At 37.0% G+C, this 57671-nt stretch carries 58 protein-coding genes, 1 pseudogene and 1 riboswitch (2 of these 60 cut by a window edge); of the genes and pseudogenes, 5 read left to right on the top strand and 54 right to left on the bottom strand.

All coding sequences use genetic code 11. From position 1 onward, the window contains the following. From prfB to JCM12304_RS02970, 20 genes are all read right to left on the bottom strand, one after another. A protein-coding gene (gene prfB / locus JCM12304_RS03060; protein WP_100217636.1) for a peptide chain release factor 2 occupies positions 1-1031 on the bottom strand; the annotation gives its coding sequence in 2 pieces (ribosomal slippage) (positions 1-958 and positions 960-1031; 1104 coding nt in all); it reaches 74 nt to the left of the window's first position. Positions 1032-1094: 63 nt separating this feature from the next. Beyond that, complete coding sequence (gene secA, locus JCM12304_RS03055; protein ID WP_019377745.1) at positions 1095-3608, bottom strand: preprotein translocase subunit SecA; 2514 nt, start codon at positions 3606-3608, stop codon at positions 1095-1097. A gap of 251 nt (positions 3609-3859) precedes the next feature. Then, the gene (locus JCM12304_RS19250; protein WP_019377746.1) at positions 3860-4012 is read right to left on the bottom strand and encodes a hypothetical protein; all 153 of its coding nucleotides are present in this window, start codon (positions 4010-4012) and stop codon (positions 3860-3862) included. A gap of 685 nt (positions 4013-4697) precedes the next feature. Next, on the bottom strand, positions 4698-5255 hold the full coding sequence (hpf, locus tag JCM12304_RS03050) for a ribosome hibernation-promoting factor, HPF/YfiA family (protein WP_019377747.1): 558 nt from the start codon (positions 5253-5255) through the stop codon (positions 4698-4700). 205 nt (positions 5256-5460) lie between these two features. Further along, on the bottom strand, positions 5461-5814 hold the full coding sequence (gene fliT, locus JCM12304_RS03045) for a flagellar protein FliT (RefSeq protein WP_060678512.1): 354 nt from the start codon (positions 5812-5814) through the stop codon (positions 5461-5463). Continuing rightward, complete coding sequence (gene fliS / locus JCM12304_RS03040; protein ID WP_060678511.1) at positions 5814-6215, bottom strand: flagellar export chaperone FliS; 402 nt, start codon at positions 6213-6215, stop codon at positions 5814-5816. The genes fliT and fliS overlap by 1 nt, the downstream gene beginning before the upstream one ends. Before the next feature lie 54 nt (positions 6216-6269). Next, positions 6270-6635 carry a flagellar protein FlaG gene (flaG, locus tag JCM12304_RS03035; protein WP_060678510.1) on the bottom strand — a complete coding sequence of 122 codons (366 nt, stop codon included), beginning with the start codon at positions 6633-6635 and terminating at the stop codon, positions 6270-6272. Positions 6636-6708: 73 nt separating this feature from the next. After that, positions 6709-6933: a carbon storage regulator CsrA gene (csrA, locus tag JCM12304_RS03030; RefSeq protein ID WP_060678509.1), complete on the bottom strand. Its 225-nt coding sequence runs from the start codon at positions 6931-6933 to the stop codon at positions 6709-6711. 2 nt (positions 6934-6935) lie between these two features. Then, positions 6936-7379 (bottom strand): flagellar assembly protein FliW, encoded by a 444-nt coding sequence (gene fliW / locus JCM12304_RS03025; RefSeq protein ID WP_060678508.1) that lies wholly within the window; start codon positions 7377-7379, stop codon positions 6936-6938. 16 nt (positions 7380-7395) lie between these two features. Further along, positions 7396-7959: a DUF6470 family protein gene (locus JCM12304_RS03020; RefSeq protein WP_060678507.1), complete on the bottom strand. Its 564-nt coding sequence runs from the start codon at positions 7957-7959 to the stop codon at positions 7396-7398. 65 nt (positions 7960-8024) lie between these two features. Next, on the bottom strand, positions 8025-8894 hold the full coding sequence (gene flgL / locus JCM12304_RS03015) for a flagellar hook-associated protein FlgL (RefSeq protein WP_060678506.1): 870 nt from the start codon (positions 8892-8894) through the stop codon (positions 8025-8027). A 10-nt stretch (positions 8895-8904) separates the two neighbouring features. After that, the gene (flgK, locus tag JCM12304_RS03010; RefSeq protein WP_060678505.1) at positions 8905-10419 is read right to left on the bottom strand and encodes a flagellar hook-associated protein FlgK; all 1515 of its coding nucleotides are present in this window, start codon (positions 10417-10419) and stop codon (positions 8905-8907) included. Between the two features lie 24 nt (positions 10420-10443). Further along, positions 10444-10938 (bottom strand): flagellar protein FlgN, encoded by a 495-nt coding sequence (locus tag JCM12304_RS03005; RefSeq protein ID WP_060678504.1) that lies wholly within the window; start codon positions 10936-10938, stop codon positions 10444-10446. A gap of 14 nt (positions 10939-10952) precedes the next feature. After that, a complete protein-coding gene (flgM, locus tag JCM12304_RS03000) occupies positions 10953-11213 on the bottom strand; it encodes a flagellar biosynthesis anti-sigma factor FlgM (RefSeq protein ID WP_019377757.1) in 261 nt (86 codons plus the stop codon). A gap of 36 nt (positions 11214-11249) precedes the next feature. Next, complete coding sequence (locus JCM12304_RS02995; RefSeq protein ID WP_060678503.1) at positions 11250-11666, bottom strand: TIGR03826 family flagellar region protein; 417 nt, start codon at positions 11664-11666, stop codon at positions 11250-11252. A 38-nt stretch (positions 11667-11704) separates the two neighbouring features. After that, positions 11705-12385 (bottom strand): ComF family protein, encoded by a 681-nt coding sequence (locus JCM12304_RS02990; RefSeq protein WP_060678502.1) that lies wholly within the window; start codon positions 12383-12385, stop codon positions 11705-11707. Beyond that, on the bottom strand, positions 12385-13797 hold the full coding sequence (locus tag JCM12304_RS02985) for an ATP-dependent helicase ComFA (RefSeq protein ID WP_060678501.1): 1413 nt from the start codon (positions 13795-13797) through the stop codon (positions 12385-12387). The genes JCM12304_RS02990 and JCM12304_RS02985 overlap by 1 nt, the downstream gene beginning before the upstream one ends. 84 nt (positions 13798-13881) lie before the next feature. Continuing rightward, positions 13882-14724, bottom strand: a complete 843-nt coding sequence (locus JCM12304_RS02980) for a DegV family protein (RefSeq protein WP_019377761.1) — start codon at positions 14722-14724, stop codon at positions 13882-13884. A 403-nt stretch (positions 14725-15127) separates the two neighbouring features. Further along, positions 15128-15823 (bottom strand): response regulator, encoded by a 696-nt coding sequence (locus JCM12304_RS02975; RefSeq protein ID WP_019377762.1) that lies wholly within the window; start codon positions 15821-15823, stop codon positions 15128-15130. A gap of 141 nt (positions 15824-15964) precedes the next feature. After that, positions 15965-17104, bottom strand: coding sequence for a sensor histidine kinase (locus tag JCM12304_RS02970; protein WP_019377763.1), 1140 nt, complete (start codon positions 17102-17104; stop codon positions 15965-15967). Between the two features lie 188 nt (positions 17105-17292). Here JCM12304_RS02970 and JCM12304_RS02965 point away from each other — a divergent pair. Next, a pseudogene (locus tag JCM12304_RS02965) lies at positions 17293-17942 on the top strand (YigZ family protein). A 94-nt stretch (positions 17943-18036) separates the two neighbouring features. Here JCM12304_RS02965 and nagB read toward each other — a convergent pair. From nagB to JCM12304_RS02915, 13 genes are all read right to left on the bottom strand, one after another. Further along, on the bottom strand, positions 18037-18762 hold the full coding sequence (gene nagB / locus JCM12304_RS02960) for a glucosamine-6-phosphate deaminase (RefSeq protein ID WP_060678500.1): 726 nt from the start codon (positions 18760-18762) through the stop codon (positions 18037-18039). A 1-nt stretch (position 18763) separates the two neighbouring features. Next, positions 18764-19939 (bottom strand): N-acetylglucosamine-6-phosphate deacetylase, encoded by a 1176-nt coding sequence (nagA, locus tag JCM12304_RS02955; RefSeq protein ID WP_060678499.1) that lies wholly within the window; start codon positions 19937-19939, stop codon positions 18764-18766. A gap of 96 nt (positions 19940-20035) precedes the next feature. After that, a complete protein-coding gene (nagE, locus tag JCM12304_RS02950) occupies positions 20036-21970 on the bottom strand; it encodes an N-acetylglucosamine-specific PTS transporter subunit IIBC (RefSeq protein WP_077358418.1) in 1935 nt (644 codons plus the stop codon). 109 nt (positions 21971-22079) lie between these two features. Continuing rightward, positions 22080-22244 (bottom strand): hypothetical protein, encoded by a 165-nt coding sequence (locus JCM12304_RS19245; protein ID WP_019377768.1) that lies wholly within the window; start codon positions 22242-22244, stop codon positions 22080-22082. 144 nt (positions 22245-22388) lie between these two features. After that, the gene (locus JCM12304_RS02945) at positions 22389-22886 is read right to left on the bottom strand and encodes a VanZ family protein (protein ID WP_019377769.1); all 498 of its coding nucleotides are present in this window, start codon (positions 22884-22886) and stop codon (positions 22389-22391) included. 370 nt (positions 22887-23256) lie between these two features. After that, positions 23257-23592, bottom strand: coding sequence for a helix-turn-helix domain-containing protein (locus tag JCM12304_RS02940; protein WP_060678498.1), 336 nt, complete (start codon positions 23590-23592; stop codon positions 23257-23259). Positions 23593-23670: 78 nt separating this feature from the next. After that, positions 23671-23796 carry a DNA-binding anti-repressor SinI gene (gene sinI / locus JCM12304_RS18925; protein WP_019377771.1) on the bottom strand — a complete coding sequence of 42 codons (126 nt, stop codon included), beginning with the start codon at positions 23794-23796 and terminating at the stop codon, positions 23671-23673. Between the two features lie 23 nt (positions 23797-23819). Continuing rightward, positions 23820-23906, bottom strand: a riboswitch (cyclic di-GMP riboswitch). 147 nt (positions 23907-24053) lie between these two features. Next, the gene (locus tag JCM12304_RS02935) at positions 24054-24701 is read right to left on the bottom strand and encodes an LPxTATN C-terminal sorting signal domain (protein WP_019377772.1); all 648 of its coding nucleotides are present in this window, start codon (positions 24699-24701) and stop codon (positions 24054-24056) included. Positions 24702-24736: 35 nt separating this feature from the next. Beyond that, a complete protein-coding gene (gene sipW / locus JCM12304_RS02930) occupies positions 24737-25309 on the bottom strand; it encodes a signal peptidase I SipW (protein WP_060678497.1) in 573 nt (190 codons plus the stop codon). Further along, positions 25309-26172: an amyloid fiber anchoring/assembly protein TapA gene (tapA, locus tag JCM12304_RS02925; RefSeq protein ID WP_060678496.1), complete on the bottom strand. Its 864-nt coding sequence runs from the start codon at positions 26170-26172 to the stop codon at positions 25309-25311. The genes sipW and tapA overlap by 1 nt, the downstream gene beginning before the upstream one ends. A gap of 114 nt (positions 26173-26286) precedes the next feature. Beyond that, positions 26287-26385 (bottom strand): TasA family protein, encoded by a 99-nt coding sequence (locus JCM12304_RS20270; RefSeq protein WP_369813129.1) that lies wholly within the window; start codon positions 26383-26385, stop codon positions 26287-26289. After that, entirely contained in the window at positions 26381-26842 is a 462-nt protein-coding gene (locus JCM12304_RS02920; protein WP_060678495.1) for a TasA family protein, read from the bottom strand. Before JCM12304_RS02920 ends, JCM12304_RS20270 begins: the two co-directional genes overlap by 5 nt. A 67-nt stretch (positions 26843-26909) precedes the next feature. Then, positions 26910-27503 (bottom strand): TasA family protein, encoded by a 594-nt coding sequence (locus tag JCM12304_RS02915; RefSeq protein WP_060678494.1) that lies wholly within the window; start codon positions 27501-27503, stop codon positions 26910-26912. Positions 27504-27947: 444 nt separating this feature from the next. On the opposite strand from JCM12304_RS02915, the gene srtD reads away from it, so the two are divergent. The 3 genes from srtD to JCM12304_RS02900 all read left to right on the top strand — a co-directional run bounded on the left by srtD (position 27948) and on the right by JCM12304_RS02900 (position 31873). Next, positions 27948-28535, top strand: a complete 588-nt coding sequence (gene srtD / locus JCM12304_RS02910; RefSeq protein WP_060678493.1) for a class D sortase, LPxTATN-specific — start codon at positions 27948-27950, stop codon at positions 28533-28535. Between the two features lie 92 nt (positions 28536-28627). Beyond that, on the top strand, positions 28628-29572 hold the full coding sequence (locus JCM12304_RS02905; protein WP_082387960.1) for an LCP family glycopolymer transferase: 945 nt from the start codon (positions 28628-28630) through the stop codon (positions 29570-29572). Between the two features lie 282 nt (positions 29573-29854). Then, complete coding sequence (locus JCM12304_RS02900) at positions 29855-31873, top strand: penicillin-binding transpeptidase domain-containing protein (protein WP_060678491.1); 2019 nt, start codon at positions 29855-29857, stop codon at positions 31871-31873. Positions 31874-31908: 35 nt separating this feature from the next. Here the strand turns inward: JCM12304_RS02900 and JCM12304_RS02895 are convergent, their stop codons facing one another. From JCM12304_RS02895 to pxpB, 10 genes are all read right to left on the bottom strand, one after another. Next, a complete protein-coding gene (locus tag JCM12304_RS02895) occupies positions 31909-32340 on the bottom strand; it encodes an IDEAL domain-containing protein (RefSeq protein ID WP_019377780.1) in 432 nt (143 codons plus the stop codon). Between the two features lie 158 nt (positions 32341-32498). Continuing rightward, positions 32499-33527: a hypothetical protein gene (locus tag JCM12304_RS02890; protein WP_060678490.1), complete on the bottom strand. Its 1029-nt coding sequence runs from the start codon at positions 33525-33527 to the stop codon at positions 32499-32501. A 199-nt stretch (positions 33528-33726) separates the two neighbouring features. Then, positions 33727-34083, bottom strand: a complete 357-nt coding sequence (locus JCM12304_RS02885) for a DUF779 domain-containing protein (protein ID WP_019377782.1) — start codon at positions 34081-34083, stop codon at positions 33727-33729. Between the two features lie 165 nt (positions 34084-34248). After that, on the bottom strand, positions 34249-35769 hold the full coding sequence (gene adh / locus JCM12304_RS02880) for an aldehyde dehydrogenase (protein WP_019377783.1): 1521 nt from the start codon (positions 35767-35769) through the stop codon (positions 34249-34251). Between the two features lie 417 nt (positions 35770-36186). Further along, positions 36187-36369 carry a cold-shock protein gene (locus JCM12304_RS02875; RefSeq protein WP_019377784.1) on the bottom strand — a complete coding sequence of 61 codons (183 nt, stop codon included), beginning with the start codon at positions 36367-36369 and terminating at the stop codon, positions 36187-36189. A 186-nt stretch (positions 36370-36555) separates the two neighbouring features. Next, a complete protein-coding gene (locus JCM12304_RS02870) occupies positions 36556-37299 on the bottom strand; it encodes a Cof-type HAD-IIB family hydrolase (protein ID WP_019377785.1) in 744 nt (247 codons plus the stop codon). 14 nt (positions 37300-37313) lie between these two features. Next, entirely contained in the window at positions 37314-38498 is a 1185-nt protein-coding gene (locus tag JCM12304_RS02865; protein WP_026041428.1) for an MDR family MFS transporter, read from the bottom strand. Between the two features lie 172 nt (positions 38499-38670). Beyond that, the gene (locus tag JCM12304_RS02860) at positions 38671-39621 is read right to left on the bottom strand and encodes a 5-oxoprolinase subunit C family protein (RefSeq protein WP_060678489.1); all 951 of its coding nucleotides are present in this window, start codon (positions 39619-39621) and stop codon (positions 38671-38673) included. Positions 39622-39667: 46 nt separating this feature from the next. Beyond that, positions 39668-40432, bottom strand: coding sequence for a LamB/YcsF family protein (locus tag JCM12304_RS02855; RefSeq protein WP_060678488.1), 765 nt, complete (start codon positions 40430-40432; stop codon positions 39668-39670). Beyond that, the gene (gene pxpB / locus JCM12304_RS02850) at positions 40425-41156 is read right to left on the bottom strand and encodes a 5-oxoprolinase subunit PxpB (RefSeq protein WP_060678487.1); all 732 of its coding nucleotides are present in this window, start codon (positions 41154-41156) and stop codon (positions 40425-40427) included. The genes JCM12304_RS02855 and pxpB overlap by 8 nt, the downstream gene beginning before the upstream one ends. Positions 41157-41313: 157 nt before the next feature. Here pxpB and JCM12304_RS02845 point away from each other — a divergent pair, with 157 nt between their 5' ends. Further along, positions 41314-42975 (top strand): SLC13 family permease, encoded by a 1662-nt coding sequence (locus JCM12304_RS02845; protein ID WP_060678486.1) that lies wholly within the window; start codon positions 41314-41316, stop codon positions 42973-42975. A gap of 46 nt (positions 42976-43021) precedes the next feature. Here JCM12304_RS02845 and JCM12304_RS02840 read toward each other — a convergent pair whose 3' ends face one another. The 11 genes from JCM12304_RS02840 to JCM12304_RS02790 all read right to left on the bottom strand — a co-directional run. Then, positions 43022-44227 (bottom strand): MFS transporter, encoded by a 1206-nt coding sequence (locus JCM12304_RS02840; protein ID WP_060678485.1) that lies wholly within the window; start codon positions 44225-44227, stop codon positions 43022-43024. 1 nt (position 44228) lies between these two features. After that, positions 44229-45452: a CynX/NimT family MFS transporter gene (locus JCM12304_RS02835; RefSeq protein ID WP_060678484.1), complete on the bottom strand. Its 1224-nt coding sequence runs from the start codon at positions 45450-45452 to the stop codon at positions 44229-44231. Positions 45453-45790: 338 nt separating this feature from the next. Next, entirely contained in the window at positions 45791-46036 is a 246-nt protein-coding gene (locus JCM12304_RS02830) for a hypothetical protein (protein WP_060678483.1), read from the bottom strand. A 1111-nt stretch (positions 46037-47147) separates the two neighbouring features. Continuing rightward, positions 47148-49178 carry a lipoteichoic acid synthase gene (gene ltaS / locus JCM12304_RS02825; RefSeq protein ID WP_060678482.1) on the bottom strand — a complete coding sequence of 677 codons (2031 nt, stop codon included), beginning with the start codon at positions 49176-49178 and terminating at the stop codon, positions 47148-47150. Positions 49179-49464: 286 nt separating this feature from the next. Continuing rightward, on the bottom strand, positions 49465-51162 hold the full coding sequence (locus tag JCM12304_RS02820) for a methyl-accepting chemotaxis protein (RefSeq protein ID WP_060678481.1): 1698 nt from the start codon (positions 51160-51162) through the stop codon (positions 49465-49467). A 164-nt stretch (positions 51163-51326) separates the two neighbouring features. After that, positions 51327-51968 (bottom strand): LuxR C-terminal-related transcriptional regulator, encoded by a 642-nt coding sequence (locus JCM12304_RS02815; protein ID WP_060678480.1) that lies wholly within the window; start codon positions 51966-51968, stop codon positions 51327-51329. Positions 51969-52094: 126 nt separating this feature from the next. Continuing rightward, positions 52095-54125 (bottom strand): methyl-accepting chemotaxis protein, encoded by a 2031-nt coding sequence (locus tag JCM12304_RS02810; protein ID WP_060678479.1) that lies wholly within the window; start codon positions 54123-54125, stop codon positions 52095-52097. A 35-nt stretch (positions 54126-54160) separates the two neighbouring features. Next, complete coding sequence (locus JCM12304_RS02805; RefSeq protein WP_060678478.1) at positions 54161-54874, bottom strand: EAL domain-containing protein; 714 nt, start codon at positions 54872-54874, stop codon at positions 54161-54163. Positions 54875-54917: 43 nt separating this feature from the next. Then, entirely contained in the window at positions 54918-55274 is a 357-nt protein-coding gene (locus JCM12304_RS02800) for a response regulator (protein ID WP_019376060.1), read from the bottom strand. Further along, a complete protein-coding gene (locus JCM12304_RS02795; RefSeq protein WP_019376059.1) occupies positions 55274-55753 on the bottom strand; it encodes a chemotaxis protein CheW in 480 nt (159 codons plus the stop codon). The genes JCM12304_RS02800 and JCM12304_RS02795 overlap by 1 nt, the downstream gene beginning before the upstream one ends. Before the next feature lie 13 nt (positions 55754-55766). Further along, positions 55767-57671, bottom strand: the 3' portion of a protein-coding gene (locus JCM12304_RS02790; protein ID WP_060678477.1) for a chemotaxis protein CheW. 102 nt of this gene lie beyond the right edge of the window; the window shows 1905 of its 2007 coding nt (coding positions 103-2007); its start codon lies beyond the right edge, outside the window; the stop codon is at positions 55767-55769.

The raw sequence follows: 57671 nt of genomic DNA, 5'->3' as shown, positions 1-57671 counted from the left end.
TTCCAACCTCTACGTTCGTGCGATGATCTTTTACCATAGAGTATGGATGGAAAACATAGGAGCGAATTTGACTTCCCCACCCAATTTCTTTCTGCTCTCCTCGTATCTCATCTAATTCCTTTTGTTGTCGTTCAATTTCCAGCTGATATAGTTTAGATTTCAGCATTTTCATTGCAGCTTCCCTGTTTTTAATTTGGGAACGCTCATTTTGGCAAGTAACGATCACATTTGTTGGTATATGGGTGATTCGTACAGCGGAGTCCGTAGTATTTACATGTTGGCCACCCGCACCACTGGCTCGATAAGTGTCTATTTTAATATCCTCCGTTTTCACATCAATATCAACATCATCTGTTAATTCCGGCATAATTTCACAAGATACAAATGACGTATGTCTGCGTCCGGAGGAATCAAATGGCGAAATACGAACTAAACGATGGACTCCTTTTTCAGCTTTCAGATACCCGTATGCATTATGCCCTTTAATAAGTAATGTAACGCTTTTAACACCAGCTTCATCACCCGGAAGATAATCGAGCATTTCTACTTTAAAATCTTTACTTTCTGCCCAACGTTGGTACATGCGAAGCAGCATACTTGCCCAGTCTTGGGATTCAGTTCCACCTGCTCCCGGATGCAATTCTAAAATAGCGTTGTTTGCATCATAGGGCTCACTTAATAGCATTTGCAACTCAAAATTATTTATTTCTTTTTTTATAAGAGTTACGTCCTCATTTAATTCCTCAAACAATTCCTTATCATTTTCTTCCTTAACAAGCTCGAAAGAAACTTCCAGATCTTCCAGGCGTTCCTCAAGGTATTCAAAGTTGGTAACATATCCCTTTAACCCATTTACCTCATTAATTACTTTTTGGGCCTCATCCTGATTATCCCAAAATGATGGTTCAGACATGTTTAATTCAAGTTCTTTAATTCTAGCTCTCTTTTCATCTAAGTCAAAGAGACCCCCTAAAGTCTTCGATTCGTTTTAACATTTTATCCAATTCATTTCTAATTTCTACCAATTCCATTTTCTCACCTCTTCACTATATTTAAAGCATGAAACACTCCACCATAAGAGGAGTGTTTCATGTTTACTTACCATGACAGTTTTTATACTTTTTACCACTGCCACATGGACAAGGATCATTCCTACCTACATTACTTTTTTTCACATAAGGTTTATTAGTTTTCTTTTTGTCTTCTTGACTTCCGGAAACTGCTTGTGTATCTTTAACTACTTCCTGGCGTTGTAGGTTATCACGGATTTGAGCTTTCATAATATATTTAGAAACTTCTTCTTCTATATTCTCAACCATCGCTTCAAACATAGCAAAACCTTCCATTTGATACTCACGAAGCGGATCATTTTGACCGTATGCTCGTAAATGTATTCCTTGGCGAAGTTGGTCCATTTGATCAATATGATCCATCCACTTAGAGTCAACCGTGCGCAGTAAAATAACTTTTTCAAATTCACGCATTTGTTCCTCTGTAAGTTCTTGCTCTTTCTCGTCATAACGACCACGTACTTTATCCATGATCAGTTCATTCATTTCTTCAGGATCTTTCCCTTTTAAATCCTCTTCTTTAATATCTTCGTAATCTAGAAGGCTTCCATGTACAAACTCGAGAATAGCCTTATAATCCCAATTACTGTCGTCGTCATCGCCTGTATGTGTAGCAACTACCCGGGTCACAGTAGATAGTATCATGTTTTCAATAATCTCTCTCAGGTTTTTATCAGAATCAATTACGTCAAAACGTTGTTTGTAAATAATTTCGCGCTGTTCTCTTAATACATCATCATAAGAGAGAACCGTTTTACGTGCATCAAAGTTATTTCCTTCCACACGCTTTTGAGCAGATTCTACAGCACGGGAAACCATCTTACTTTCGATTGGTTGGCTGTCATCCATTCCTAAACGCTCCATCATATTTTTTAAATTATCTGAGCCAAACCGACGCATCAGCTCATCTTCCATTGATAAGTAGAATTGTGTTAGTCCGGGATCACCCTGACGGCCAGAACGCCCTCTCAACTGATTATCAATTCGGCGTGATTCGTGCCGTTCTGTACCTATTACAGCGAGCCCGCCTAATTCTTTCACACCTTCTCCAAGCTTAATATCAGTTCCACGCCCAGCCATATTGGTTGCAATCGTTACTGAACCCCTTTGACCAGCATTTTCTATAATTTCAGCCTCTCGATAGTGGTTTTTAGCATTTAAAACATTATGTTTTACTCCGGCCTTCTTTAATAGCTGTGAAATTAGCTCAGATGTTTCTACAGCGACCGTACCTACTAATACAGGCTGTCCTGCTTCATATCTTTCTTTAATTTCCTCCACTACTGCCTGAAATTTGCCTTGCATGGATTTATAGATTAAATCTGCACGGTCTTCTCTTACTATTGGTTTATTCGTTGGTATTGCCAATACATCCATATTATAAATATTCCGGAATTCTTCTTCCTCTGTTTTAGCAGTACCCGTCATACCGGCAAGCTTGTTATACATACGGAAAAAGTTTTGGAAGGTGATGGAAGCAAGGGTCATACTTTCATTCTGTATTTGCAGTCCCTCTTTTGCTTCAATTGCCTGATGAAGGCCATCACTGTAACGACGCCCCTTCATTAAACGCCCAGTAAACTGATCCACAATAACAACTTCTTCATCTTGTACTACATAGTCTGTATCGCGGTGCATCGAAACATGTGCTTTTAGTGCTTGGTTAATATGATGTGTAAGCGAAACGTTGTTTAAATCAAATAAATTTTCAATAGAAAAATAGCGTTCAGCTTTGTTTATTCCTTCCTCAGTTAGCTGAACTCCCTTTGTTTTTTCATCATACGTATAGTCACCCTCACGATTTAACGTACCAACAAAACTATTTGCTTGCTGATAAAGGGATGCAGATTTTTTTGCAGATCCAGAGATAATAAGAGGTGTTCTTGCTTCATCAATTAAAATGGAATCCACCTCATCGATAATGGCGTAATTTAAAGGTCGTTGTACCATTTGATCCTTATATAGCACCATATTATCCCTTAAGTAATCAAAACCATATTCATTATTGGTTCCATAAGTGATATCACATAAGTATGCTTCTTTTTTCTCTTCTTTAGTTAATCCATTCCCATTTAATCCGACAGTCAGTCCTAGAAAATGAAAGAGTTCTCCCATCTCTTTTGCGTCACGATCTGCTAAATATTCATTAACAGTTATAATATGCACACCTTTACCTGAAATTGCATTAAGATATGCAGGCATAGTTGAAGCAAGTGTTTTACCTTCCCCTGTTTTCATTTCTGCAATATTACCTTCATGAAGTGCAATGGCACCCATAAGCTGGGTTTGGAAAGGTCTCATACCTAATACACGTTTGGCAGCTTCTCGTACCACCGCATATGCTTCAACAAGTAAGCTATCCAAATCTTCCCCATTTTCGTAACGCTGTTTAAATTCATTTGTTTTCTCTTGAAGTCCTGCATCAGACAACTTACTTATATCGATTTCTAATTCTTCTATTTGATCTACTTTTTTTTGTAGACGGTTAAGCTGTCTTTGATTTCCATCACCAAAGATCTTTTTAATTAATCCAGCCATAGTTAACGCTCCTCAATCTATATAAAAATATTCTTCATCATTTCTACATACTTTATATACGTTTTTGCATATTTAATCGTCCATATATAATAATAACACTATCTAAAGTTGGATGACAACTGCATGTACGTCAGAGTGAGAGAATAACAAAAAGAGCAGTTCGGGGATGAACTACTCTTTTTAATTGAAGGATAGTACGAAGATATGTGTGAAAAGTCATTGACTTTCCTGCGAAGGTTAATATAGTTGAATCATAAGGAGAAACTTTTTCTTTGTTTTTCATGCAGCTGTGTAATTCTTTGATTAGTCGCAGCTATAATCTCAATAAGCTGCGCAATGGTCTCTTCATGTTTATGAACCTTTCTCTCTAAGTTATTAAGTGCCTCCCTTTCTTCTCTTTTCATTTATTCACCACCTTGTATCTATTGACCTATTTATAACACATATCTAGGTATAAAGGCTAATTGCCATTTTTGAAATTTAGCCTCTGTTTCGACAAGTAATTCTCTTTATTGCAAGATATTCGACAAGAAATAATTGAATATATAGACAAATGCAGCAAATCGAAAGTCCAAATATACAAATTGGTTATTCGTTCGACAAATATTGACAGAGATAGTATAGATCATAGACCTGAACCCGATTCTAATGTGAAAGCTGTTGTATAAACATTAATTAAAACAACTTTTATTTTCACAAAGTAGTAGTAAACTCCGAACTAACCAAGAATATAGAGGCTGCGTAAAAACACCACTATACGGGGAAATATTTCTCTTTCCGCGAGCGGCAGAGGCCATGCCAGGCGGCAGAGGTAATGAAGAGATGTCGCACTTGTGCCCGGAGGTGTGAAAGGTTCCCTTTGCAATAAATAGCAATGGCGGCAAAATGCTCTCCAAATCGCATTTATGTAGCTTTAAATATTTAAAAACAGCCATTCACAATAATACCAAGTTACTTCGCAGCAGCTTGTCTATTTTGCTGAACATTCTACACCTCCAATATATTTTGAAACTAAAGCTTAAACGAAGATACTCAAAAAAAGCGATCCTCTAATAGAAGGATCGCTTTTTGTATCATCATTATTTTTTATTACGCATTTGGTTCAATTAGTCCATACTTGCCGTCTTTTCTGCGATAAACGACATTTGTTTCGTTTGTAATAGCATTTGTAAAAACATAAAATGAGTGGCCAAGCATATCCATTTGAAGCACAGCTTCTTCAGAATCCATTGGCTTTAAATCAAACCTTTTTGTTCTCACAATGTCAATTTCATCAGATTCTTCCTCAACAGCAACATTATTTGCTTCTCTTTCCAGTTCAGCAAACACGTGCTTTGGAGAACCCTCTTGTCTAAATTTACGATTGACTTTAGTCTTATATTTTCTGATTTGTCTTTCCAGTTTATCAACGACCAAGTCGATGGCAGCATATAAGTCAACATGTTGCACTTCCCCGCGCAACAAGAGATTTGTCATTGGAATAGTAACCTCAATTGTCTGCTCATCATTGTAGACACTTAAATTAACATGCACCTCGGATGTTGGGGGTGTATCAAAGTATCTTTCCAGCTTGCTAATCTTCCTCTCTACGTATTCACGTATAGAATCAGTCACCTCAAGATTTTCACCACGAATGTTAAACTTCATAAACGTGTCCTCCTTTCATCCTTATGTATTTATTATACTATGTTTCCCACCAAAATTCCTGCTTAAACCACTCATTAATTGCTATTATTTCTTATGGTGGTTTGAAACCTTGTTGTAAAGCTATTTACACACTGTTTACAATTAGTTAATATTTCATAATTCTATCATTTAAAACAATTTATAAAAAATAACTTCATTTATGAAGTTATTTTTTACTGTCCAAAAACATAGCATCTGAGGAATTTACTTTTTCATATGGATTTATATATTTTCGATTTGTTCGCTTTTGCTTCTTCACTTGTTGTATTTCTGCTTTTAATTCTGTAAAAATTTCTTGCATCAATTGTTCAATTTCTGTATTAAGCTGCACCAATTTCTTTCCGAGAAGCTCCTCTTCCTTTGTATACGGAGGCTTAATATCTGTTAGACTCTCATCTCTCTTTTCAATTAATTGGTTCACTTGTTCAATAATTTCCGCTCGATTTTTATGATTTCTTTCCTGATTAAGCACATCCTGTAATTGTTCTGTTTGTTCCAATAAAACTTCTAGACGGTTCATTATACTTGAGCGCCTTGGACAGGTTGTGCCTTCTTATTTTTCAACATAACTTCTTTCCACGTGTCTCTAAACTCAGTAATGAATTCCAGTGCCTCTATGAGAAACGAAGGATCATTTTTAATATTTCCCTCTCTAAGCTGGAACTGCATAAACTCATAAAGAGGAAGGATTTGTTTAGAAATTTCAACCTTTTGGTCCAAGGTTAACATTAATTCCTGTATAATATTTTGCGCTTTTTGGATATTAGTATTTTTAGCCTCATAATTCTTGTTTTCCAAGTCCTTGATTGCTTGTTTAATAAACTTCATACATCCATTATAGAGCATTAAGGTTAGTTCTCCACCTGAAGCAGTATTTACCGCATTATTTTGGTAGGTTTGGTATTGTTTATTAAGTGACAACTTTCTCACTCCTTCAAGAATTCTTTCCACCCTGGTTAAAGCTTAGTTTAATTGCTAAATTTTTTCATCAATCATAAGCCCCATTAATTCTGCCATATCAGCATACATATCCAGCATTTTTTTTGGTGGAATTTCTTTAATTACTTCATCTGTTAACGGATTAACAACTGTTACGTAGTATTCATTAAGTTTTTCATGAAAAACAAATTTTAAATCGGTTTTTAACGGTTCTACAAACTCATTTAATTTTTCTGTTACACTTCTCAATTTATCTTTCGTTATTGTGTTATCAGTTGGTAGCAACGCTTTCCCATCAAGTTTTATCTGTTGTTGGGATTTTTCAGAATCTGGTAGCAATTGAGTGTTATTTCCCTGAAGTTTATTTTGCTGCGATCCGTGTGATACTTGTTCTAATCGCATAATCACATCTCCTCAAACCATATCGTTTATTCTTTCTATCGGTTTGTTAAGTGAAAACTTAAAGGGAAATCAATTATTTTTTACTTTTATTTAGTAATTGCAAAAGATCAGAAGGTAAGTTAGCTGCTTGATCGTTTTCATGTTGAATATCCAAGTAAATTTCCTTTCGATAGATATCTGTCTTCCTTGGCGCTTCAATTCCTAGCTTGACTTGGTCGCCTTCGATGGATAATACTTTTATTTCAATATCTTCACCGATCTGAATAGCTTCATTTATTTTCCTCGCCAGTACCAACATAGTTATCTTCCCCCCATTGTAGCATTTGGGTTCAATGGTGTTTTAATCTGGTAGGTTTCTTCCGTAAGAATATATTGCTTCGCCAATTTGCGTACAGGGTTTAAAATAATGGGTGCCTTCAAATTTAACGTGCTATCTTGAAATGGCTCTTTAACCGTTACAATTGAAAGTACTACGATTTCCTTTTCGCTGCGAATGTTTAACTGCTCCATAATATTCTCATCAAGGTCAAATTCATAATCTTGATATATATAATAGGGGTTTGTGACGATAAAAGCAGTTGTGGGGGTCTGAACCGACTGAAGAATTTGAAAAACAGGATTATCTGGGAAATCAATCAGTAAAAATTTAGTTTCTTCTTGAAATCCCGGCAACCCTGTTTTGAAAAAGATAATCTCAGTCTCTTCAATTTCTAGCTCTCCTGAATATTTTGTATCCACAATCATTTCATTTCCTCCTCTACTACACTGTGATATTTACAAAGTCTATTTCCAGGTTTGAGTAACTTTTCATTTGGACATCAACACTACCAGCTTTATATCTATGTATAACTTTATTTGGTTGAACGTTTATTTCTGGTTTATTCTCTTTTACATTAATGTCTACTTTAGCAGGTTGGTAGGTTGTTTTCACTGAAAAATGCGAAGGAATAAATTTTATTCCTAAAGATTTCATTCCATCATGGCCGTTTTGTTCTGCCTGATTAGCTATAGGATTTCCCTTATTTTCAATTTGCATTAACTCTCTTCCCTGCCCGGCACGTCTCTCAATTCCTGCCAAAAGACCACGACGTCCTTCTTCTGCAAATCTATCGTTCAACTTGAAAACATGCATTCGATTCATTTGTTCCCATGCTTGACTTTGGTCTATCATTAATTTTGAGGGGGTTGTCCTGATTTCCATTTTTGCTTTTGGTTGTTGTATGGATAAATCTGCCTTGGGCTGCTCAATCTCTTGCCGTGCTGGTGTTGTTTTTAATTGAATAGTAGCTGATCGAGAGTTGATTCTTATCTGAGGTATTTGCAAGACGTTCCCTCCTCTCTGAACGGGAAAACCCTGCAGTCAAAAGTGTGCAGGGCCAATTTGTTATCCTATCTTAGAAAATCAACTAAAGATGGCTGAATAATCCGGGAGCCTGTTGACAATGCTGCTCGATGGATACTTTCCTGTGTAATCAATTCTGTAATCGCCTTTTCATAATCAATATCTTCATTATCTGACATTGCTTTCGTTGCGATAATATTTTGCTCACTCAACCTATTTTCAACTAATTCAAGGCGGTTCATTCGTGCACCTAAATCTGCACGAGAGTTTATAATTTTATTTATACCTTCATCAATATCGGAAATACTTTCTGTTATCTTGTCGGAACCCTCATTCAAAGCTTTTTCAAAATCATTTACACTTTGAAAAATATCACCAAATACTTCTTCTGCATTTACATTTGCTTTTAGCTTAATTCCTTTTGCTACTTCTATTTCTACAGAGGAAGAATCTGCAGTGAATGTTCCGTTTTCCAGATCCACATTTGGTGGCTGATCGGTTTTTGTTCCATTGAAAATGTATTTTCCATTCACTTCAGTTTGGGCAATATCCCTTAAGTGCTCTTTTAACTGACTTACCTCAGAGCGAATACTTTCAAGCTCCTGAGATTCATTTGTACCATTACTGGCTTTCACAGCAAGCTCTCGTAAACGTTGCATTGCTTTTGTCGCCTTATCCAAAGCAGCATCTGAATTATCCATCCAATTATTTACTTCAATCGTATTACGCTCAAACTGCTCGACTTCAGTCACACGATTACGATAATTAATACCTTTCATTGCAATAACCGGATCATCAGATGGACGCGTGATTTTTTTCCCTGTGTTAAGTTGGTCCATCAAGTTCCCCATTTTATTATAACTGGAAGAAAGATTTCTTAACATATTATTGGATAGCATTCCTTGTGTTATACGCATTACTTACTCCCTACCTTCCTACTAATCCCATACTGTTAATAATTTTATCCAGCATTTCATCCATGGCTGTCATGCTTCGTGCAGCCGCATTATAGGCATGTTGAAATTTAATCATATTGGACATTTCTTCATCTAAAGAAACAGAGCTAACAGACATCCTTTGATTTTCCACCTGTAAACGTAAAACACCGGTGTTATTTTCCATCCGTTTAGCTTCCTGAGCCTGGACTCCCATTTCTCCAATAAGAGATTGATAGAAACTATTGATAGATGTATTCCCCCCGAACGGGTTATTCCCATTATCATCTACAATCTTTGTATCATCAAAGACATTCGCAAGGTTAGAAGCATTATCACCATTCCCTGCATTACCATTTGAGCTCGCAGCAATTTTATCAGGATGATCAAGAATGTCTTTGTTCACTGTCAAACCACCTGCACCGGTTGTCCCTGGTTTAAATGTAAAGAAATCCAGTCCATTACTTCCATCTAAACCAACACCTTGTTGATGGACTTTATTAAACTGTTCAGCAAAATTAGTAGCCATCTTATCTAAATCGGCAAGCATATCTCGGTATAACCCAGAGCCATCCTCTGATAAACCATAAGCATCAGCCAATCCCTTTAGTGATCCATTCGATTTGGATATGTCCACCGAGTTGTTCCCTATCATTACTTCACCTTCATTGTAATCGATAGATAGCTTTTGAATGGCATCAGCTGCATCTGCTTTTGATCCATCTAATAGTTTTACTGCAGGTTCTAAGGAATTTCCTTTGTCATCAACAATTTCAATACTGGCTATACCTTGAGCAATATCTTGTGAGCTTGGCGAGCTTTTATCATAATCCACCTTTATATTAACAATGCTTGATAATTCATCAATTAAACGATCACGTTCATCATATAAATCATTTGGAAGGTATCCATGTGGTTCAAGTTCATTTACCTGTTGATTAATGTTATGGATTTGATTTAATAGTGAATTTGCATCCGTTACAGTAATATCCATCTGATTTTTTAAATCCGACTGAATAGATGTTAGGGATTCAGATAAATAGTTAAACGTATCTGCAACAGCCTTTCCTCGTTGGGCAACTACAGATCTTGCTCCGGAATTTTCCGGGTTTGAGGAAAGATCCTGGATTGATTGCCAAAATTGCCCCATTGTTTTTGATAAACCACTGTCAGAAGGCTCATTCATTACGCCTTCCAACCTGGTTAAAGCATCTGACATTGTCGACCAGTAACCTGATTTACTATTCTCCGCTCGGAATTGAACATCCAGATAAGAATCACGTACCCGCTGAATAGAGCCAGTCTGAACCCCTGTACCCATTTGTCCTGGCAACTCCGGACGGTTTCTTGCAGCAGCCGGATAAGGATTCATTGTTTCAAAATTCACTCGCTGTCTCGTATACCCTTTTGTATTTGCATTAGAGATATTATGACCAGTCGTATATAATGCTGACTGTTGTGCAAAAAGAGCCTGTTTGGCCATTTCCAGACCATGAAATGTACTCATATCTTTTACTCCTTTTAAAGCTTATTAAGCCTTTGAATCGAATATGGAACGCTTTTGCGCTTCCTTTCCATATTGCTGCTGATTTCCATAGTTTATATTCTGTATAGAAGGATTTAACATATCAAGGGACAGTTGAATAAATTTCATAGATTGATTGATTAGCGATTGATTCAACTGCTCCTGTTGCTTCAATTCAGTAATTAATTTCGTTAAACGGATTGTTATATTGCCAAGCTTTTCTCTTTCATCCAGTTGTTCTATATGATCAAGCAAAAAGGTAATAGACACATCTTCTTGAGAAAAACCGTTCTTTATAAACCAGTCACTGACTAGCTTTTCCCTTATTTTTTCCGCTTGCTCCAGTTGCTTAATTTCTTTACGCTCCTGACCAATTACTTTCTGCATATTATCTATAGAGCCTTCTTTAATAGCTTCTGTTTTTTGATTGGATAACCTCAATAATTGTTTATGCACATCTACTAATTGATGAAGCGATTGAATGATTAGTTGTACGGACAAAATATCGTCCTCCCTTAAAATCCGCTCCAGAAATCAATCATTTTCCGGGCTGTTTTCTCATGATCCACTTTATATTCTCCATTTTCTACCGCTTGTTTTATTTCTTGTACATATGCTGCCCGTTCTGCATTGGGCTTATCTTTCTCAAGCATTTCCTTTGCCTTACTGGAGATTTCCAACTGATCTTTCTTGGCTTCTGTTTTTGTATCCACCTGCTTTTGGAAGTGATTTTTATATGGGTTCATATTCGTATTGTTCGGCCCATTTATACGCATAATGTCTCACCTCTTCATAGAATATTATTATTTAGATCACTTGTTCTTATCAAACATATAATAGGTATGTGTATTTTTCTTCAATTCTTTTTCTTGAATTTTTCGTTGTTGTTGATTATGTTTATCGAGATCTCTCCTCAATTCATCCGAGCAATCAAAGCATAATTTCCCATTTACTATATTAGCTCCGCATGACTCACAAGGATAAGCCAATTTAGGAAAGTCAGTTGTTCGCAATCTTTTTTCTTTAATAAATTTTGTAATCAAGGTTTCATCTACCTTTGTTGCATCAACAATTTCTAACATAGTTGCTTCCCTGTTTTTTCGTTCACGCAGAAATTTATAAACCTTATCAAAAGCTTGCTCCTCTTCCTTATAGCAAGCTTGGCATATATCACGGATACTCTTGACAAAAACCGCATCACAGCGTGAGCAATTCGCTAACTCAGCCATTAACTTCGCCTCACTTTATTAATTATAGCATATTCTTACTAACCACGAATCAATGTATAGGTATATACATTAGGACATCCATTTCCCTTGAATAATCTGGCAGCATGTCGTAATGTCGTACCAGTTGTATATATATCATCGACAAGAATAACCGTTTTGTTAATACTTTTTCTCAAAATAAATGGATTCTCCGTTGAAATCCTTTCATACCTTGTCTTTTTAGCTTGTTTTTCACCATGTAACCTCTCCAGTACGTGATCCTTTTGTAGCGGTATAAAATCTGCCAATACTTCCGCTTGATTAAACCCACGTTCGGTCATTCTTTGTTTGCTAAGAGGAATTGGAACAACAACTGGTTTTTTCTTAGTTAAAAAAGAGAATTTCTTGCTATATTCTTTTTCAAATTCATATTGAAATATTTTTGCTAATTGATAATCTCCGCGATACTTCCATTTAGCGACCACCTCTTGCATAAACGAATTGTACGTATAAAGTGATGCATTAAATTTAATGGGGCTCTCTTCATAATCCTCCCACTTCAAACAATCTGCACACTTTTTCACACTAGATACACGAGAGCAAATACTGCAAAGGTCTCCCTGAATTTTTATTAGTTGGCTTTCACAGTTCATGCAAAGCCTTTTTGGACGGTAAAGGTGAATTAAATTGCCCCAATGTACTTCAGTGATGATTTCTTCATGACACCATAAGCAATACATCAAATAAACCCTCCCCGTTTATTCATTGACTTTATCGCGTCTATCGCGTGAACCATGGAATTGGTTTTTCCATTATGAAAGAAAACCACTTCACCCTTAGGGTCATCTGGACTTCTTCCTGCCCTTCCTGCAATTTGAACAAGTGCAGCCTCATCAAATACACGATGGCTTGCATCGATAATAGCTACATCTACGGATGGGAATGTGACTCCCCTTTCTAAAATGGTTGTCGTTATTAATATATCTATTTTTTTATCCCTGAATAGTTGGACTTTTTCCTTCCGTTCAGGATCTGAGGCATGTACACACATTATTCTATCCTTTGACGTAAGTAATTTTTGTTGGGGAAGTTGAACAAGACTGTTCTTATATAATTGTTCGACTAGTTCTATCGTAGGTACAAAAATAAGCAACTGTCGATGTGGACTGATGCGTTTTCTCATCCAATTTAATAATGAGTAAGGAACACGGTTATATTGGATGTCTTTTTTTAAACTGGTACATGTTTTTAGAATTGGGACTGGTAACGGGTGGCCATGAAATCGTGAAGGTACGAAGACGTGCGGAAGTTGCTTCATCCATAAGCGAAGCTGTTGATTTCTCCTAGGGGTTGCTGTCAAATAAATCGTTGTGCTTTGAGTTGAATGTAAAGATCGTTTGGCAGCATATGGAAGCGAGGGGTCATTATGGAAGGGAAAAGCATCCACTTCGTCAATTATTAAAAAGTGAAAAGCAGCTTTAAAGCGAAGCAATTGATGAGTGGTAGAAATTATCAGCTGAGCATTGCCTGTTTTTTCTTCACTACCACCATATAATCCTTGAATATTTACATTCTTGAATGCATTTCTTATTCTCGGCAGCAGTTCTTGTACAACATCTGCTCGAGGAGTGGCTAAACAAACTCTCATTCCTGAGCGAAGTGCTTCTGCTATTCCTGGAAAAAGCATTTCCGTCTTCCCTGCGCCGCACACCGCCCATACAAGCAACTCCTTCTCTTTGTTTGTAATTGCGGAAACAATACGATCAGAAGCTCTTTGCTGTAAAGCCGTAAGTTCTCCTTCCCAAGTACATGGTTGGTCTATTATAGGCCAAACAACCTCTTTACCATTCCAATAATAGAGTGGCTCGCATTCCATCACCCGGCCCATCTCTATACATTTTCGGCAGTATAAATGGTTTTGATTACACTGTTTACATGGGAGTCTTCCAAATAAATATTTTTTTCGATTTCCACATCGTTGACAAATGGCTGATATAAGTTGTTTTACTATAGAAGGAGATGGCCTAAGTACACCATCAGCAAGAAATTGTTCAAACTGTTTATCTTCCAGTTGTATTTCATTGCGGAGTAGAAGCTTACCTGCAAACTGACGGGAGACCAGAGATTCTAAAGCAACTTTTTGTTTAGACAATAAAATTCATTCCTATCTAAAATATTTAGACACCATAATATAGAAAACCACCATTCGTTGATCGAATGGCAGCTATATTATTATTTATTTTTCATACCAACATACTCCAAGAGCACCTTCACCTAAATGGGTACCAATGACAGGACCAAAATAACTAATACATGTATCCATATCAGGGTACTCTTTTAGAAAATCTCTCTGCAGTTCTTCTGCGGCATGCAAGTTGTTAGCATGAATAAATACTACTTTCAATTGCTTGCCTTTGTCTGCTTCTTCCTTCAGCATTCCCATAATTCTGTTTAGAGCTTTTTTACGTGTGCGAATTTTTTCGAATGGCACAATAACTTTATCAACAAAATGCAACACCGGTTTAACCTGCAGTATACTTCCTACCAAAGCTTGTGCACCGTTTAAACGGCCACCTCGCTGTAAATTACTTAGATCATCAACCATAAAGTATGCACGTAAACTTTTTTTCATTTCATTAAGTCTAGCAATAATCTCCTGTGGTTCTCTTTGATTTTGCGCCATTTCAGCTGCCTCTAATACGTAAAATCCTTGAGCCATTGCGCTAATTTCTGAGTCATAAGCAAATACCTCAATTCCGTCGACCATTTTTCCAGCACTGACTACTGCTTGATATGTACCGCTTATCCCACTGGACAGATGAATAGAGATCACTGCATCATATTCTTTTGCCAATGCTTCTAATTCGGTTGTAATATAGCCAATGGAAGGCTGGGAAGTTTTGGGTAATTGCTTCGCATCTTTTACTTTCTCATAAAACTCTTCCGTAGTAATATCCATTTCCTCCTGGTAGGAAGTGTCCTCAAATACTACGCTTAGTGGGACCATATGTATCGCATACTTATTTCGTATGTTTTCAGGGATATATGCCGTACTGTCTGTCATTACAGCAACCTTCATATTACCTTCTCCTCTACTATAAATACTATCTCTATCTGTAAACTCTATCATTTTTTCACATGTATGTTCATTCTACACTAAGATATAAGAAAAATAAACAAACAGCAGGAAGGCGAATGTATGGCATTACCTATACATGATCTATATAGGGGTTGAATACTATAGATTATTTCCCCGAATTAGCCATTCACAAGACTACCAAGTTAGCTCGTGGTTTATCTATACCTTAAAATACTTTATTAGAGCAACTTTTAAAGTAAAGCTTAGAAGCAAAAAACCGGACTGATACGAATTATTGCTTGGAATTCGTATTAACCCGGTTTTTATCATGACTAACCTATATGGAGTTCATTTTACTTTTGTGGATATCTAATCAACTATTGGCTGAGGATCAATAAGTTGACTAGACAACTTCTACCCAACCTTTACGAATGGCAGATACTACCGCTTGGGTTCGATCATTTACATTCATTTTTTGCAGGATATTACTAACATGGTTCTTTACTGTCTTTTCGCTAATGTACAAGGTTTCAGCTACTGCCCGATTGCTCTTTCCATCCGCAAGTAATTGTAGAACCTGGCATTCTCGTTTTGTAAGTAAGTGAAGTGGCTTCCGATATTCCATGCCATTATCTTTTGCGCTTGATGCATTCTCTTTAGCCAATCGTCGGTATTCCATGACAAGATTATGGGTCACTTTCGGATGTAGATAGGATCCGCCATCACTAACTACTTTTATTGCTTCAATAAGAGCATCTGAATCCATTTCTTTTAATAGGTATCCTTGAGCTCCAGTCTTGAGTGCATGTGTAACATAACTTTCATCATCATGAATAGATAGTATGATAACCCTTGTTTTAGGGAAGTAACGTACAAGATCCGCTGTAGCCTGGACCCCATTCATATTTGGCATATTGATATCCATTAGTACAACGTCAGGATTATTTTCTTTTACGATACGTGATGCTTCAGTACCATCGTCCCCTTCAGCAACTACTTCAAATGTTGGTTCAAACTCCAGAATTCTTTTTACACCTTCTCTAAACAATTTATGATCGTCAATAAGTACAATCTGAATTTTCTTTTCTTCTGTTTTCATCTTAAGTTCCTCCTACATCCATTCCCCTTATTTTTGTGTTTGCCCTATTATAATTATTAAATCTATGCAAATGAAATATTTTTCTATATTTATATCGATAACTTTATCAGTATCTGAAATAGTATTATGATCCATTATTCTTTATGCTGGGTTATACGGGACTTTAATCAAAATCATCGTGCCTTTACCTGGCTGAGAATTAATAGTTAACGTACCATGGAGCATTTCCACTCGCTCCCGCATTCCAATTAACCCAAATGACTTGTCCTTTTTTAATGAAGGGTCAAAACCTTTGCCATTATCCTTAATTACCATAGTTAAGTTATCTTTTTTAATTTCCAGCTTTACTTGAATTAAGGAAGCTTCAGCATGTTTTACCGCATTTTGCAATGCCTCTTGAACAAGACGAAAGAAGGCAATTTCATAATTTTGATTTAATCTTGTTTCTTCGCCAATGGATGTAAACTCAATCTCTATATTGTTATATTCTGCTATAGTAGCAATGTACTTTTTGAGTGTTGGCAATAGACCTAGATCGTCTAGCGCCATCGGTCTTAAATCATAAATAATCCTTCTAACTTCATACAAGGAAGAACGAATCATTTTGCGTACACTCTTAATTTCAATTAAACCTTGATTAATATCGTTTTGGCGAAAGGTTCTATCCACAAGCTCTGATCGTAATAAGATATTAGCTAGCATTTGTGCAGGTCCATCATGAATCTCTCTGGAAATCTTTCTTCGTTCTTCCTCTTGAGCTTCAATAATCTTCAAACCAAATTCCTGCTTTTCTTTTGCTTCTTCAATCATTTCATTAACTTGTTGGAAATCGTCATGCAAATAATTTAGCACAACAGATATTTTACTGGCTAGCCCTTCAGCCCTGTCAATCGTCTGGCTTAATGCTACTAATCTCCTTTCCAAATCATCACGCTTTTCACGTAGAGATTTCTCTTCCTGTCGCATCATCGCTAGTTTTGTTTGCATTTCGTGTGTATATTCATACACTTCTCTTATTTCATTTTCGCTGTATCGATCAAAATATTTACTTACCTCTGCTAATCGTTCGCGGGAAAATCTGACTTTTTGTTCCAGTTGATCGCCATCTTCAATGTGTTGCACAACCTTGAACTTTGTTTCGGTTAGTTCTCTAACCAAATGCTCATGTTCTGTTCGTGCTCCCTCACTAATATTAAAAATTTCATCTTTGCTGTTTTCGACTACTTCGACCATTTCATGAATGATGGAATCTAAAGCAGTCTCACTAATTTTCTGTGCCAACATTTCCCACCAACCTATGTTATAATTATACGTATATCTTTCAACTTTTTATAGGGTCTTTTATCATATATCATGAAACTTCTGTATGCTACTTTTCTCCCGTTTTTTTAAACTAAACCACCTGTATATTACAAACTAACATACAGCTCTATGTATATATAATGGCTGTTCAGGAGGTGAATTGCAAGATGTTAGAGAAATATTTTACAGTTAAAGAGACTGGAATGGACGAAATTATTATCCAAAAATCTAAATTTATCGCTATGTCCGCCGAGTTGAGACAGAGGAAGCAGCCCAAAATTTCATTCAGGAAATTAAGAAAAAACACCATGACGCAACACATAATTGCTCTGCTTACATGATTGGGGAGCATGATCAAATTCAGAAAGCAAACGATGATGGAGAGCCTAGTGGCACGGCAGGTGTTCCAATTTTGGATGTGTTAAAAAAACAACAATTGAAGGACACCGCGGTTGTTGTAACAAGGTATTTTGGAGGTATTAAGCTTGGAGCAGGAGGGCTAATCCGTGCATACAGCAGTACAACTTCACAAGCTATTCGTACGACAGGTATTGTTAAACGCCAACTAATGCAAGGTTTCTCTTTAACTATTGATTATACTTTATTAGGTAAATTAGAAAATGAGCTGCGTCAAACAAGCTATGTTTTAGATACAATTAATTACTTGGATAAAGTAGAATTGATTGTTTATGTAAAAATAAGCGAAATGGAGCACTTTCAAGAATGGATAATTAATTTGACAAGTGACCAAGCCCTTATTGAGAAAAAAAATACTACGTACATAGAAATAGATGTGGAATCTACCTCAGAAACCTAAAAAACCGAACTAATTCGAAGGATGCTCTACAATTTCGAATTAGTTCGGCTAACACACATTTCTCTGCCTCAATAACTTCAGTTGAAATAACTTCTTATAGTGAGGACATTGCTTCTTCATCAGCAATAATCGTCACATTTTCATGTTTCTGCAAAATAGAAGCAGGAAATTCCTCTGTTATCTCGCCATTCATCAATTTTGCCAAAGCGTCTGCCTTCTTTTTACCGGAGACTAATAAAATAATCGCCTTACTTTCCATAATAGAGTCTATTCCCATTGTAATTGCTTTTGTAGGAACATCATCTAAAGAAGGAAAAAATCTGGCATTCGCTTTTCTTGTCGATTCATCCAATTCTACAACATGAGTTCTGCTAGAAAACGGAGTACCAGGTTCATTAAAACCTATGTGTCCATTTAAACCAAGTCCTAATACTTGTAAATCAACGTTTCCCACTTGCTTAATACGGTTTTCATACTCCTTGCATTCGCTTTCTAAGTCAGCAGCATTCCCATTTGGCAAATGGGCATTTGCAGTTGGAATATCAATATGATCAAACAGCTTTTTATTCATATAGTAATAATAACTATTTGGATCATCCTGACTAATACCGACATATTCATCGAGATTAAATGTCTTTACATCAGCAAATGATACTTCTTTTGTTTTATATTTATTAATAAGACATTCATAAAGCCCTTCAGGTGTAGACCCTGTAGCAAGACCGAATACTGGCTGGTCTGTAACAGCAAGCTGTTCAACTATAAAATCACAGGCTCTTTCACTCATTTCTTGATAATCTTTCACTTTGATAATTTCCAATTTATTCTCCTCCTTTATAGGCGATGACACCTCGACAGATTGTATAATTAATATTTAAATTGTCATCGACTAGTAATACATCCGCGTCCTTCCCTGCTTCAATACTTCCTTTTCTGTCATAGAAATTTATTTGTCTAGCAGGATTTTCTGAAGCCATCTGGATGATATTTCTCATTGTGACATCATTTATCTTTAACATTTGGCGGGCTCCTTCATGCATTTTCAAGATACTTCCAGCCAACGTACCATTTTCGAGTACAGCACGGTCCTCTGTAACAGTTACCGGCTGGCCACCAAGCTCATAGTTTCCTGCATTCAAGCACTTCGCACGCATAGCGTCCGTAATAAGGATGAGACGTTCACTACCTACATTTTCATAAATAATTTCCAGCATTTCTGGAGAAATATGAATACCATCTGCAATTAGTTCTGCGCGTAATTCTTCTAATTGAAAGGCAGCACCTACAACCCCAATGTCACGATGATGAATACCAGACATGGCATTACATAGATGTGTTACTTGACGGACACCATATGAAACAGCTTGCTTCATGCCCGCAAAATCTGTGCCGGTATGGCCTGCTGAGACATTCACACCGTTACGGTAAAGGTGGTTTATAAACGATCCATCCGTATCATGCTCAGGTGCCATCGTAATTGTTTTAATCTTATTTCCGGATTTTTCTTGCCATTCATTAAATTGTTCTATGTTTGGCTCCATAATAAAATCGAGTGGTTGTGCACCAGCTTTTGTTTCTTCAATAAATGGTCCTTCCAAATGTACGCCAACCATTTCAGCAAAACCGGCTTTATTTTTATAGTGTGCTATATTCTCAAGTGCCTTATCGATATTTTCAGGAGCTTGTGTTATTGTAGTGGCAAGAAAGCTGGTTGTTCCTTCTCGTGGCAATACTGCTGCCATTGTATCCAGAGCAGCCTCCGTTGCATCCATGACATCGGCACCATCAGCTCCATGAATATGTCCATCAATAAAACCAGGAATAACCTGTAAACCTGTACCGTCAATAATTTGAACATTTGTTGGCAACTCTTCTTGAATGTTTTCATGCACTGCAGCAATCTTGCCATGCTCTATTAAAACTCCGCCTTTATTTATTATTTTGTCTTCTTGATATATTTTGGCATTTTTAATATAAATTGGTACTATGCTTTTCATTATCAGTTCTCTCCTTTCATTAAACAGTCGACTTCATACTTTTTATATGTATAACAAGGCTGGTGTGCTCTATGGTACACCAGCCTTTAACTTCGTTTATTTTATCTCAATAATAGGTTTTGTTCCAGTTTTAAGATCTCCAGTTTGCGTGATTGAGACAGTTTGGTTTTCAGGTAAATTAGTGAAGATAATCGGCGTAATAGTAGATAACTCGTTCTTACTAATATAGTTCAGATCAGCCTTCACTAACGTATCTCCCTGTTTAACCACATCTCCTTCTTTTACATAAACATCAAAGCCAGAGCCTTCAAGCTTTACTGTGTCCAATCCAATATGAACTAAAATTTCCAGTCCGGATTTTGTACGAAGTCCGACAGCATGTTTTGTTGGAAATACATTTAATATTTCCCCATCAACTGGAGATGTAATAATTCCATCTGTTGGGTCAACAGCAAAACCATCACCCATCATTTTGGTAGAGAATACTTGATCTGGTACTTCTGACAATGGAATAACTTTACCATTCACAGGCATAGCAATTTCTTCATATGAAGTACTTCCTTGTTCTGGTTGTTTTTCTTCAACAGGTTGCTTTTCCATCTGTCCAGGTGTTTCCATATTGTTGTTGTCCATACGTTTCTTCATAGCTGTAGCAAGAAACTCTACTGTAGTACCTACGATTACTTGAAGATTTGTCCGATTGACCTTCATAACTCCGTGAGCACCTTGCCGTTTTAATTCTTTTTCATCGATTTGTTCCATATCATGTATTTGTAGTCTGAGGCGTGTTGCACAATAATCAAGTGATTTAATATTTTCAGGTCCACCAAGTGCTTTTAAATAGTGATAGGATTTGTTGTCATAGTCTTTTGCACCTTTACCTCGTGTTGGCGTTCCAGTTTGTTCTGTTTCTTCTACATAATCCTCGTCTTCATCTTCACGTCCTGGTGTTTTCAAGTTCAGCTTCTTAATTAGAAGTGTGAAGAGAAGGAAGTATATGATACCAAAAACAATTCCTTGAGCAAGTAATAGTAGTGGATGCTGAGCGATACCAAAGTTTAGAAAATAGTCTATGGCACCTGCTGAGAAACCAAACCCATGGCGAATATCCAGCCAATAAGCAACCATCATTGAGAGCCCTGTTAGTAAAGCATGTACACCGTAAAGAACTGGTGATAAAAACATAAATGAATATTCAATTGGCTCTGTAATCCCTGTTAAGAATGCGGTTAAGCCAATACTTGCTAAGAAACCACCAACCGCTGCTTTACGATGTTTTTTCGCAGTTACATACATAGCTAAGCATGCTGCTGGCAAACCGAACATCATTACAGGGAAGAAACCAGCGGTAAAGTGACCTGCGGTTGGATCTCCGTTAAGAAAACGATTGATATCACCTTTCCAAACATTCCCTGCTGCATCAGTGAACGTACCGAAATCAAACCAAATTAACGTATTGATAACATGATGAAGACCAACCGGTATTAAGAGACGGTTAAAGAAACCATAAGCTCCTACACCTGCTGCTCCTCCATTAATAAATAAGTCTCCTAAACCATTAATCCCGTCCTGAACCGGTCCCCACAATAAGCCAATAACACCTGAAATAATAACCATCGTTACTGATGTAATAATTGGCACGAACCTCTTCCCACCGAAGAAGGCGAGAAAGTCTGGTAGCTGAATATCACTGAATCGATTGTATAAATGTCCTGCAGTTATACCGGCGATGATACCTGCTAATACTCCCAAATTCAGTTCATCATTGATTGCCTTGTAGCCACCTTCTAATACAAGGAAACCAACAGCTCCCGCTAATGCTGCTGCTCCATTCCCATCTTTTGAAAAACCAATCGCAATTCCAATAGCAAAAATCAGTCCTAAATTATTTAAAATCCCATTACCTGCTGCAGTCACAAATGGAATATCAAATATATCCTCCGCGCCCAGACGCACCAGAAGCGCAGCTGCAGGTAACATAGCAATCGGTAACATTAAAGATTTACCGAGACGTTGTAAATAACCAAGCAATTCGTTCACTTCCTTCCATAGTATGTATTAAATTATTACTATAACTTATCATACCCCTAATTTCCAAAAAAAACTACATGCCGGATTCGAACATGTAGTTAGTTGGTATTTATTTAATTGTTGTCTGTTGTTGCATTTGCTCTCCAATCATACACCCATGCTTTAACTCACTTACAAGCATTTGGATTAATTGTTCTGAATTTTTAATTGTATGATTTTCCGTCTCATCAATCACCTTTTTTAACATATCTTTATATTTTTCCTGCTCAAGCATCTAATTTCCCGCCTTTTATTAAAATATTTCTGATTAGTTAATTTGAACTATAACATATATTCATAGGAAGCGTTGTCGAAATTTGGCATTTTTTATACTTTTTTCAAAATTATTGTTTACATTTAATACTTTCGTCATCATTATTTATTTTTTGTCAGTTATCCGAAATTTTATCTTCCTTAATACTATAATGAAAACTACGGCCAAAAATGCCCCAAAACCATCTAATGCTACATCTCCTGCGTATGGTGTTCTATTCGGTGTAAAGCCTTGATGAAGTTCATCTAAAATAGCATATGCAATTGTAAGTAAAAAGGAAAGTGTTATCGCCTTTTTTATCGGTAAAGAGATGCTCTTTCTCCACGCCAGATAGAAAAGAAGACATAAAATAAAAAACACGGTCACATGAGCTCCCTTACGCAGAAAGAACTCTATAAACCCATTGACCCCTCTTGATTCAATACTTACTACTGAATGATGGTAGTTAAAAGCAATCCATCCCAATAGAGGTTCAAGAAAAGATAGGTCAAATTTATCGGATAAGAAAGGTTTTATATCCTGTTTTTCATATGGCTGATGGGAGGAATAGAAAATAATCCCCATCCAACCGATTGGCAAAAGCCAGTATGTATATTTCTTCATTAATGATAGCTCCTGTTCTGAATGCTTCTATATTCTTTATCACTAAATTATGAAAATGAAACCTAGCAATTTTATTTTTAGCTCACCTAAAAGCTGAGTATTTAACGATTGATCTCTAAGAAAGAATGGTTCCAAAATGTGTGAGGATTATCCAATGATTCGCGACATAGATAAAGAATGAATTAACTTATTGATATTGTGTTACTGCATTTAAAATTAAATATAGCAGAAATTATTCAAAGAATGAGTATATTATTACATTTGTAACGAACAAGCTTACACTTTACTTTCGTTTCTAATTACTTTTCCTATAATAAAAGCCAAATAAAAAACCGTCAGCTATTTGGCTAAGCGGTTTGGTCTATCCTATTTATTTGTTATTTCCCTGTTTACTACGCCATTTATTGAATTCCAAGTATTCTTTGAATTGCTTCTTCGTTACTCCGGAGTCCATGGCTTCCTGTACAATCTCAAGCCATTCATCGTCTAATTCTTCTATATCAGCAGACTGTTTTTCGCGTATCAATTCGTTTACTGAAACATCTAGAACAACGCTAACTTTTTCAATAAACTGGATCGATGGATTTGTCTGTATATTACGTTCGATTGAGCTAAGGTAGGATTTAGCAACTCCTGCTTTCTCAGCAAGTTCTGATAGGGACATTTTTTTATCTTTACGTATTTGTTTAATTTTATCACCGATCAAGTTCTCACCTTCTTTCAAAGAGAATTATATCATATAAAAGGTGAGTGGTTCTATATAAAGCACAAATAAATCCATTTTTCAACCTTTTTTGTTCCCCGATAAAAATAATTTAATTTCCTTTAAAGGTATACCGAGAGTTTTAGCTTCTTTTATTAATTCAAGCCATTCTTTATCAACTGTGTTAATTTCTACTTTACTTGTCATTTAACCGTCCCCCATTATTTTTTCCAGATAGCCCAGCCATCTTAGCTCTTAACACCTTAGATCTGTGGCTTTGCGCCCTCCCTTTTCAGATGAGTTTGCCTTTTTCTGAGGAAACTTATTTTCTATGACTATCATACTATATACCCTGTTATTATTACATAGCTTGTTTTGTCATAATAAAACTAGTTTTGTTAAATTAGAGTAAGCATCTTGTCGAGTATGGTTGTTATGGATTGTCGAGTGCCCTTACTAGTTTTTTAACTGTAGTTTTTACTAACTTTTCTCCATTTTTTGTACAATAGGATAAATACCCCACTTATCAAAAGAACAGCACCAGATAGAAATAGGTTAAAAATTCCTGTTGCTGTATTGGGAAGAAAAGACTGTGTCTGCGAGTTGCCACTGCCAATCATTCCATCAACACTAACTTCAGCTAACTGACTAGTTTTGCCTTCCGCGGTGAACAATATAGAAAACTCAGCATCAAGTCCTTGAAATTCATTACCGAGATACTCTGGGAAAATAACTGTTACTTCCAATTCCTCTTGCTTGGAAGTACTAAGGTCTCTGTCGGAAAGCTTAGTGAAGTCTGCCAGTTTGCCTTCATATAAAACAGTTTTACTGTCATTGATTTCCAACAGTAATTCATTGAATAGCTTCTCCTCCCCATCATTACGTAATGACATTTGATAGGTAAAATCCTTTATACCATTGTTTTGAACGGTGATTGTGCGGGGCGCCCAGTCTCCTGGCTTCATATTGTTGATATTAAATAATACATCTCCTGGTAAAACATTGATGGCTAACTCTTTTTCTTCCTCGTCTGCTGTGACGGAGTTGCCCCCCATTACTATAACTAAGGCCAAGATACAGAATAGAGTAACAACCAATTTCTTAAAAATCATAAGCATCTTCCTTATAGAGAACAGCGAAGGGAAGGCTACTTCGCCTCGGCTGTTCCAGATTTATTCTTATCCTCCAACTGGCCGAGTGCACGCCATATGGTAAATGCAGAGTATCCAAGCATGAGAATACCTGGTAATATCAAAAATACTATACTTCCTTTTGGAGATTGTGAAAAATCAATAATATAGCCTACATAGGGAATGGTAAATCCGTCATAGCTGGCAACAACATTTTCAGCAATTACCGGTTCCGAATCTGCTGCATTGTTGTTATCACCTTTCGTTGTATACATAACACCATTTTCCGATTTGATAACTTCTGCAATTCTATGTGTAATCATGATGTCTTCATCAGCCATAAAAGTAATAACATCATCTTTTTTGAATTTGCTGCCATCATCCGTAGGCTTCACCGCGATAATTGACCCTGTCTGAATACCCGGCTCCATAGAACCTGACAGCACTGTTTTCAGTTGATAGCCAAATACCTGTGGTTCTCCTCCAGAGAGTTTGGTTGATAGTACGATACCTGCTACTGTAATTAGCAACACCATCAAAATGGTAGATACTAATCGATTTACCCATTTCATTACCACTCGTCTTTTCATTACTTTTCATCCTCCTGGTTTTTTTGCGTTTCTTCTTGTTTGGTTACTTTTTCCTCTTCCTGCTTCGCCTGGTCTTTTGACTCTGATTGCTTTTTATCTTCTTTTACCTTATCTTCCTTTACAGGCTCTGGAGTTTTTTCAGTTTTTTCTTCTTTGGTAGGTTCTGACTTCTCCTGTTGGGCTTTTTCAGGTTTCTTTTCTTCCGATTTTTCTTCCTTCACCTGTTCTTTAGGATGTTCTGTTTCTTTTGTATTAACTGATGGTTCATCTTCCTTCTCTACTGGCTTTGTTTTCTTATCCTCCTCTGTCTCACAGGTAACGATAATTTTACCGCTCTCCACAGTATCCTTTTTTAGATGCTCATTCGTCTGATAAACAACAAAAACATAGACGCCCGGTTTGTCTGTTTTATAGGTTAATTGAATACTCTCTCCTTTTTTGAGTGCTTTAATTTTCCCTTCATTTTCAGCTAACTTTAGTTTCTTACCTTGATTCTTTGGGTTACCTTTTTCGCCATAATAGATCTCATACCTGCTGTCATGTCCCATGTCACTTTTCCCACTATTTTTTATGTTAACCTTTAATAATTTATCGCCACACGCTTTTATCCTTTGCGTCTTCTTGTCTGTAAATTTTAATCTGCTTTCATCTATTGCTTCTTCAGGCACATCAGTTTCTTCTATTTCCCATGTTCCCATGGAAAGCAGGTTATCAGTATTAATCGTGTCATTAAAATGCGCTGAAGTCCCCCCTGTTAGGTAGGAAGCAGACAACAAAATTAAATACCATGCCAGCGCGATTTTTACTGTTAATAAAAATGATTTATTTTTTGTTTTAAACTTTTTCAACCGGCTATACCGCAAGCTCATCTCCACCTTTACAAATAAAGAATTTACATACATTCACAAACCGGAAATTAGTGTATTACAGGCTTGTGAATATAAATAAACTCAGAAGGAGAAAGGATTCTCCTTCCTTTATTCAATAGTTTTTCCATCACGCTGAACTGCTTCAAACTTCCAATTTAGTTCTATTGTGTCTTTCTGGAAATGATTTTGGTTATTCTCATTATTAATAAATTCTATTTCTACCGAAAATTTTCGGGCTGCTTCCTACTGGAAATTCACCAACTATTTCTTCAGGTGTTTGCTGCAATTCAGCTAAGGTTTTTGGCTCATTAAATACTGCTTTTCCATAATGATTAAATTGAACTTGAATATATTTACCCAAGTCGTCACCATTGTTTGGAGCTCCGTAATCGTTAACTACATAGGAGGAAATTAACTTTATATTTTTTATATCTACATTGCCCTCATTCAACAACTGAAACTCACCGTTTACCGAATCCCCTGGAACCATTTTTTCTACGTTTATGATCTTTTCTTTATTAATTTCCAAATCGAGTAGGCCAGCAGCAAAAGTATTGTTTGTTTCTTCAGTATCGCTAAAATAGGCATATGTGCCGCTACCTATTAAAAATAGTCCAAGTGTAGCCGTCGCGACTGCTGTTAGTATGCTATTTTTTAGATTCATTGAGTTAAACCCCCTTTATAATTATGTAAAGGAAAGAAGGAAGAATTACTTCTCCCTTCTTAACCTACTATTTTGCTACACCTGCACCTTGCTTACCTTCAAATGTCCAAGTTAATTCTAAAGAGTCACCCTGAAATTCGTTTTGATCTGCTCCAGTTTCTACAAATTCATATTGTACATACAATGTATCTTTAGTCCCCGCTGCTAGATTTCCACCTTTTTCAGCTAACCAGCTTGTAAAAATGTTTCCTTCAATTACATCTGGCGACATATTTTTCAAGTCTGCTAATGTAGTAGAGTAAATAGGTGCATCAAGCTTATCTGCGTTTATTAAGAAATTAACTCGAATATACTGGCCAAGATCCTCTACATTATTTCCATCTACATCTGTAACTGTATAATCCGTTTCTAGATTAATGGTTGCAATATCTAGAGAACCCCCATTAACTAAATCAAATGAACGCAACATAGTATCTCCTGGCTTAATATTCTCAACATCAATTACTGTCGTCGGATTAGCACTTAAATCCAATGTACCCGCTGCAAAGTTTCCGGTAGCTTCTGCCTGATCACTAAAATAAGCAAACGTCCCTCCACCAATAAGTCCTACTCCTAATACTGCTGTTGCGATTCCCATACCTAGCTTTTTCTTAATACTCATTTTTACATTCCTCCAAATTTATAATATTATTTTCTTACAGATAAATAGATTGGATAAAAGCTTCTCGCTGTTGTAAGCAAGTACTTTCTACATGATTCACAGCCAATGAACAAAACGATTTCCGCTTTTGCACTCTACAGCGAATATCCTCCTTTCCTATGTAACTCATTCGTTCTTTATGACTATTATTTTGTTCTTTTTAAAGAACGATTAATTGAAGTATAGGACATTTCTCACAGATTGAAAAACCTCAAAAACAGCCGTTTATTCTATATAAAGAACAAAATTCTCTTGCTTACAACTAATTACGGCTGTTTACTTAGTTTTATAAATTATTTATTCTTATTTAAGAACAATTTAACTACTCAAATTAAAAAGGTAACTCCTTCCAAAACTGTGGTAAATCTTATATACTAAGAGAAATGGTGTAAGGAGATTCGTCCTATGAAAAAGCTTGCTATACTTTTAGTGTTCTGTGGAATAGTTTTCTTAAGCTATGGGGGCTATCAATGGTATAAAACAACAAACGCCCAAAAAGAATCCTTGGCCGAAGCGGAAAATTTACTTAAAAAAGTCAATGCCGCTTCTGAAAAGCAATCACCTGGAACTAGTTTTTCCCCACAGCATGGTGAAACATCAGGAATTTTACATATCCCTAAACTAGAGGCAGACTTGCCAATTGTGGAAGGAACAGACGAAGATGATTTAGAAAAAGGTGTTGGACATTATAGTGGAACTGCGTATCCACAACAGGACGACCAAATCGTTTTATCGGGACATCGTGATACCGTCTTTCGTCGTATGGGAGAATTGCAGCTTGGTGACATTTTGACGGTAAAGTTGCCATATGGTGACTTTTCCTATGAAATTGTGGAGACAAAGGTAGTTCCGGCAGATGATTTATCTGTAATTGCTTCCACTGCACCTAATGAAATCCTAACCGTTACAACCTGTTATCCATTTTCCTATATCGGGAATGCTCCTGATCGTTATATTATTACAGCAACTCCAACTAAAGTTCAGAATAAATAGACGCTTAAAATGTTTTTCGTTATAATTTAGAAGTAGTTTTAATTTTTTTACACATGCTATAAATTGCATACATTGGTTAAAGGAGAATGAATGTGGAATCACGATTAGATAAACGAAAAGGTAAAAAGAAACGGAAATGGCCCTTCTGGCTTGCGGGAATAATCATAGTCTTCCTCTTAATAGGTGGAGGATTTGCATATTATGTATGGGACAAGCTAGGGGATACTGTGGAGACAATGCATACACCTCTTGCAAGAGATAATGATCCGGATCGGCAAAAACAACTTGACTCCATTTTAAAAAACAAAAAATCTCTTAATATCCTTCTACTAGGAGTAGATGAACGCGAAGGTGATAAGGGACGTTCGGATACAATGATTTTATTGTCCTTAAACCCCAAAATGAATTCGATGATGATGTTTAGTATACCAAGGGACACCTACGTGAATATTCCAGGTCGTGGCATGGATAAGATCAATCACGCCTATGCATTTGGGGATGTGGAATTATCCATTCAAACAGTGGAAGATGCTTTCGACCTTCCCGTCCATTATTATGCTAAGGTAAATATGGAAGGATTCCAGCAAGGGATTGATGCTTTAGGTGGCATCACAGTAAAAAATAACCAGGAATTCTCTCAGGGTGGAGAGAATTTTACAAAGGGGACTCTCCAATTAAATGGAGAAGAAGCTTTGAAATACATCCGTATGCGTAAAAACGACCCCCGCGGAGACCTTGGCCGAAACGAAAGGCAACGTAATGTAATTACAGCTGCCATGAACAAGGCAGCCAACTTCTCAAGCATAACTAAAGTTGGCGACATACTTGAAATTCTCGGTGGTAATGTTCAAACAGATATGGACATGGATACAATGCAGAATTTATTCAGTAATTATCGGGATGTTCGTAAAACAACAAAAACGCTCGAAATTGATGGCAGTGGTCAAAAGATTAATTCTATTTGGTACTATGTGGTACCTGATTCAGAATTTGAGCGTATCCAACAAGAGATCACCAATCATATGGAAGCAAAATAATTAAAGAACAAAAGCGTAAGCGCCTTGATCACCCCCGACTAGCTTAAGATGAGCCTCTAGGTGGTGATCTTTACCACAAAGAGGCTTGACTTAAGACCTCGAGGGGGTAGGCGCTGGAGCTGGAAATGGCTAATTCAGTAATACAAATTATCCATAGGTTCTAAAATTTATAGTTTCCTAAGCAACGAAAAAGTCACCTGGGCATATTTTCCTTGTGACTTTTATTTTCTTACTTTTCTTAAAGCAAATCCACTTTTGATGTGAGTGGAGAAGGAGGTACTTATGAAAAAAGTTATTTTATTATTTTCCATGTTGCTTATTATATTTCTCATTTCTTGTTCCAATGATGAAGTTACCCCAAATGAACGTTTTGAGACTTATGTAAAACAATGGAATAAACAGAAGTTCAAGGACATGTATAACATGCTCTCCACAAAAACAAAGGAAACGTATTCTCCAGAGAATTTTATTGACAGATACGACAAAATCTATGGTGATTTAAATATATCAGATTTAAAAATTGAAATGGATAAACTGGACGAAGAAAAGTTGGATACGGCCATGGACGAAGGCAAGGCAACGATCCCGTTTAAAGTGACAATGCAGAGTATTGCTGGACCAATCACTTTTGATTATGAAGCAAAATTAGTTCAGGAAGAAAAAGAAGAGGAAAAAGATTGGTTTTTACAATGGGATCCTGGTTTTATTTTTCCAGCAATGAAAGATGGTGGAGAGGTCAATCTTCATACCACTGCCCCACAACGAGGTGAAATCCTTGATCGAAACCAAATGCAGCTGGCAATTAATGCACCTGTCTATGAGATTGGCGTAATTCCTGAGAAAATGGGTCCAGATTCTGACAAGGCAAAAAAAGAACTTGCCGGCCTCTTAGGTATGTCGGTCGAAGAGATTGATAAAGCATTAAATGCCAATTGGGTAGAACCAGATCTATTTGTACCTTTAACAAAAATACCAACAACAAAGGAAGACTTGTTAGACAAACTCTTTCAAGTAAATGGTGTAACAAACAAAGAGGTGACTGGGCGAGTTTATCCAGCCGGAAAAGCGACTGCCCATCTCGTTGGCTATGTAGGAAAAGTTACCGCAGAAAATTTGGAAGAAGTGGAGCCTGGTACTTACGGGCCAAATGATGTGATAGGTAAACGAGGGTTAGAACAGTTATATGAAAAGCAGCTCCGCGGAGAACAAGGTGCTCAGATAACCATTACCAAGGATGGCGAAGAGGAAACACTTCTTGCTGAGAAGCCAGTGAAAAATGGAGAAAACGTTACTGTGACGATTGATGTAAATGTACAGGAGAAAATATATAAATCCTTTGACGGGGATGCAGGAACTGCAACAGCGATCAACCCAAAAACCGGTGAGACACTTGCCCTTGTCAGTAGTCCGTCATTTGACCCTAATGATATGCTCTATGGCACCAGTGACTCCATGTGGAAGGATCTGCAGGAGGATGAAAAAAAACCTTTGCTTAACCGATTTTCTGCTACATTTGCCCCGGGCTCTGTAATTAAGCCAATTACTGGTGCAATTGGGTTAAATAATGGAACAATTAAGCCAGGTGAAGGTATTAAAATAGAAGGACTGAATTGGAGCAATGGAAAGGGGTGGGGAGATTACCAAGTCCACCGTGTTTCAGAATCTAATGGACCCGTTGATCTTACAGACGCACTCGTACGATCGGATAATATCTTCTTTGCTATGAAGGCAGTTGAAATGGGAAGTGAAGCATATGTTAAGGGCTTGAAGCAGTTTGGCTTAAGTGAGAAAATGCCGTATGAATATCCGATTGCAGCTTCTACAATATCTTCAAATGGGAAGTTAGAGGATGAAGTTCTTTTAGCCAACTCAAGCTACGGACAAGGAGAGTTAGAAATGAGCTCCCTTCACCTTGCAACAGCTTATACTACTTTTCTAAATGGTGGTTCCATGCTAAAACCAACTCTTCTTACTAGTGAAGATAAAGGACAGATTTGGAAAAAAGATTTAATTACAAAAGATCAAGCGAATCACATTCAAGAAGCTTTACGCAAAGTGGTTGAAAAAGGTACTGCCTCAAAATACGCAAAAAACGCTGAGTTTCCTGTTTCAGGTAAAACCGGTACTGCAGAGTTAAAACTTACTAATGAAGGTGGCGGAGAGGAAAACGGTTGGTTTGTTGGCTATCCTACGGAAACTCCTGATATCTTAATAGCTATGATGGTGCAGCAGACACAGGACCGTGGAGGCAGTGGCTATACCACTAAAAAGGTTATCGAAGCTTTAAATGATATAAAATAAAACAAAAGGCACTTCCGATAGAAGGAAGTGCCTTTTCACAGCAATTTTACTAATTCATAAAATGAACTTTCGTCCCTAGTGTCAAGTGCTTTGTCAATCAATCTGGAAAGATTAAGCTTCTCCAATTGCTCAATAATGGTGTCACTCTCTTTTTTTGTAGTCGTTTTCGGTGATTTATTAAAGTATGGCTCCGCTAAAGAATTTAACTGATATATAAACTCAGGAATAGCAACAAGATCAGTCATTTTACGAAAAATTACATCTTTACCTCGCTGGAAAGCAAAAGTATCATGAATGTTCTCTATCTTTTTTGTTTTACGGTGGATGCGAATTTCTTTTGATTCAATTGGTACAAACTGATAAACCTTATTGTCAATGATCACAGAAAAATATTGGTATGCAAGCACGATTCGTACATGGTTTGTTTCTGCTTTAATATAATAAGGCTTTAGCATCTTCACAATCATTTACGTCCACCTCCATCTAATACAGAGTGTACAGAAAAAACCTTATCTAAATTTTCTGTAAATTTATTTTACTATATAATTACCTTTTTAACAAGACTATTTCCATCTTAAATTCTAAAAAAAGCAGCTTAAGTATCCATTCAAGCTGCCCACACCCTTTAATCTTGTATCATATTTATGATGAAATTATTTATTTCTTGTACCTCTGTTTTAGTAATGGTATATTTCTGTTCCTCCTTCTCCATCGCTTCCCCAGCTATCTTTAATTCTTCTATTCCCTTCTTCATATACGATTTATATCTGTTATTTAATTCATGTATACGAGCAGCATGAGCTTCGTCTGTCCCCGGGCTTATTAATTTTTCATACATATCGATTATTTTATCACTTGCTCTATCAGGAAAGAATTCATGAGGATCTGTACTGTCAAATATACAAAAATTCATTTCAGGTACGAACACCATATCTACACTATTTGGATCAAAACTACAATAATAAAGCTCTACATCATAACCGTAATCCTCACACGCACTAGCTACTTTCTTCATTAACGTAGACTTTCCAGTTCCTGCTCTCCCCTTTATAAAATAAGCGTTAGAGACCTGTTCAAGTAAGTGAGGTACCACGTTGACAACTCCATCCTTTGTATTCGTTCCAAATAGTCTGGTACGTCTACTGGCATTCCGGTTTATCTTCGGGAATTCTGCTAGCACCATGTTAATAAAATCACTTGTAAGCTGGTTTGCTTTCTCAAAATCCATCTCATTAATGTATACTTCTTCAAGATCATCATGCACTGAAAGTCCCGTTTTAAAAGATTGATGTGCTTCTTCAAGATGATGAATATGTGCTTTGGAAGCTGTTGTGCTTGGTTCACCTTTAATAAATAAATTCAAATCCAACTCAAATGCTCCAGTAACCTCTGAAGCAATATGGTCACTAACTATAGCAATCGATTTATCTCTTACAATTACGCCATCCAGAAACTCTTTACCAAAAGCACTGAGGAAAATCTCGTAATCGTTTTTTTTCTGTTTTTTTATAAACTCGTTTATTACCATTGTTTTTAAGGTAAGTGACGGGTGTCTTAAAATAACAACTTGATTTATATCTTCTATATTTGATTTAAGATGGTTAACGAGTCCTTTGGCTGTATTTCCCGAAACATAATAGTATTTTTTATTCAATTAAACACACCCTTTTTATGTTTCTTCTATATTATGTATATTCTGTAATACTGGTGAATTATGCTAATTGAATTTCGGAAGTCAGAATGGGTCAATAGGAAAATAAATTTAGTTATTAAAAATCCGAACCGATTCACTTAATGCTAAGTCACAGTTCGGATTTTCCTTATCACGGTCGTTTTTAAAAATAAGCTTTGTATTATTCAGCTATTTCTTTCCTCTCATCCTCAGTAAAGACTCTTGATCGTGTTAAGAAACGTTTCCCCTCAGGTCCTTCAAGAGAAAACATTCCTCCACGGCCCTTAACAGCATCAATAATCAATTGAGTGTGCTTCCAGTAATTATATTGATCCTTTGAAATATAAAAAGGTGTATCTGCAATTTCACCTAATAACAAGTCAGATTCACCTACACGAAATTCTCCTCGTTGATAACACATTGGTGAACTGCCATCACAACAGCCACCAGATTGGTGAAACATTAAATCACCGTGAATCTCCTTTAAACTATTAATCAATTTAATTGCTTCTTCTGTTGCAGTTACCCGCTCTACCATAGTCCATCACCCCCTAATACTAACTTCCATCAGTACTTATACGTGTAGATAAAAAAGTTTAATTGCCAGCAGGGAGACATCGTTACATTTGGTTGGTGGTGCAGAAAAAGAGCTAATATAAAAATTAGCTCTTTTCTATTTAATCAAGCTTCACAAAAACACCTTCTAAAATAACCCTGCTGCACCTTCACTGTAGCTGATGAGGAGATTTTTTGTTTGCTGATAATGGTCAAGCATCATAAGATGGTTCTCTCTTCCAATACCAGATTTTTTATAACCTCCAAATGCTGCATGTGCTGGATACTGGTGATAACAATTTGTCCATACTCGCCCTGCTTCAATTCCTCTTCCAAAACGGTATGCCGTATTTATATTTCTTGTCCAAACACCTGCACCTAATCCATACAATGTGTCATTAGCAATTTCCATTGCCTCCTCCTTACTTTTAAACGTAGTTACGGACAGAACAGGCCCAAAGATTTCTTCCTGAAAGACACGCATATTATTTTTCCCTTTAAAAATAGTTGGTTCAACGTAATATCCACTTTCCAGTTCACCTTCCAATTTATTTACATTGCCCCCAACTAAGACTTCTGCACCTTCTTCCTTACCAATATCCAGATATGATTTAATCTTTTCCATTTGTTCTTCGGATGCTTGTGCCCCCATCATGGTGTCTGTATCTAATGGATGACCGATTTTAATTTGTTTTACCCTTTCTACCGCTCGTTCCATAAATTTATCATAAATGGACTCATGTACTAACGCTCTCGATGGACATGTACACACTTCACCTTGGTTGAGGGCGAACATAACCATCCCCTCGATTGCTTTATCTAAAAATCCATCATCATGGTCCATTACATCTTCAAAGAATATATTTGGTGACTTACCACCAAGCTCCAATGTAACAGGAATAATATTTTCAGAAGCATATTGCATAATTAAGCGGCCTGTGGTTGTTTCACCAGTGAAAGCTATTTTAGAGATACGGCTGTTTGAAGCAAGAGGCTTACCAGCTTCAACCCCAAAGCCATTCACAATATTAACTACTCCTGGGGGAAGCAAGTCCTGAATAATCTCCATGAACACATGGATGGAGGCAGGTGTCTGTTCAGCTGGTTTTAAAACAACACAGTTTCCCGCAGCCAAGGCAGGTGCCAGTTTCCAAGTAGCCATCAGCAACGGAAAATTCCATGGAATAATCTGACCTACAACTCCAAGTGGCTCATGGAAATGGTAAGCAACCGTATCTTGGTCGATTTGACTGATACCACCCTCTTGGGCCCGGATTGCCCCGGAAAAATAACGGAAATGGTCCACCGCTAAAGGAATATCTGCTGCAAGTGTTTCTCTTACAGCCTTTCCGTTGTCCCAAGTTTCCGCAACTGCCAGTCGTTCCAGGTTTTCTTCCATTCGATCTGCTATCTTATTTAAGATATTTGCACGCTCCGCCACGGAAGTATTTGCCCATGAATCTTTTGCTTCATATGCTGCATCAATGGCTGCCTCAACATCGTCCTTTGTTGACCTAGCAACCTCACAGAATACCTTTCCTGTTACAGGACTAATATTTTCAAAGTACTTTCCATTAGTAGGTTCACGGTACTCTCCACCAATAAAATTATTATACCTTTCTCTAAAATTTACTAGAGACCCATCTGTATTAGGATTTGCGTACCTCATATAATTCCTCCTCTTTTTTGTAAACGTTTACATAAATGATGAAGAACTAAAGCTGTTTGTCTACTAATTAGTATACTACTCTATTCTGAATTATTGCAAATATCTGCTTAATAGAATATTTTTTGTAGCTGGCTTACTAGTGTATTTTCAAAAGTTTACATCAACTTTTAGATTATGTCGGTAGATTTTATAGGTCTATTTCAACTGTTGTAGTATAAACTTTACCTTGCACTTACCATATGTATTTAGGTTTTATTTGCAAAATGAAACCCCTGACAGTCCATCTGACAGGGGGTTCATGAAACGAAGCTATAGAAAGACGATGGAAGGAACTCCACCGTCAATGCTTGAAATATATAGTAATTAATAATATCAACTAATATAGCTCCGCCTTATTCTAGAGATACTAAACTTTACTTACTTAACTTCTGGAAGAACTCGTACTTCCTGCTTCATTGTCGAGTGACAAAGTGGGCATTCAGGCTCCTCACTGAAACTGTAAGATTCTCTCATCCAACCTTGGCATTCCTCACTAGTACATGACCAGACGTTGGTCTCCACCTCTGGTACTGGCTCTTTTGGTCCACGAGAAAATGACATCGTAGCATCTCCTTTCCTATACACCTCTATTATACGCCTTTATTACCAACAAAGGAAGGGCTTTAGAATACTTCCTTGTTAAACCCAACCTTAACATACTATGTACTTATTTCTAGATATATTCATCCATAAGTTAAGTATTGACATATAAATAAAGAACTATACTTAGGCATATATAGCAAAGGCTTAAAGTACAAAGCGCTCTATTGCTTTAGCTACACCGTCATTGTTGTTTGTATCTGTTACATAATCTGCAGCTTTTTTGATAGCTTCCTGTGCATTCCCCATTGCTACACCAATTCCCGCTGCTTGAATCATTTTCATATCATTCAGGCTATCCCCTACTGCCATAACCTCTTGCATCGTGAAATCAAGCTTCTTACATACCGTTTCAAGGGCACTTGCTTTACTAACTCCCTTAGGATTAGCTTCTAAATTAGTTGGCAATGAGTTGGTTAACTCAAGACCTTCGATATACGAAAGCTCCTTAACCATTTTATCCAGCTTTTCTTTATCGTAAGAATCACAACCAAATTTTAGCCATTTATAATCTTGGAAGCTCCTTGGCGGTGTTTCACGGAATACTCCCTCTGTGGAAACAATCCACATCGATAAACCTATTTCCTTACCAAGTGTCCACATTTTTTCCATTGTATCTGCATCCAATAAATGCTGTTCAATTATTTCCTTCTCAACTGTATAAATTTCGCCTCCGTTGGAAGTTATTAGGTAAGAGGGTAATTTTAAGGTCACAGCATAGGGATAACAGGATTGTAGCCATCGGCCAGTGCTTAATACGACATGCACTCCTTTTTCAAGTGCTTTTTCAATTACCTTTTTCGTATAATCGCTTACTTCATGCTCATTAGTTAATAATGTACCATCCATATCTAATGCCACTAACTTGATCTCTTTTTTCATTTGTTCCATAATAAATTCCTCCTTTATTGTGTTCGTTGTTGTTCTTGATTGACCTTAAAATCATAAAACCGGGTAGTGATAAATGGAATGATCAATAGAAATAGTAAAACAAAAAATAATAATTCAATATTAAACGTATCCACAATAAAACCACCAAATACAGGCCCAATCATTCTTCCAGCTGCTCCAACACTGTTTACGACACCTTGGTAAAATCCTGCTCTTCCTTTTGGAGCAAGTGAATTTGCTAACGAAGGTATCGCTGGCCAAAAAAGCATTTCGCCAACAGTTAAAATAACCATTGCCACAGCAAACATAGTAAAATCCCTTGCAAACATTGCTATAATAAACGAAGCTATAAAAATAACCGTTCCGATATAGATATGCTTTTTTTCTGATGTGACTTTGTTTGATACCCATTTAACCAGAGGCTGGCCTAGTACAATTAGAAAACCATTTATCGCCCAAAGTGCACTGTATTGTTCGAGCGGTATTCCTATATCCTGGGTGTGGGAAGCAATGGTGGATTGCCATTGACTATAGGAAATCCATGCAATCAAAAACCCTCCACACAATATAAACAATCCAGCAAATGCTGATTTATTTCTAATTTTCCCACTTTGTTCAAGTACAGAAGTGTGCATCTGTCTATCACGTTCATTATCCAAAGGCTTAAATGTAAAAAGTACAATTAAAAAAAAGACAATAAACAAAGATGCATTAGCAATAAATATATAATCAAACGATATACTGGCTACATACCCTCCAATAGTAGCTCCTAATGCAACTCCAAGGTTTTGTGCAACATAAATAGCATTGAAAGAACGGCGCCCGCCCTCCGGCCAAAGTGATCCTGCCATTGCAAACATAACCGGCCAGGTAATCCCATTCCCAAAACCTATAATCACGAGTAAAATCGCATAGGCAGTAATTACATCATGTGTAAATACTAAAACTAAGGTTGCAGCCATCGCCAAGCCTGTCCCATATAGAATCGTCTTATAGGCGCTAAATCGATCAAAAAGAGCCCCTCCAATAAGATTGCCCACAATTGCTGCTCCTTGGTTAAACATTAAAATCAGCCCTGCAAACGCAAGGCTCTTTCCAAGTTCGTTATGCATATAGATTGTATTTAATGGCCATAAAAATGACCCGCCAGTGACATTAATTGTTGTTGCTATTACTAATAGCCAAATATACTTTGGCATCCTCATCATCTCGCATTCTCGTGTTAGTATCTAAGATATTCTAATATATTTCGAGTGACTAAGCAACGGATTAATGAGAGAAATATTTTATATGTTTAGCAACACGTTTTATCTATAAGAAATTAAACGAAGAAATTTTAAATACTTCTTCTACTTGCAGTGGTTCTGAATGCTAGCGAGAGGGCATATGCTTTCGAATCATGCCAAGGGTGACTAATTCTCTTTCAAGTCTTATTACACGCTCCTGAGCCTCTTCCACACTTATAGGATAGAAGCTCACTTCACTTTTTGGAGGCAACTGAGCAATTTTAGGCAAGTCTGTAGAGATAACCGTACCAATTCTTGGATATCCCCCTGTTGGCTGGCGATCTGCCATAAGAATAATAGGTTGCCCATTTGGCGGGACTTGAATTCCTCCAAATGGAATGGCATCAGACCAAATATCCTGCTTTATTGTACCCACTTTTTTTGAATTGGATAAACGATATCCCATACGGTTCGAATTGGGTTCCACAAGAAAGGTCTTATTAAAGAACTCTTTTCTTTCATTGCTTTTAAAACTGGACATATGTGGCCCTTCAATCACTGCAACTTCAATAGAGGTTGCATACGTGGGAATAAGATGCTTTGATAGACCAACTCCCTTTTTCTCGCTTTTGGGAAAGCCATTAAGCGTACTGTATTTATCCAGGGTTTGTCCAATTCCACTCCGTATATCAGTAGACTGACTTTGAAATAGTACAGGAACATCAAATCCTCCAGCAACAGAAATATATGCGCGGACACCTGAATGGTATTTACCAAATGATAACACATCACCTTTTTCTAATCGGAAAGTTGACCACATGGGGCGCGATTGGCCATTTACTTCAGGTTCTAAGTTGGCACCCGTGATTGCTACCGTTATCTCAGCCATTGCTTGAAGCTTCGGACCAATTAAAGTGACTTCCAAAGAGACAGTATTCCTCGTATTACCTACCAATATATTTCCAATTTGAAATGCATATAGATCCATGGCTCCAGCTACCGGGAGTCCATATTTCTGGAAACCGATTCTCCCCATGTCTTGAAAAGTTGTATAAATACCTGGTTTAATTACTTGAAAAATAGGACTGCTATCCATTGTATTACTCCTTTACTACCGCTTCATTTAAAAACCGACATCCAAATTAGTTGCTTACCCCCTTGATTTGTATGCCTTGTTCTTTAAGTATCTGCCTTAGCTTTTTCACAAAGTTTACCGCGTTTGAACCATCACCATGAACACATACCGTGTCTGCTTCAAGAGGAATTATTTCTCCAGTCACGGAAAATACTTCCCCTTTATCTATCATTCTTCTAACTTGCTCTGCAGCTGTCTCCGTGTCATCTATTAAAGCACCATCTCTATTCCTTGGCGTTAGCTTTCCATCTGCTTGGTAGGTTCGGTCAGCAAATACTTCTGAAGCTACTTGTAAACCAATTTGATGGCCGGCTTTCACTAATTCACTACCAGCCAGGCCATATAATATGAGCTGAGGATCTACATCATGTATAGCTCTTGCAATAGCATCTGCCGCTCCGCGCTTATTTGCAGCCATATTATAAAGCGCTCCATGAGGTTTTACATGGTTCAGGTTCACTTGATGCACAGTACAGAATGCTTGTATGCTCCCTATTTGAAAGACCATCATTTGATAAATCTCTTTATTTGTATATGGGATCAGCCTTCTGCCAAATCCCGCCAGGTCGGGAAAACCGGGATGAGCACCAATACAAACATTGTATGCCTTTGCTAATTCTACCGTTTTATTCATCACATGCGGGTCACCCGCATGACCGCCACATGCAATATTAGCCGAACTAATATATTTTATAATTTCCTCATCCGCGCCAAATGAATAAGCTCCAAAACCTTCTCCCATATCACAGTTTAAATCTATATATTTATTCATAAAATTCTTCCTCTATTTTTAATTTATACGTTTTTTCTACAATCTTCTCCTCTATGGAGGAGAATTTCTTTGCAGTTACCTCTTCAAATTTAACATAATCACCTGCTCGAAATAGAAATTCATCCCCTTTATTATAAATATCAAAAAGAGTTATTGGTGTTTTACCTATAATATTCCATCCACCTGGTGATTCTAAAGGGTAGATTCCAGTTTGTTCATACGCTATTCCAATGGAACCTGGGGGAGTTCTGTCTCTTGGCTTATCTAAGCGTGGAGTAGCAAGACGTTGCTCCAAGCCTCCTAAATATGGAAATCCTGGTAAGAACCCCAACATATAAACCAAGTAGTTGGGCTTTTGATGAAGTTCAATAACTTTAGATACTGTCAAAGCATTTTGATTCGCGACACGCTCCAAATCCGGTCCCCATTCTCCACCGTATAGTACTGGAATAGTGAGTCTCCTGGAAATTACATTTTCTTTATGGAGGGGTATATCCTCCAACTGTTTTATCTGGGTACTAAGTTGTTTATATGTACTTACATATGGCTTATAATAAAGTGTTATAGAATCAAAGGCAGGGACCAATTCAATTATTGCATCATTTCCCATGTTTTCGAGGTAATTACAGAACATCTTTATCTTATAGATGAGTTTAGATGAAACATTCTCATTAAAAGAGATTCTTATACCCGTATCTCCAACAGGATCTATGGTGAAGTTCATATCATTTCCATCCCTTCAGTTCTTTAACTAAATGATAGCATACTATGTTGAAATACTTCGAGTATCCTAATTTAATAACTAGTACCAATTTTCTTGCTGGTCAGGTAGAAGACTATTATAATAATTGAACAATGATTCATAAACAGGAGGTATTCGTATGATAATAGAAACATGGAATTGGCTATGGATGAAAAATGATCAAGCGAAACAGTTGCTTTTCTTTAGTGCTCCTCCCACCACACCAAAAGAAGGTGAGCAGAAAAACAGTGAAACATCCGATGATAGCAGCTTAAGTAAAAACAACAACGGGAATGGGAATGGAAAACGTTCCTATAAACCAGCCCAAAAAATTGGTTTGATTGCAGGTCCTGCGCTATTTCTGCTCATACTATTGTTTTTCTCACCAGAAAATTTGTCTAAAGAGGGTATTGCAATTCTTGCTAGTACATCCTGGATTGCTGTTTGGTGGATGACTGAGGCAATTCCTATACCTGCAACTTCATTACTGCCTATTATATTATTCCCATTAACTGGCGGCCTTGATATTGATACAACCACATCTTCTTATGGAAGTGACACAATCTTTCTTTTCATGGGTGGTTTTATGATTGCGCTTGCAATGGAGAAGTGGAATTTGCACCGACGGATTGCACTTACCATTATTTCAATAATTGGTACGAATACAGAACGTATCATATTGGGGTTTATGGTATCCACCGGTTTCCTCTCCATGTGGATCTCCAACACAGCTACAGCTATGATGATGGTCCCCATCGGATTAGCAATCATTTATCAAATATCAGATGCCTTAGAGGATGATCAATCCATTGACACTTCGAAAGAAAATTTTGGTTTCGGTAAGGCTATGATGCTCAGTATTGCTTACTCAGCATCACTTGGAGGGATTGCCACCTTGATTGGTACACCACCTAATGCAGCTTTAGCAGGCGTAATAAAAGAAATGTACGGAATAGAATTATCCTTTGCATCATGGATGCTATTCGGTGTCCCTATTGCGTGGGGGTTTATTTTTATTGTATGGTTTTATCTTGTGAAGATAGCTTACCCGTTGAAAGTGAAACAACTGCCAGGTGGTCAATCCGTTATAAAAGAGGAAAAGAAGAAGCTTGGCTTGCCTTCATTTGAGGAGAAAGCAGTGTTCGTAGTATTTATTTTAACTGCTTTTGCATGGATCACACGGTCATTTATTCTAACAGCAATTAATCCAAATATCAGTGATGCAATTATTGCTATGACTGCAGCTATCATTCTATTTATTATTCCAGCAAAAAAAAATAAAGGAGATTTTTTGCTGGATTGGCAGACAGCTGTTAAATTACCGTGGGGAATTCTTTTGTTATTTGGTGGTGGACTTGCTATTGCATCTGGCTTTACAGCTTCTGGATTGTCTGATTGGATTGGAGGACAATTAAATGCACTACAAGGTATTAATATATTTATCGTTCTTCTACTAGTTGCTGCCTTGGTTATTTTCTTAACAGAGATTACTTCGAATACGGCTACTGCCAATATGATGTATCCAATCATGGCTGCACTTGCAGTCGCTCTAGGTATCCACCCGTATGCTGTAATGATTGTAGCTGCGGTAGCTGCATCTTGTGCATTTATGCTTCCGGTAGCTACCCCTCCTAATGCTGTCGTATTTGGTTCAGGCTATTTGCGGATACCTGATATGGCCAAGGCAGGATTTGCTTTAAATATTTCAGGCATTCTGTTAGTAACTCTAGCAGTCTATTATTTGCTTCCACTAGTTTGGGGTATCGATCTCACTACCATTCCGGATTTTGTTAAAAAATAACCTTTATTAAAAAAGAGGCGCAACCTTAGATTGCACCTCTTTTTTATTACGTTCTAGCAAAACGAATGGAAACCATCCTTACAAAGATCAGATACGTAATTGGTAAACATCCAACGAAGATAATTAGTCCGAGCCACCCACTTTTTTCCCATAAGGGGGCAAGTGCCGTGCTTCCCAGACTCACACCAATATAGTATGCTACAAGATACAAGCTGGAAGCACTCCCTTTATGATGGTCGGCCTGATCAGTAACAGACGTAGCTGTTAAAGAATGAGCTGTAAAAAAGCCTAGACAGCTAACACATAGACCAATCACAATAATAGGAAGAGAATGACTTAATGTCAAAAATACACCTAAGGAGAGAATAATAATACCCAACATACGAACCTTTCGCAAACCAAAGTATCCGGCCACCCAGCCAGCAAGCGGGGCTCCAATTACACCTAATCCATAAGCAAAAAACATATAGGAAATGGCATGTAAAGATAAAGAAAATGGCTCTTCTTGCAGGTGAAAAGGTAAAAAGGACCAAACACCTGTAAAAGACATTTGCAAAATAATTCCCATACCAAAAACTAATATAAGTGATGGATTTCTTAAGTGATATAAAAATCCTGTCAGATCTTTTCGAAAGGATAGTTTACTTTGTTGGTAAAAACGGGACTCAGGCAACATAATTAAAACAATAAGAAAAACGAATAATCCTATTATTGCAAGAAAGTAAAAAGCAATTTCCCAAGAATAATGATCCGTTATATAACCAGTCATGACTCTTCCAGCCATACCTCCTAAAGCATTACTCGATATATAGAGAGCTGTGGCAACACCTATACTCTTCGGGTCTACTTCTTCATTTAGATATGCCAAAGAAGCTGCTGGCAAACCCGCCAGTGCAAATCCCTGTACCAATCTCAATAGAAGCAACGCCGAAAAGGAATCGAGCAAAGGAACAAGCAAAAAAGGCACGATGGAGCCTAGGAGAGAAAGTTTAATAAACATTGTTCTTCCTTTACGGTCAGAGAGAAACCCAAGGATAATCAAACCGGCTATTAAGCCAATTATGGTTAGTGACAATGTCATGCTGGATTGTGATACAGATACATCAAAAACGGATACGAATACAGGTAATAGCGGCTGCACAGCATACATGGAAGCAAATACAAAAAAAGATGCTAAGGCTAGGCTAATAGTTATCTTCCAAAAATACGGATCGTGAACGGTATACTTCTTTTGTTGATTGTTAACACCCATATTAATTTTGGCTTTCTCCGTCTAATACATATACGTCGCGTCCGGCACTTAATCCAAAGGCCATTACCATTAAAGCAATAATAATTAAAGTTATTAAAGGTATTGCCCAGAGGTGCGTCAAATCATATAAATAGCCAATAAATATTGGACCTGCTGCAGCCAATACATACCCAAGCGCCTGAGCCATTCCTGATAATTCTGCAGCTTGTTTAGCATTTTTTGCTCGCATCCCCAGAAATGCAAGTGCTAAAGCAAACGTTCCGCTCAATGCAATACCAATTATAACTGTACTTATAACTAACATTACATAAGAATTCCCCAGCAATAATCCACTATATCCAATCACCGAGCATGAAGCCATTACAATTACTATCGGACGTTGTGATTTAAATTTGCCTGCTATTACTGGGACAAAGAAGCTTGCAGGTAAACCAATAAACTGCATCATGGACAGCATCCAACCTGCATGAGCGATATCCATACCATAATCATGTAAAATTTCAGGCAGCCAGGAAATCGTTACATAAAATAAAAAAGACTGCAATCCCATAAACGCAGCAACATGCCATGCTAATGGTGATTTCCACATACGATTCTCTGATGGATTAATATAATTTATCTCTTCTGTTTGTTCTTTATTATTATTTTTATTCAAATAAACCCATATAAAAATACCGGTAATAGCTGGCAGACTCCATATTAATAAAGCTAGTTTCCATCCTAACCCCATTCCGGTAGCAATTGGGATACTCAACCCAGACGCTGCCGCAGCAAAGATTCCCATGGCTGTAGAATACAAACTTGTCATCAAAGCTACTCTGGCCGGAAATTTATCTTTTATAACCCCTGGCAAAAGTACGTTACATATTGCAATTCCTAATCCTACAAACAGTGTTCCCGCAAATAATAAAGAAATTAATGAAATCGACCGTGCCGAAATACCAATAGCTAAGAGAATTAAACCAACCATCATAATGCGTTCATTTGTATAGCGGTTAGCTAACCTGGGAACGATTGGTGACATAATTGCAAAAGCGATCAATGGCAGGCTGGTTAATAATCCTACACTCCAATTCGACAAGCCTACATCGTCTCTAATTATACCGATTAATGGGCCAATAGATGTAATAGCAGGACGTAAATTAAATGCTACTACAATTATTCCTATAAATAATAACACCCGATAAGTCTTATCATATTGTTTTGTATTTTGATGTAGCTCCATTCTTGTATCTCCCTTCCAAAATCCTATTTATTAATATAGCATAAGTGTCTTAAAGAAGAGAAAGAATTCCCTTAGATAAGGAGATGTTTTTAGGAATTTCGCAATGAGATAAAGAAAAAGTATCTTACTGTTAATCTACGTAACAGTGCTTGCAGCATAATAGATAACTCATTTGATTGGTATTTTAAAAGTTACAAACTACAAGTAAAAGAAGTTTTTTCAAAGAAGATGAATAGAGGAAACTGGAGGCTGGCTGTAAGGGACATGTACTTAACTTAACAACGTCCCTTTTATATAGCCAAGAATTTACAAAATATTTCCTAGGAAATATTTCATGTTTATTTATGTTCTTCTCCTGATGTGCATGGAACCATGGGTAATAATACTTCCATCTGCTTAACTTTACTTAAAAGCATTGGCTCAAAATAAAAGCATGGTTCTTTATGTAAGTCATTTACACATGAATGAGAATAGAGCAGGCTAGTTACAAAGAACACGTTGGAACAAATTTGGAAATCTTTTTGTATAATAGATCTATTTTCTATAAAGCGGACATTCTTATTCGCAGAAATGATTTTCAACATGGCTACATCTCCCTTAGCATCTATAATCTAATCTATTGATGTATACCTTCTCTGTAATGTTTATAAATTAGGCTGTCTGCCTCCTTCCTTAGTTATTTATACCTATTTCTCAAATAGATATAAATCTATTATGACATAAGAGTCAAGAGAAGCATCGTTCGATAAATATGTCGAAAGCAGTCTCCCTATTCCCTTATTTAACCAATTACCTGTAAGATTGCTTCTACTTTTGTCGAATAAAGACGTATATAATTCTTTATTTACCATTTAAAGTATTTATTTATTAACATGCGTAAATGTTACAAATTTGTGAACTATATAATATAAGTCCCTATGCCTTTAAGAAGCATTACTGAATAGCATGATGCTTGTGACAGAGAGGATATTAGATGGAATGGAAAATTATATATCTTTAATTTTAATAAGCCAACATCTTAACTCTACTTCAATTGAAAAGGAAATTAACTGGCCTCAGTACGTAGTTGGAGGAAAATGCGACGTAAATTTATTGATGAAAAACTCAGTGAAATATTTGAGGAGAAGTGCCCCATTGATTTTCGTTGCATGCGGACGCTTTCACACCTCCGGGTACAAGCGCGACATCTGTTCGTAACCTCACAGTGTCTTCTTTGCCGCTCGGCATGGCCTCAGCCGCTTCCTCCGCTACGCTCCGTCCAGGGTCTTCGCCTCATGCTATTCCGGCAGGAGTCGCGGGCCAACAGGACGTTGGTCATGCAATCGTTGCCACAGGACGTGGCGTTCTTAGATTGCCGCCCTCCACTACAATCAATTTGTACACAGCACATTCTGGGTGTATGCGAACGCAATTTTTTTCGTAGATATAATAGGAAATAGTAGCGAAGGGGAAATATGGAGACTCCTGCGGGAGGAGAGGCCACGATGAGATCCCCGAACGCGTAGCGTGAGGAAGCTCATCAGCCGCCCGCGGAAAGCGGAATATTTCCCAGTAGCGGCAATTTACGCAGCCTCTATATTCTTAGTTACGTCGTAGTTTATCTTTATTATGTATTAAATTTCAGGAAAATAATATAGAGCAATTCTTAAATACTGAAATGTAAAAAGCACCTCCATAAGAGGTGCTTTTTTCATTTTATTCTGTTTCTTCCTTCGTATCAGTATCATCCTGCTTACGGTTTACTTCATTATCTGTTTTCATTTCTGGTTCTTGCTCTACTACTGGTTCTTCATAATCTTCATCGTATTCCTTACCATAAATATATTCTGTTGGGTCAACTGGCTCCCAAACCTCATTAGGTGTATAGAAACGTAATAGGTCACCATACAGTACTTCATCTGAAAGTTCAAGTTCATGTAGAACCTCTTCTTTCATCTTCTGCATTTCCTCTGTTGGTTCCTCGATGACTTCTTTCGTTTTGCTATCATAAAACTTACCATCAATATAGCTATATTCATCAGTCATAAAGTTTCCATTACGGAAAGGAACGTACTCTTTATGATCTTCAGAAAATAAGTCTGTACCAAATTGAATATAGTCACGTGCATCGATACCTAGTAAATGAAGCATTGTTGGCATTACATCAATTTGACCACTGTACTCATGATTTATTCCCTGTCCTTCTACCCCTGGAACTTTAATCATAAATGGCACACGTTGCAAATCTGCATTTTTCAGAGGAGTAATTTCCTCTCCGGTAATTTCCTCCATAGCACGATTATGATTATCAGAAATACCATAATGGTCTCCATAGATCATTATAATTGAGTCTTCATATAGACCTTTTTCTTTTAAATCATTAAAGAATTGTTCTAATGATTCATCAAGATATCTAGCAGTTTGGAAATAACGGTCTACAGAACCATCTCCAGTTTCTGCAGGGTCAATACTAGCATCTTCCTCATCAATTAAATAAGGATGATGGTGGGTCAATGTCATCATATGTGCGTAAAATGGCTGTTCCATATCCTCAAGTATAGGCATAGACTCTTTGAAAAATGGCTTATCCTTTAAACCATAGTTAATGATGTTTTCTTCACTCATATCATAATAGCTTGCATCATAAAACTTATCTATTCCTAAATGTTTGTATACCTCATCACGGTTCCAAAAAGATTTGTTATCCCCGTGGAAGACAGCACTTGTATAATCCTGTTGTTGTCCCAGAATTGCTGGTAGTGATTGATACGTATTCGTCCCCTTCGTTACAAAGGCTGAACCTTGTGGAAGCCCGTATAAGGAGGTATCCATAATCAACTCAGCATCAGCTGTTTTACCTTGCTCTGTTTGATGGAAAAAGTTATCAAAATATGTGAAGTCCTCACTTTGATCATGAACAAGCTTGTTTAAGAATGGTGTAACCTCTTCACCATGTAATTCATAATCAATCAAAAACGATTGAAAGGATTCAAGGTGAATTTTAATAATATTTTTACCTTTTCCTTTACCAAAGTACTCGGCATTAGGTTCAGCATATTTATATTTCGTATAGTTTTCTACTTCTGTTATATCGTCACTGTCTGCAAGTACTCTTCGTGTAGAAGTTTTTGCACTTTGTATTGCATCATGAACCATAAAGTTATATGCACCAAGATATTTCACAACATAGTTACGATCAAATGTCCGTTCCAACAACTGTGGACGATCTGCCTCAGCTAAGCCAAGGTTCACCGTGAATGCTATTGCTCCTGCAGTTAATACTGCTAATGGCTTGCGAATTTTCATCCGAGTTGGCTGCCATTTCTTACGTGAGTACACAAATAGAGCAATCAACAGAATGATGTCAAACAAATAGAAGACGTCATGTCCTGCAGTCAAATCAGCAATACTTCCACCAATGCTACCAAAGTTACTTGTTTGCATTAATGTTGGGATTGTAATAAAGTCACTGTTGAAACGATAGAAAACAACGTTAGCATACAAAATAAAACTTAGGACTGCTTCAAGAGCAATAATCCATATTCCAGCTCTTTTTCCTTTAGCAAACAAGGCAATCCCCAGCACAATTAACGCTGAACTAAGCGGATTAATAAATAGTAGAAACTCTTGCATTGCTCCACTTACACCTAAATTAAATTCAACTTTATATGTTATATACGTTTTAATCCATAATAAAATTACAGCAATCGCGAAGAATCCCATCTTCGAAGAGAAAAATTTCTTCACTTTTCATTCACCTCATATTTTTTTATACTTAGTTAATACGATACATAAGTATACACCCAAACATCTATGAAAGTCAAAGACTACTTGTAAAAGAATACAAGTTCAGTAGTATACTTAGCTCACTTAAATAAATTATTTATCTTCCCAGCATATTATTCCCATTTTAACAAAGTTCGAAACCAAAACTTACTGTTAAATATGATACTAGTTTTAAATTTAATTGTATAGAGTCTTTTAGCCCAAAAAAACGGAAGACCAGTATTGTGGCTTCCGCTCCCTTGCATTTCTATAATCTAAAACGCGCTACAAGGCTATTCAATTCTTCTGCCATGCTTGCTAACTGGGATGAACTACCAGCGATTTCCTCCATTGATCCACTAGCCTGTTGAGCAGAGGCAGCTGTTTGTTCGACACCTGCCGCAGCTTCTTCTGAAACGGAAGCAATCTCCTCAATTGCTCCATTCATCTTTTGACTGCCAGAAGTAATATCTTCTAAGTTTCCAGTAATTGTTTTCATGTTATCTATCATTGTATTTATAGCGCTACTTATATTTTGAAAAGTTTCTCCTGTTTTCTTCATATGTGCTGTGCCTTGTTCGACTTCTGTATAGCCGTTCTTTAACGATTCAGCAACATTTGTAGATTCCTGTTGAATATCATTAACAATACCTGTAATATCCGAAACGGAATCAGTAACCTGTTCGGCAAGTTTACGAACCTCGTCAGCTACGACAGCGAAGCCTCTTCCATGCTCTCCTGCACGCGCTGCCTCAATTGCTGCATTCAATGCCAACAAATTTGTTTGGTCTGCTATTGCTTTGATTACTCCGACAAGCTTAGATATTTCTTGCGACTGATTATCTAAATTATTCATTTTCGTAACGGCATCCTGTACCATATCATCTATCCTAGCCATTTGACTTGCAGAGGTTTTCATCAGTTCAGTGCCTTCATCTGTCATTTTCTGTACTTCATTGGAAGAGTTAGTTACATTCTCTCCATTTTTATTAGCTTCTTCTACTTTCTGCAAAAATGTATTCATGTGTTCAGATAAGTCACTTGCACTATTCGCTTGTGTCTCAGAACCTGTTGCTAATTCTTCCATTGTTATTGCTACCTGCTCTGTCCCTGCTTTCACTTCACTCGCAGCTTGTGTCAATTCTTCACTTTGGGAAGAAACAGAATCTGAAACTATATTTATTTGTGCAAGAAGTTCTTTTGTATTTGCACTCATCTGATTTGTCGCAAGAATCAGGTCACCAACCTCATCTCTTGTTGTTGCCTCCATGGCTGGGTCTGTCAAATCTCCTTCAGCTATCCGATTCATTCTTTCTTTCACAGCAACAATCGGTTTTTTGATGCTATTTGCTGTCATTAATGCTGCAATCACCCCAAAAACAATTGCGAGTACAGTAATAATAGTCGTGCCCATTAAATTTAACTTTCCGTATCTGAGAACACTGTTTTTAGTTTCATTAGCATTACTTTCCCTCTTGTCTGATAATGCTGTCAGATCACCTGTTATTTCAGTTTCCAGAGGTCTGACCATGCTTGCCATAAGGTCTAGTGCTCGCTGTTCGTTACCATCTTCATATGCAGCTATTACTTGATCTGTAAGTGTTCCCCATTCCATTTTTTTATCCAAAATTTGTTGAGCTGCTTTTTTATCGTTACTAACTTCAAGTAGTTTATTTTCAAGTTCAATCGCTTCTTCAACACCATTACTGAATTCATCCTTTAAGGAAGAATCACCATACAACAAATACCCGCGAAGCAGTGAAGTACGGTGTTGCATATTAATAATCATTTCTTTATCAACGATTAATGGTTCATATTCGCCGCTTACCATTTCATCTATTTTTCCATTCGTATTGTTAATTGAATTTATATTTGCTATACCCAATAATAGCAATAAAATAAATACGATCGTAAAGCCAAACAGTATTTTACCCTTTATACTTTTAAAGTTAATTAATTTCTTCATAATTGACCCCCTGTAGTCATAACTTCTATATGTATTACATACTATTTATCGGGAAATTAATTTAAATATAAAGCTTATATGCAAAAGATGTAATATTAAGATAAATCAAGCCTAATAAAAACGTCTCCCTCTAATAGGAGACGTTTTTTCATTTATGCATATGGTTAGTGGAGCTCCACCCACTTGTTTTGCACAGCAAGTAAGGCAGCTTTTGTTCGATCAGATACATGCAACTTTTTTAAAATAGATGATACATGATTATTTACAGTATACGAAGATATATATAAATCTTTAGCTATATCCTGATTCGATTTCCCACGAGAAATTTCTTCTAGAACCTTCCATTCCTGTTTCGTTAGAATACCAATCGGCCTATCTTTTCCTCCCTTTGTTAAGTAAATGTACTCCTCCAGTAATATAGGGGATAGCTCGGGGTGAATATACTGTTTTCCTTTTAAGATAGTTCGCAGAGCTGTAAGTAAATCATTCATTTCCATTTCTCCAAAAAGATATCCATTCAATTTTTGTCGAAATAATTTTAAAAGTAATTGCTTATGTATCTCAACCAACCATACAATAATTTTTATATCCTTTGACTCGAAATTTTTTAACCAATATGACAATTGATCATCGTTTGCACCCACATCTAGAAGAAGTAAATCCGCATCTATAGTACCACCTGACAAGGGGGCATTTTGTTTTGTGATAACTTGTATATGGATTTCATTCCCCAATGCTTCTGCTAAAGTAAGACGAATCCCTTCCCACATTAAACCATATTCTGTAACTATTACGAGCTTTTTCATCAATAAGTGTCCTCCAACTAACATCGATCTTGATGTAATTATATAGAAAATATTCTTTTATGGAAAGAACCAATTCTAGCCATAAAAAGAGAAGAGCCATTGTTATAGCAATAGCTCTCTTAAAGGTTAGCTTTTTTCTTTAATTTTATATTGCCTTAATTCTTCTTGCATATTTTTTGAATATCTATCCAGTTGGCCTGCAAGTTGGTTTAATTGTTCCATAGATGCTGTCTGTTCTTCCACAGAAGCTGATATTTCCTCTGTCCCAGCAGCCGTTTCCTGACTTATGGAAGCATTGTTTCGCGTATTGTCTGCAATAATTTTTTCTTGGTTCACCATTTCATCCATAAGACTTATTGTAGACAGGAGCATCTCACTGTTTACATGAATTGATTTATTAATATCTTGAAATGCCTGTTCCGTTTTGCTAACTGCATCTGTTTGGGATTGAATAACTTCACTCGTTTCATCAATTAGATCAACTGTATGCTTTGTCTCTTCCTGCATTTTAGCAATAATATCAGAGATATCTTTAAGCGCGTGTTCGGATTGTTCAGCCAGCTTCCTTACTTCATCAGCAACAACTGCAAAACCTCTTCCACTTTCGCCTGCTCTAGCTGCTTCAATTGCCGCATTTAATGCTAACAAATTGGTCTGACTTGCAATACCCGAAATCTTACCAATTATTTCTGAAACACTTGCAGACCGGTTATCAAGCGAGTGAATTGCCTGAACAACGTCATTCGTTATTTTTTCTGTACGATTAGATTGGTCCTTTAAAATATCGACTGTTTTCAATCCTTGTTCTGATGCTAGATTCATTGACTTAGACTCTTCTTGAATCTTTATATTTTGTGAGCTAAACTGGTTTATTATTGTTGATAATTGGTCTGTTGCTATTGTGTTTTGTTCCATTAGCTCTGACTGACTCGTCGCTCCTGAAGCTATTTCTTCCATTGTTACAGCAACTTCATTAGCAGCAGAGGTGTTTTCTTCAGCACTTTTCACTAATGTTTGTGATGCCTCCGAAACTTGTACAGAAATAGTAGAAATTTTCGTCATCATTTCTCTCATTTGTTGTACCATATTTCTGAAGCTAGCAGATAATTGTCCGATCTCATCTTGCCTGTTTATTTCAACATGTGCAAGAAAATCCCCATTCTCGACTTCCTTCATCGTATTTTGCAAGTTTTTAATTGGCTTTGTAATCCGCTTTGTTATAATAAACGAAGCAATAACTGCTAAAAGAATAATACCTAATAATGTAAGCCCGATCGGTAATAGAAGTGATTGAGACTTTTGTTCAAAATCATGTTTATTAACAGTCCCATTTATGACCCAATCTGTTATCCCATTCTTTACAAACCCAGTGACCATCTCTTTACCGTCCTGTTCATATTCCACTGTTCCGGACTCACCTTTTTTCATCATCTGTTTATAGAAGCTTTCTTTTGCAATATTGATTCCGACTAACTTTTTATCTGGGTGTACAACAAGGTTGCCATTTGTATCAATTAATGTGGCATATCCTGTGTCTCCAATTTTAACCTTATCTACCATAGAAACAAGTGTGTCTATAGAGACATCAAGAGCTGCTACTCCCAACATTTCATTTTTCGTATTATAGTACGCTTGGGCAATGGTAACAATCATTTCCCCGGAGGCTGCATCCTCGTATGGCTCTGTCCATACCGGAGCACCATCATGTTCAACTGCTCGCTTATACCAAGGCCTTTCTCTCGGGTCATAATCAGAGTCGAAAATGGTATTTGGATAAATAGCAATTTCTCCTGTTTCTTCATTACCTATATATGTATTTAAAATGGAATTATTCGCATCACCAGTTCTTTTTAAAAATTGTTTTAATTCCTCTGAATCTTCTTCCTCTCCCTCTAATACAATTTCGCTTGAAGCGACTCTCCTAATACCTCTTTCCAGGTTATCAAAAAACATGTCAAAAGAATCATTTATCACAAGAATTTGACTTTGCATATTCTTGGTTAATTCTTTCGTAGTCAAATTAACACTGAAAAAGTAACTAACTCCTGCTACAACTAGTCCAGCAATCAAAATTAATACAAGAAAAGGAAAGAGAATTTGTGTCTGAATGGTACGTTTTAAAAAACCACCTTGCTTTTTCTTTTGCTTCTTTTTCAATAGAATCCCTTCCCTACCTACATATAATTAATTTGTTACTTATAAAACTCCAAGGGCTGAGGCTTTCCCAAATAAAACCCTTGCACATATGGAACGCCTAGTAACTTTGCTGTTAAGAGATCTTCCTCTGTTTCCAATCCCTCTAAAACAATTTCCATCGTTCCATCTAATAAGTGTATTACTTTTTTAATATGGTTTTGTTTTCGAATGGATGTAAATAATTTATCAGCATAGTAGCGATCAAATTTAGCAAAGTTAGGAATGATGGTCTGCACAGTAGATAACGTTGCTTCGCCCTTTCCAATATCATCAAAAGCAATAAGAAACCCTTGTTGCTTCAACTGATTCAAGACCTGTTTTAAAGCCGAAAAGTCCGTACCTCTCTCTGCTTCATTTATTTCAAAAACAATTGTATTCGCTTTCACTTTCGTTTCCCTAGTGATTTCTTCCAAGCTATTAATGAAGGCAGGATGATTCAGGGTGGAAGGATATATATTTAAAAATAAATATATATCCCCTAACTCTGCCAGATTCATTTTACAAGCTTTATATATAGACATCATATCCAGTTCAAATAATACATTTTGTTCCCTTGCATGCTTAAAAAATATTTCCGGATTTCTATAATGCCTGGAGCGAAGCAATGCTTCATATCCATATACTTTATTTGTTGATGTATTAATAATTGGTTGTAATACATGGTGAAAGTCCATATTCCTTATTATTTCGTGTAGACTTTGTGCTGACATACAATCACCTCACCTTATCTGTATATGACTCCTATTCTTGTACTTATAAAACCTTATTAACTGCTTCGCCAATCCGCTCTGGAGTAAAGGGTTTTACAATAAAGTCTTTTGCCCCTGCCTGAATTGCTTCCACTACCATGCCTTGTTGCCCCATGGCTGAGCACATAATAACTTTCGCATTCGGGTTAATTTTCTTGATTTCTTTTACTGCTTCTACCCCATTCATTTCGGGCATAGTAATGTCCATTGTTACGAGCTCAGGTTGTAATTCCTGAAACTTTTCAATTGCTACTTGTCCGTTTTCAGCCTCCCCTATTACCTCATGACCTAATTTCGTTAAAATGTCCTTAAGTTGCATGCGCATAAATGCCGCATCATCTGTTATTAAAATTTTCGCCATTATACTTCCTCCTGTTCAATCTCTTGGATAACTTCTTTTACTTCTGTTGTTTCTGATAAGTCCAAAACACGCTTTAAATCAAGGATTATCAACAAATCCTTTTCCAATTTCGCTACACCTTGCAGAAAAACATCCTCTACACCACCAATGATTTGTGGTGGAGCTTCAATTATTTGCTCATCAATATCAATTACTTCTGTAGCCGCATCCACGATTAACCCTACTTGCATGTCATCCATCATGACAATTAAGAACCGACTATGTTCAGTTGTTTCTGTTTCGGGTAGTTGTAAACGCTCCTTCAAATCAAGCACAGGGACTGTTTCTCCTTGATAATAAATAACACCTTTTATAAATGGAGAAGTTCTCGGAACCTCTGTAATCTTTTGTATACGTTCGATTGATCTTATTTGTTGGACATTTACTCCATAAGATTGGTTATTTAATTTAAAAACAATATATTTTGTAATTTTCTCCATCATCTGGTCTCCCTTACTTAATTAGTGCATTAGGATCAATAATTAAAGCAACCTGCCCATCCCCTAAAATCGTAGAACCTGAAATAGCAAACACATCTTTTAAATAATTTCCTAACGATTTTAAAACAATCTCTCTCTGACCGATAAAGGAATCTACCATCAGACCAGTCATTTTTTCCCCTTTTTTCACGATAACCACAGCATGGTGACTACTTCCATTTTCCGAGGTGGTACTCTCAGGAACATCAAATACCTTATTTAGAGATACAAGTGGTACAACACTGCCCCTGAAATCCATGACCTTTTTGCCATGTGCTGACATGATCTGCTCTTCTTTCAATAAAGCAGTTTCAATGATAGAAGATAGAGGTATGGCATAAGTTTCCTCTTCAACTTTTACTAATAATGAAGAAAGAATGGATAAGGTCAGTGGTAACTGAATGGAGAACTTACTTCCTTTTCCTTTCTCGGATTCAATCGTAATTTTCCCACCAAGAGCTTCAATCTTGCTTTTTACTACATCCAATCCTACTCCACGACCAGAAATATCCGACACGGTGGCTGCTGTGCTAAACCCAGAGGCCAGTATAAAAGGATAGATTTCCTCATCTGTGAGTTGCTTTGCTGCTTCTTTTGTAATTAGCCCGTTTTCAACCGCTTTTTCTTCTACTTTTTCACGGTTAATACCAGCCCCATCGTCTTGAATTTCAATAAACACATGATTGCCACTATGGTAGGCACGCAGTATTAATTCTCCTTCTTCTTGTTTTCCCGCTTTCAAGCGCTCTGCTGGCAGCTCGATACCGTGGTCGATCGAATTACGAATCAAGTGAACGAGTGGATCACCTATTTCATCAATAACAGTGCGATCCAATTCTGTATCTGCACCAATAATTTGGAGATCAATTTTTTTATTTAAGTCCTTGGCAAGTCCGCGAACCATCCGTGGGAAACGATTAAACACCTGTTCTACAGCAACCATACGCATGGTTAGAATAAGGCTTTGCATATCCTCCGACACTCTCGACATATGTTCAACTGTTTCAGCTAATTCAGGATTCCCCAGTTTTTCTGCCAGATCCTCCAATCTACTGCGATCAATTACAACCTCTTCAAATAAATTCATTAAATGGTCAATCCGTTCCAGGTTTACGCGGATAGTAGTAGATTTAGTAGCCTGCCCCTGTGTTTTCACTTCTGCTGTCTCACCTGATGACTCCTCAGTAGCAGGTTCCTCATGCTTTGATTCTTCAGCCTGTTTTTCCATAATAGCTGCTAAATCTTGTATATTTACCTGCTCTATTTCAGATACACTAGTTATCACAGCTTCTAATGATGCAGTAGATTCATTTGATAGAAAGATGAGCGTAAAATCCTGCGAGAAATCACCTGCTTCTAATGCCTCCGTTTCAGGAGTGGTTTTAATAATCTCTCCTTTAGACTCTAATGCTTCTACAACCATATATGCTCTAACAGCCTTTAGTAGACAGTCTTCATTTAAGCGCACTTGAATATAATAGGCCTTAAACCCTTGCTCTTCTGCTTGGGCAATGACAGTTGACTGATATTCATCCAAAATTACTTTTTCTGTATCAAAACTATTAACTTCCTCATTTTTCTCACTTGTGTCTTGGTTTGCCTTCTCATTTTCTATCTGGTCCAAAGAATTAACTAAACCTGTGACATCTTTTTTCCCATCATTGCCTTGAGCAATTTCCTCTACCATTTCTTCTAAAGCTTCAATTGCTTGGAAGATAATATCAATAATATGGGTGTTTACCATTAATTCGCTGTTCCGAATTTTATCTAACACGTTTTCCATCTTATGGGTTAACGCAGAAATATCCTCATAGCCCATTGTTGCAGCCATTCCCTTTAATGTGTGAGCAGAACGGAAAATTTCGTTGACGATGGAAAG

It is taken from the genome of Virgibacillus halodenitrificans JCM 12304, assembly GCF_001310895.1.
GTDB classification, from domain to species: Bacteria; Bacillota; Bacilli; order Bacillales; family Amphibacillaceae; genus Virgibacillus_Q; species Virgibacillus_Q halodenitrificans.
This window is presented reverse-complemented; position numbering and strand designations above follow the sequence as displayed.

What these genes read in the sequence shown, in the direction of transcription:
- adh (WP_019377783.1), bottom strand. Translation starts at nt 35,769, where the DNA reads ATGAGGTACGCAAATCCTAATACAGATGGGTCTCTAGTAAATTTTAGA.
- JCM12304_RS02875 (WP_019377784.1), bottom strand. Translation starts at nt 36,369, where the DNA reads ATGTCATTTTCTCGTGGACCAAAAGAGCCAGTACCAGAGGTGGAGACC.
- JCM12304_RS02995 (WP_060678503.1), bottom strand. Translation starts at nt 11,666, where the DNA reads ATGGCTGAGTTAGCGAATTGCTCACGCTGTGATGCGGTTTTTGTCAAG.
- JCM12304_RS19245 (WP_019377768.1), bottom strand. Translation starts at nt 22,244, where the DNA reads ATGCTTGAGCAGGAAAAATATAAAGATATGTTAAAAAAGGTGATTGAT.
- JCM12304_RS02830 (WP_060678483.1), bottom strand. Translation starts at nt 46,036, where the DNA reads ATGTTGAAAATCATTTCTGCGAATAAGAATGTCCGCTTTATAGAAAAT.
- JCM12304_RS02920 (WP_060678495.1), bottom strand. Translation starts at nt 26,842, where the DNA reads ATGAATCTAAAAAATAGCATACTAACAGCAGTCGCGACGGCTACACTT.
- JCM12304_RS02820 (WP_060678481.1), bottom strand. Translation starts at nt 51,162, where the DNA reads ATGAAGAAATTAATTAACTTTAAAAGTATAAAGGGTAAAATACTGTTT.
- JCM12304_RS02980 (WP_019377761.1), bottom strand. Translation starts at nt 14,724, where the DNA reads ATGAAGGTTGCTGTAATGACAGACAGTACGGCATATATCCCTGAAAAC.
- flaG (WP_060678510.1), bottom strand. Translation starts at nt 6,635, where the DNA reads ATGCGATTAGAACAAGTATCACACGGATCGCAGCAAAATAAACTTCAG.
- JCM12304_RS02835 (WP_060678484.1), bottom strand. Translation starts at nt 45,452, where the DNA reads ATGGAGCTACATCAAAATACAAAACAATATGATAAGACTTATCGGGTG.
- JCM12304_RS02885 (WP_019377782.1), bottom strand. Translation starts at nt 34,083, where the DNA reads ATGGTAGAGCGGGTAACTGCAACAGAAGAAGCAATTAAATTGATTAAT.
- nagA (WP_060678499.1), bottom strand. Translation starts at nt 19,939, where the DNA reads ATGAAAAGCATAGTACCAATTTATATTAAAAATGCCAAAATATATCAA.
- JCM12304_RS02870 (WP_019377785.1), bottom strand. Translation starts at nt 37,299, where the DNA reads ATGGAACAAATGAAAAAAGAGATCAAGTTAGTGGCATTAGATATGGAT.
- JCM12304_RS02895 (WP_019377780.1), bottom strand. Translation starts at nt 32,340, where the DNA reads ATGATTGTGAAGATGCTAAAGCCTTATTATATTAAAGCAGAAACAAAC.
- hpf (WP_019377747.1), bottom strand. Translation starts at nt 5,255, where the DNA reads ATGAAGTTTAACATTCGTGGTGAAAATCTTGAGGTGACTGATTCTATA.
- JCM12304_RS02975 (WP_019377762.1), bottom strand. Translation starts at nt 15,823, where the DNA reads ATGAAAACAGAAGAAAAGAAAATTCAGATTGTACTTATTGACGATCAT.
- JCM12304_RS02795 (WP_019376059.1), bottom strand. Translation starts at nt 55,753, where the DNA reads ATGGAGAAAATTACAAAATATATTGTTTTTAAATTAAATAACCAATCT.
- fliW (WP_060678508.1), bottom strand. Translation starts at nt 7,379, where the DNA reads ATGATTGTGGATACAAAATATTCAGGAGAGCTAGAAATTGAAGAGACT.
- JCM12304_RS19250 (WP_019377746.1), bottom strand. Translation starts at nt 4,012, where the DNA reads ATGAAAAGAGAAGAAAGGGAGGCACTTAATAACTTAGAGAGAAAGGTT.
- JCM12304_RS02990 (WP_060678502.1), bottom strand. Translation starts at nt 12,385, where the DNA reads ATGTATTGCTTATGGTGTCATGAAGAAATCATCACTGAAGTACATTGG.
- JCM12304_RS02855 (WP_060678488.1), bottom strand. Translation starts at nt 40,432, where the DNA reads ATGAATAAATATATAGATTTAAACTGTGATATGGGAGAAGGTTTTGGA.
- sipW (WP_060678497.1), bottom strand. Translation starts at nt 25,309, where the DNA reads ATGAAAAGACGAGTGGTAATGAAATGGGTAAATCGATTAGTATCTACC.
- JCM12304_RS02800 (WP_019376060.1), bottom strand. Translation starts at nt 55,274, where the DNA reads ATGGCGAAAATTTTAATAACAGATGATGCGGCATTTATGCGCATGCAA.
- JCM12304_RS02815 (WP_060678480.1), bottom strand. Translation starts at nt 51,968, where the DNA reads ATGAAAAAGCTCGTAATAGTTACAGAATATGGTTTAATGTGGGAAGGG.
- JCM12304_RS02945 (WP_019377769.1), bottom strand. Translation starts at nt 22,886, where the DNA reads ATGAAGAAATATACATACTGGCTTTTGCCAATCGGTTGGATGGGGATT.
- pxpB (WP_060678487.1), bottom strand. Translation starts at nt 41,156, where the DNA reads ATGAACTTCACCATAGATCCTGTTGGAGATACGGGTATAAGAATCTCT.
- JCM12304_RS02865 (WP_026041428.1), bottom strand. Translation starts at nt 38,498, where the DNA reads ATGCCAAAGTATATTTGGCTATTAGTAATAGCAACAACAATTAATGTC.
- fliT (WP_060678512.1), bottom strand. Translation starts at nt 5,814, where the DNA reads ATGAACCGTCTAGAAGTTTTATTGGAACAAACAGAACAATTACAGGAT.
- flgK (WP_060678505.1), bottom strand. Translation starts at nt 10,419, where the DNA reads ATGAGTACATTTCATGGTCTGGAAATGGCCAAACAGGCTCTTTTTGCA.
- flgL (WP_060678506.1), bottom strand. Translation starts at nt 8,894, where the DNA reads ATGCGTATAACACAAGGAATGCTATCCAATAATATGTTAAGAAATCTT.
- JCM12304_RS02845 (WP_060678486.1), top strand. Translation starts at nt 41,314, where the DNA reads ATGATAATAGAAACATGGAATTGGCTATGGATGAAAAATGATCAAGCG.
- JCM12304_RS02915 (WP_060678494.1), bottom strand. Translation starts at nt 27,503, where the DNA reads ATGAGTATTAAGAAAAAGCTAGGTATGGGAATCGCAACAGCAGTATTA.
- JCM12304_RS02840 (WP_060678485.1), bottom strand. Translation starts at nt 44,227, where the DNA reads ATGGGTGTTAACAATCAACAAAAGAAGTATACCGTTCACGATCCGTAT.
- sinI (WP_019377771.1), bottom strand. Translation starts at nt 23,796, where the DNA reads ATGACAAGTAAAGTAGAAATTAACACAGTTGATAAAGAATGGCTTGAA.
- JCM12304_RS02900 (WP_060678491.1), top strand. Translation starts at nt 29,855, where the DNA reads ATGAAAAAAGTTATTTTATTATTTTCCATGTTGCTTATTATATTTCTC.
- JCM12304_RS02935 (WP_019377772.1), bottom strand. Translation starts at nt 24,701, where the DNA reads ATGATTTTTAAGAAATTGGTTGTTACTCTATTCTGTATCTTGGCCTTA.
- secA (WP_019377745.1), bottom strand. Translation starts at nt 3,608, where the DNA reads ATGGCTGGATTAATTAAAAAGATCTTTGGTGATGGAAATCAAAGACAG.
- csrA (WP_060678509.1), bottom strand. Translation starts at nt 6,933, where the DNA reads ATGTTGGTACTGGCGAGGAAAATAAATGAAGCTATTCAGATCGGTGAA.
- JCM12304_RS02860 (WP_060678489.1), bottom strand. Translation starts at nt 39,621, where the DNA reads ATGGATAGCAGTCCTATTTTTCAAGTAATTAAACCAGGTATTTATACA.
- flgM (WP_019377757.1), bottom strand. Translation starts at nt 11,213, where the DNA reads ATGCGTATAAATGGGCCGAACAATACGAATATGAACCCATATAAAAAT.
- srtD (WP_060678493.1), top strand. Translation starts at nt 27,948, where the DNA reads ATGAAAAAGCTTGCTATACTTTTAGTGTTCTGTGGAATAGTTTTCTTA.
- JCM12304_RS02805 (WP_060678478.1), bottom strand. Translation starts at nt 54,874, where the DNA reads ATGTCAGCACAAAGTCTACACGAAATAATAAGGAATATGGACTTTCAC.